Raw genomic sequence first — 55460 nt, 5'->3', positions numbered from 1 at the left:
GTGTGGCGACGATCTCGCCGGTGCGGGAGTCGTGGACCCGGGCGACTCCGGTGTTGCCGGCGACGTACAGCAGGCCGTCCTGGTCGAGCTTCAGGCCGACGGCGACCTGGCCGGTGGCGCCCGCGTACAGAACCCGGCCCTCGCCGGTGCGCAGGTCGGTGCGGTAGATCGCGCCGTTGGCACGCGAGCCCATGTACGCGTAGGGCTTGCGGCCGATGGCGATGCCCTCGGGGAGCCAGCCGTCGGGGAGGGGGAACTCCGTCGGCCAGGCCGCTCTGGTGCCGGCGGTGGCCGTGCCGGTGCCGGCCGCCACCGCGAGGGTGGCCAGGGCCGCTCCGCCGAGCAGGGCGCGCCGGGAGGGGTGGGGGTGGTTCGGGGTCATGGGCTCGGGCCTCCGTGAGGTGGGGAGTGGGGACGCGGCGAACTCGACAGCTGTACGAACCTTGGGGACCCGATGACCCGGCCTTGGCCGAGGTTTCGAATCCTGTTCGTAGCAAACGAACCGCCGGACGCCGGAGTTCCCCCCGCGCCCCACCCTCACCTCACGGAAGCCGTCCCCTCACGCAGTCGGTCGCTCAGTCCGCGCGACCGGCGACCAGCCACTTCGAGGGCAGCTCGATCCGCCTGCCCTCGGATGTGAACTCGGTGGTGGTGAGCGGGAGTTCGCCGCTCGCGATGATGGTGAGGCCGGCCGAGCGCACGTACGCGGGCACGGCCTCGTCGGACACCTCGCCGGGCGCGATGCCGTGCCGGAAGATCGGCGCGAGCTTGGGCGGCGGCCCCTCGGGGCTCTGCGCCAGGCCCAGCAGCACGGGCTTGGCCCGCTCGGAGAGTTCGACGAGGAAGACCCGGCCGCGCTCGCCGACCAGCGTGGCGATCCCGTCCACCAGAGCCTGGCGGTCCTCCGGGTCGGCCTGGTGGAGGACACCGCGCATGTAGACGTTGGTGTCGCCGAGTTCGGCGTGCAGCGTCTCGGTCTCGTCCTTCTCCATGGCGTCGAGCACGCGGTACGTCGCCTGTCCCGCGGGGTCGGCGCGCCGGGCGTGCTCGACGGCCGCCTCCGACAGGTCGGCGCCGACGACGCGCGGGAAACGGTCGGCGAGGAACCGGGTCTGGGTGCCGTTGCCGCAGCCCAGGTCGACCATGACCAGGCCCGGGTCGGTCACGTACGGTTCGAAGAGCGCCAGGTGGAGTCCGGCGGTCAGGGGCGGTGCCGCGTCCCAGAACACCGCCCCCTGTTCCTCCGGAGCCTCGCGCCAGAAGCCCTCCCAGGCCTCCCGGTAGCGACTCGTCACACTCATGCCCAACTCCCCAGGATGTGAAGGCCGTCCGCCGCAAGTGACGGGCGAGTACGGTCTATCGCGCCCTGGTCATGGCTACAAGCGCGCGGCGCATACCTTCACTCCGCATTCGACGGACGCACTCCCCCTGTGCGCCTCTCGCGCCCCAGACGCCGATCAGCGGCGCGGCAGCGTCAGTTCGAACCAGACCGTCTTGCCGCGCTGCGTCCGGCTGGTGCCCCACTCGCGCGCGAGGGTGCTGACGACGCGCAGGCCGCGCCCGAACTCGTCGGTCCCGCCGGCGCTGAGCAGGTTGGGCAGTTCGTGGTCGTCGTCCTCGACCTCGCACAGCAGGGTGTCGCCGCGCACCAGGCGCAGGGCGACCGGGCGGCCGTGGGAGTGCCGTACGGCGTTGGTGACCAGCTCGCTGACCATCAGCGCGGCGTTGTCGGCGAGTTTGGCGAGCCCCCAGTCATGGAGCTGTTCCCGCACGGCGGTTCGGGCGCGGCCGACCTCGACGGGGTCGAGGGCGAGCCGCCACTCGGCGACGTCCTCGGGCTCCACGCCGTTGAGGCGGGCCATCAGCAGGGCCACGTCGTCCTTGCGGCCGCCCGTGACGTTCAGCGCGCGGATGATCGTGTCGCAGGCCTCGTCCATGGAGGCGGCCGGGTGGGCGGCGGACTCGGAGAGCGCCGCGAGACCCACGCCGATGTCCTCCCCGCGCACCTCCACGAGACCGTCGGTGCACATCACGAGCCGGTCGCCGGGCTCCACGCGCACGCGTACCGCCTCGAACGGCACTCCGCCCACGCCGATCGGCGCTCCGGTCGGCAGGTCGAGCAGCTCGCTGCGGCCGTCCTCGGCACGGACCAGGACGGGTGGGATGTGACCGGCGTTGGCGATGTGCAGTTCGCTCGCGATCGGGTCGTAGACGGCGTACAGACAGGTCGCGAGGTAGGTGTCGCCGAGGCGCTGGGCGAGGTCGTCCAGGTTGCGCAGCAGCTGGGCGGGCGGCAGGTCCAGGGCGGCCATGGTCTCCACGGCCGTCCGCAACTGGCCCATCATCGCGGCCGAGTTGAGGCCGTGCCCCATGACGTCACCGACCACCAGGGCGGTACGGGCGCCGGGCAGCTTGACGGAGTCGAACCAGTCGCCGCCGACCCGTCCCAGGAGCGTGCCGGGCAGGTAGCGGGTGGCGATGTCGCAGCCCGCCATGCGCGCGGGGATGACCGGCAGCATGCTGTCCTGGAGCGTCTCGGCGACGTTCTCCTGGTAGGTGTACATGCGCGCGTTGTCGAGCACGAGGCCCGCGCGGGCGGCGAGTTCGGCGCCGGTGACCCGGTCCATGTCGTTGAAGACGGGCCGCTCCGGGTGGCGCAGCAGGATCATGAACCCGAGCACCACGTTGCGGGCTTTGAGCGGTACGACCAGCATCGAGCGGTTGGTGATCAGCGGCCGGATGTCCCGCTTCTCGAACTGCGAGGCGATGGCGTGGCCCATCTCCTCGCTGATCCGCGGCACCAGGACGGGCTCGCCGCTGGTCATGCACTGGAAGAACGGCGTGTGCGCCGGGAACGGCATGGCCTCGCCGACCGGCACGACGTCGTCCCAGCGGCCCGGTTCGTCGGTGTGTTCGAGGGCGACCCGGTGCCACATGGTGGTCGTGTCGGGCACGCCGTCGGGGAACCCCTCGCCCGCGACGACCTGTTCGCGCAGATAGGTGCCGGCCACGTCCGTGAAGCGCGGCACGACGGCTCTGCTGACCTCGACGATCGTGCGGGTCAGGTCGAGGGAGGTGCCGATGCGGCCGCTGACCTCGTTCAGGAACTCCAGGTGTTCGCGGACGGCCGCGTACTCCAGGTCCTCGGCCTCGTCGGCGGCCTCCTGCGGCGTGGGCAGCCCCTCGGCCACCGCCCGGGCCGCCAGTTCCCGCCGGGCCCTGCGCTCCGCGCGCCGGGGCACGCCCCAGTCGGGGGTGACGGGCACCCGGTCGTTCTGGCTGAACTCCAGTACGGGATAACCCAGTTCGAGGATCTGCGCGACGATGCGGGCGCTTTCGTCGACGCTCATGCTGGGCAGGATCTCGGGCAGCCGGCCGGCCAGCTCCTGGGCGCCGGGGAAGTCGGTGTGCAGGGCGAAGCCGGGCGCGATCCGCTCGTACGCCATGTCGTGCTCGGGGTCGTCGGGCCGCAGTCCGCCGGTGTCCGCGCCGAGCACGAGCAGCCGCTCCTTGCCCGGGCCCACCAACGGGTAGGCCCACCACAGGACATCGACGCGGTCCCGCTCGGGGACGGTGAGCCGGGCGCGGCCCGCGGCCGGATAGGAGAGCCCGCCGTCGAGGGAGGACTCCAGGCCGGGGCCGAGTCCGTCGTAGTCGGCGTACGTCCCGTACGGCGTGACGTCCTGCTCCTCGGGCAGCGCGCCGGAGACGGGCAGCAGATCGACCGCCGGATGTCCGATCGCGTCCTCCTTGGGGACGCCGAAGAGACGGCGTGCGCCAGTGCTCCAGTGGGACACGAGGCCGTCGCGGTCGACCACGACCACGGCCAGCGGCACACGGCCGACCGCGGTGTCCTCCACCGCTCCGCCCCCGGCTCCGCGGCTGGGAGGTGCTTCCCTCTCGGTGCCACGGTCCATGACCCAGGCCCTCTTTCCCCACGGCTCCGCAAGATCTGTCCGCCGTCACCACCGTACGGCGCCCTCAGGTGGTGATGTGCGGCAACGGGGGAATTGGTGGCACGCGGGCGCACCGTTTCGGGGCCGCACGCCGGACGGACGCGCCGGGGGCGCTCAACCCCCGCGCCCGTCCGGCCGGTTCGGTCGCCCCCTGGATCCGTGGGCCTCAGTCCTCGTGTCCCAGTTGCAGGTCCCGCTCGGTGCGGCCGCCGCCGGCGACCTGGAGCACGGTGGCGACCGGCGGGTAGCCGGCGGCGATCACGGTGTACTCGCCGGAGGACAGGTCGACGAACCGGAACGTTCCGTCGGGTCCCGTGGTGAGCGTGTCCACGACGTTGCCGGCCGCGTCGAGCAGCGTCACGCGCGCGTCCTCGACGGGCCGTCCGCCGCTGGCCCGCACCGTGCCGCGCAGCACGGCACCACCGGCGAGTTCGATGTCCTGGCGGGTCTCCCGGGAGGACTGGACGCTGACCGGCAGGGCGGCCGGGCGGAACGCGGGGGCGCTGGCGGCGAGGGTGTACTCGCCGGCCACCAACTCGGTGATGACGTAGCCGCCCTCGCGCCCGCTGCGGGTGCTCGCCACGACCTCGCCGTGCACGTTGGTGAGGGTGACGGCCGCCTCGCGCACGGGTGTTCCGTCGGCGGTGACCACGCTGCCCGCGAGGCGTCCGGCGCCGCCGAGGACGACGTCGAGTTCGACGGGACGCTCGCCGACGGTGACGGAGACCGCCTGCGGCTGATGGCCGCCGGCCGCGGCGATCAGGACGTACGCCCCCGACCCGGGCGTGGACAGCGCGTACCGCCCGTCCTCGCCGCTCGCGCCCCGCCCGATCTGCTGCCCGGTCACGTCGATGAGCGTGAGCGCGGCCCGCGGTACGACGGTCCCGTCCGGGTGCTGCACCGTGCCGCAGACCGGGATTCCGGCCGCGTAGGACGAACGGGCCTGCGGGATCGGGGCGTTCACCGGCGCGGTCTCGGTTTCGGCGGCGTTGTGGGACACCAGCGGTTTCTCCTTGAGAAAGAAGGCGATGAGCAGGCCGAGGACGAGCACCGGCACGAGGTAGAGGAAGATCCGGGGCATCGCGTCGGCGTAGGCCGCGATGTAGTCGTCGCGCAGGGCCGGGGGCAGCGCGTGGACGAGCTGCGGGGTGAGGGACTCCGGGTCGGGCAGCTGGGATCCCGCGCGCGTGGAGAGCCGCTCGGCGAGGGAGTCGGCGAGCCGGTCGGCGAAGAGCGTGCCGAAGATCGCGGCGCCGACGTTGCCGCCGATCTGCCGGAAGTAGTTGTTGGCGCTGGTGGCGGTGCCGAGGTCGGCGGGGCGCACGGAGTTCTGCACGGCCAGCACGAGCACCGGCATCACCATGCCGATGCCCGCGCCGAGAACGGCCATCCAGAGGCTGTACTGCAGCCGGGACGTGTCGACTTCGAGGCGCGACAGCAGCCACATGCCGACGGCGGACAGGGCGCTGCCGAGGACGGGGTAGATCCGGTAGTGCCCGGTGTGGGTGATGAGCTGTCCGGCGATGATCGAGGCGCCGACGATGCCGCCCATCATGGGCAGCATCAGCAGGCCCGACTCGGTGGCGGTGGCCCCGTCGACCATCTGCAGGAAGGTCGGCAGATAGCTGGCCGCGCCGAACAGCGCGACGCCGATCACCAGGCCCACCAGACCGGTGACGTTGAAGACGGAGTCCCTGAACAGCCGCAGCGGGATGAGGGGTTCGGCCGCGAAGTGCTCGGCGACCAGGAAGAGCACGGCGGCGGCCACGGCACCCGCGGCGAGCCCGAGGATGACCCGCGAGTCCCAGGCGTACTCGGTGCCGCCCCAACTGGTCAGCAGGACAAGGCAGGTGGAGGCCGCGGCGAGCAGGAGCGCGCCGAGGATGTCGAGGCGCGGCTTGGTCTTCGGCTTCGGGAGCTTGAGGACGACGGTGACGACGGCCAGGGTGAGGAGGCCGAAGGGCACGTTGAAGTAGAAGCACCAGCGCCAGGCGAGGTGGTCGGTGAAGTAGCCGCCGAGCAGCGGTCCGGCGACCGAGGCGAGGCCGAAGGCGGCGCCGATCAGGCCCATGAAGCGGCCGCGCTGCCGGGGCGGCACGATGTCCGCGATGATCGCCTGGACACCGATCATGAGGCCGCCTGCGCCGACGCCCTGGACCGCGCGGAAGGCGATGAGCTGGTCCATGGTCTGCGCCCGGCCGGCGAGCGCGGAGCCGATGACGAAGACGACGATGGCGAACTGGAAGACGCCCTTGCGGCCGAGCAGGTCGCCGAGCTTGCCGTAGATCGGCAGTCCGATGGTGGAGGTGAGCAGATAGGCGGTGATCGCCCAGGACATCTTGTCCAGGCCGTGCAGCTCACCGACGATCTTCGGGAGCGCGGTGGCGACGATCATCTGCTCGAGGGCCGCGAGGAGCAGCGCGAGCATCAGCCCGAGGAAGACCAACCGGACCCGGCGCGGGCTCAGTTCGGCGCCACCGGCGGCCGCGGGGAGGCGGCTCTCCACAGCCGCCACGACCGGTTCGTCCCGCACCAGAGTCGTCCCGCCCACCTACCGCTCCCCTCGTCGCACTGCCGCACAATTCCCGCTTAAGGCGACAACTGCGAGCAAGCACGACGAGTTACGGCAGAACGGCTCGACGGGTGGAGATCCACTCGAACCGGTGAGGGTCGTCAACGCCCCCGGAACGCCGGGGACTTGCCCGATACAGGGCCTACTTCTCGACCTCGACGGCCAGCTTGTCCAGGATCGCGTCGTAGATCCGGCCGAGGCCCTTGGGTGCGAACGTCTTCTCGAAGAAGCCGCCGATGCCGCCGGCGCCGTTCCAGACGGTGCTCACGACGACCCGGGACTTGCCCTCGCCGGCCGGGGTGACCCGCCAGGTGGTGACCATCGAGGAGTTGCGGTCCTTCTCGACGAGTTCGCCGTCGGTGGGCTCGCTCACCTCCAGGAGGCAGTCCCGGACGCGCTTGCTGGTCGCCTGGAGCTTCCAGTGGACGAGGGTGCCCTCGCCGTCGCCGCCCTCACGTACCTCGTACTCGCTGAACTGCTCGGGCAGCACCTTCGCGCGCGTGCCGCTGTAGTCGGCGAGCGCGTCGAACACCGTCTCCGCGTCCGCCGCGACGATGCGCTCCGTAGTGGCCTCGACCTGCGCCATCGATTTCCTCCAGGACCTGGGTTCTCGGTGTCGGGGCCAGCCAACCACCCCCGCGCACGGCCGCCCAAATCGGGGGCCCGGGGCCTTCGAGGCGATCGGGAATGACACTTGCACAGTAATTCGAACAAGTGTTTCACTCTGGGGGCAGGCCTACCGAAGGAGGCGTCATGCGCTGGGAGAACCTCACCGTCGAGTCCGGCGGCCACAGCCGGCCGAACGACGCCGCGCTGTTCGGCGCGGACGCCGTGATCACCCGCACCTTCGACACCCCCGAGTTCCGCGGGATCACCTTCCACGAGGTGCGCGCCCGCTCGATCATCAACCGGGTGCCGGGGGCCTCCCGAATGCCGTTCGAATGGACGGTGAACCCCTATCGCGGCTGCTCGCACGCGTGCGTGTACTGCTTCGCCCGCAAGACGCACAGCTATCTGGACCTGGACACGGGGATCGACTTCGACTCCCAGATCGTCGTCAAGACGAACGCCCCGGAGCTGCTGCGCCGCCAGCTCGGCTCACGGCGCTGGCAGGGCGAGCACATAGCGATGGGCACCAACGTCGACTGCTACCAGCGCGCCGAGGGCCGCTACGGCCTGATGCCGGGGATCATCTCCGCGCTGCGCGACCACGCCAACCCCTTCTCGATCCTGACGAAGGGCACGCTGATCCTGCGCGACCTCGATCTGCTGCGGCAGGCCGCCGAGGTGACCGACGTGGGCATCTCCGTCTCGGTCGGCTTCACCGACCCCGAGCTGTGGCGCACCGTGGAGCCGGGCACGCCCGCCCCGGAGCGCCGCCTGGACGTCGTACGCGCCCTCGCCGAGCACGGCATCGACTGCGGGGTCCTGATGGCCCCGGTGCTCCCGTTCCTGAGCGACGACCCGGCCCAACTGCGCGCCACCGTGCGCGCGATCGCCGCCTCCGGGGCCGGCTCCGTCACGCCGTTGGTGCTGCATCTACGGCCCGGCGCCCGCGAGTGGTTCATGGCCTGGCTCGGCCGGCACCACCCGTATCTGGTGCGCCGCTACGAGCGGCTGTACGCGGACGGCGCGTACGCCCCGAAGTGGTACCAGCGCCGGATCACCCGTCAGGTGCACGAGCTGGCCCAGGAGTACGGGATCGGCCCCACGCGCGCGGGGATGCCCCGGCGGATCACGCCCCCGGAGCCGGCCGAGGAGGCGGTGTCCGAACCGACCCAACTCTCGCTGATCTGAGAGCGTTCGAGCGCATCCCTCGCTCCGATCGGGTCAAGTATCGGCAGAACGCGTTCTTCCGGTGCCCCTTTCCGGGACGATGCGGCGAGGACCACGAGCCCCGCGGTCCGAAACCCTCCGTCCTGGGAGGACTCCATGAGAAAACGCGCAGCAGTGCTGTGCGGCGTCGCCGTCGTGGTGGCCGGAACCTTCACGGCCGTGCCCGCCGACGCGAGCGCCCCGAGCAGCGCGGCGGCCGCTCCCGTCGCGAAGCTCACCTGGAAGAAATGCGGCACCACCGACTATCCGACGCTCCAGTGCGCGTCCCTCAAAGTGCCCCTCGATCACGCGAAGCCGCACGGGCGGCAGATCACCCTCGCCCTCTCGCGCGTGCCGCACACCGCGAGCAAGAGCCAGGGTCCCCTGCTGGTCAACCCCGGCGGTCCCGGCGGCAGCGGCCTCTCGCTCGCCGGCTTCGTCGCGTCCTCGCTGCCCAAGGCGGTGGCGTCCCAGTACGACGTCATCGGCTTCGACCCTCGCGGGGTCGGCGCGAGCCAACCGGCCCTCGACTGCAAGCCGGGCTACTTCAACCCGGTGCGCCCGGACTCGGTGCCGAGCACACCGGCGATCGAGAAGGCCAACCTCAAGCGCGCCAAGTCCTTCGCGGACGCCTGCGGCAAGAAGTACGCGAGCCTGCTGCCGTACATCGACACGATCAGCGCCGTGCGGGACATGGACTCGATCCGGGCCGCACTCGGCGCCAAGAAGATCAACTACTTCGGTTACTCGTACGGCACCTACCTGGGCGCGGTCTACGCGAAGCTCTTCCCCGAGCGCGTACGGCGCCTGGTCCTGGACTCGATCGTCGACCCCACGGGCGTCTGGTACGACGACAACATCGGGCAGGACTACGCCTTCAACGACCGCCAGCGCGCCCTGATGGCGTGGATCGCGAAGTACGACTCGACGTACAAGCTCGGCACCGATCCGGAGAAGATCGAGGCCAAGTGGTACGCGGCGCGCAAGGCGCTGGCCAAGAAGCCGGCGGGCGGCAAGGTGGGCGCCTCGGAGTTCGAGGACACCTTCATCCCGGGCGGCTACTACAACGGCTACTGGCCCTACCTGGCCGAGGCGTTCGCCGCCTACGTGAACGACAAGAACGCCGATCCGCTGGTGGAGGCGTACGAGAACTTCGCCGCCATCGACGCCTCCGGGGACAACGGCTACAGCGTCTACACCGCGGTGCAGTGCCGTGACGCGTCCTGGCCGCGCGACTGGAACCAGTGGCGCAAGGACAACTGGGCGGTGTACGACAAGGCGCCCTTCATGGCCTGGAACAACGCCTGGTACAACGCGCCGTGCGCGTTCTGGCCGACGGACACCAAGCGCCCGATCAACATCGCCAACGGCAAGCTGCCGCCGGTGCTGCTGTTCCAGGCGACCAACGACGCGGCCACCCCGTACGAGGGCGGCGCGACGGTCCACCGGCTGCTCGCCGGCTCCAGTTTCGTGGTCGAGCAGGGCGGCGGGAACCACGGCATCACGCTGAGCGGGAACGCCTGCCTGGACAAGTACCTGGCGGACTACCTGAGCACCGGCAAGGTGCCACGCGGTCACGGCGAGGTCGACGCGGTGTGCCAGAAACTGCCGGACCCCGCGCCGCTTAGCTCCGCCGCGGCGGCGAAGTCCACCCGCGGTTCGACCCTGCACGGTCTGGTCGGCTTCCGCGGCTGAGCACCCACCCGGGCATCCGCGCATGAGACCCCGTCGGGGGCGGAGATCCAGGTTGTCAGACCCATGGTCCACGATGGACGCATGAGTGAGACGACCAGGATTCCCGCCCCCGACGGGGTTTTCCCCGCCGCCCAGTACAGCCACGTCGTCATCGGCACCGGCCGCTTCGTCGCGATCTCCGGTCAGCTCGCCCTCGACGAGGACGGCAAGCTCGTCGGCGACGGTGACGCGGAAGCCCAGGCGCGTCAGGTCTTCGAGAACCTCCGCCGCTGTCTGACCGCGGCCGGCGCGACCTTCGACGACGTCGTCAAACTCACCTACTTCGTCACGGACATGGCCCACCTGCCGGCGATCCGTGCGGCCCGCGTCGGCCACATACCCGACGACCGCCTCCCGGCCGCCTCGGCGGTCCAGGTCGCGGCGCTGGTGCGGCCGGAGTTCCTGATGGAGGTCGAGGCGTTCGCGGTCGTGGCCGAGTGAGCGCGCCTTCGACCGGTCTTCAGGTCCGGGACATGACGCTCGCCGACTGCGACCCGGTCGCCGAGATCCGCGTCCGCGGCTGGCGCAGCGCGTACCGCGGGCTGATCCCCCAGCCGTACCTCGACGCGATGAGTGTGCACAAGGACGCGGACCGCCGACGCGCGCGCCTGCTCCAGGGCGACGGCAGCGTGGTGAACGTCGTGGCCGAGCGGGACGGCGAAGTCGTCGGCTGGGCCTGCCACGGGCCCTACCGGGACGGTGAAGTGCCCGCCGGGGGTGTGGAGTTGTACGCGATCTACGTGGACCCGGACCGCCAGGGCACGGGTGCCGGACGCGCGCTGCTCGAGGAGTCGGTACGGCGGTGCGTGGCCGTCGACCTCACGCGCATGTACCTCTGGGTCCTCGAAGGGAACGGGCCCGCCCGGCGCTTCTACGAGCGTGCCGGATTCCGGGCCGACGGCACCGAGGAGCCCTTCGAGGTGGACGGGGTCGAGGTGCCCGAGGTCCGGTACGCCAGGGACCTCACGCTCTAGGAAGCTCACACGCCGAACACGCCGACCACTGCGACCACTGCGACCAACGTCAGCGCTGCCGCGGAATCCGCCCCAGCGCCCCCACCGCCGCCTCCGCGAGGGCAGGGTGGGCGAGCGCCTCGGTGAGTACGGGCCGGGCGCGGCCGTCCGCCAGGCTGCCGAGTCCCTCCACGCAGGCGAGGGCCACGCGCCGGTACGGGTCGTGCGGGCGCAGCCGCCGCTCCAGTGTGGTGATGAGTGCCGGCACGGACTCGGGGGCGCGCAGTTCGGTCAGCAGGCGGATGGGGTGCAGGGCGTAGGCGACGCGCAGTTCGTTGGTGGCGAGGGCGGCTGCCGCGCGGGCGGTGCGCGGGTCGCCGAGGCGGGCCAGGGCGTACGCGGCGGAGGCGCAGCGTTGCGGGTCGCGGTGGTTCAGGAACAGGACGAGGGACTCGAAGGCCCGCCGGTCGCCCGCGAGTCCGAGCTTGAACGCGGTCAACTCCCTGGCCCAAAGCGGCTGTCCGGGCTCGGTGAGCGCGTCGGCCAGCGCGTCGGGGTCCTCGACCACCACGAGCCGGTCGTACACGGCGGACGCTCCCGCCTCCGTCCGTAAACGCTCAGTGAGCGATCGCAACTCTTCGTCCATGGCACCGAGCGTAGGGGCGCCCGCGATCTCTCGGGACCTACATCACAAAGACGTACAACTACGAGAACCGGACAGGGGCTGGCGTGCTCGTTACTCACGGGTTAAGCTCAGACGAGCGAGTTACCCACTCGCGGCATTCCTTGCGGTGGCCTGGTGACGCAGCCGCCGTGAGAACAAGCGGTTCGGTGCTCAACGCACCGAGGTAGGACCCGGCTTGGGACAGGGCCGGTCGCTCTTCACCGTTTCCCCGGGCGTGTGCGCTCGTAGCCCGTAACACCCGCACTCCTCACGCACCCGGTGCGCCACCGGTCCGGCTTCGGCCCGGTTCTCTCGGCGCACCCGGGCGTGCTCCCAGTCGTCACCCCTCATTCCTGGAGTCCCGCGATGGCCACTCCCCTGTCCCACTCCCCTCTCTCCCCGATCAAAACCGTCGCCGTCGTCGGCCTCGGCACGATGGGCACCGGTATCACCGAGGTCCTCGCCAAGGCCGGCCGCGAGGTCGTCGGCATCGACATCAGCGAGGCCGCGACCGCACAGGCCGTCGCCGCCCTGGAGACCGCCACCGCCCGCGCCGTGACACGGGGCCGGCTGACCGAGCCCGAGCGCGTCGAACTGCTCGCCCGGGTCCGCACCTCCACCGACCTGCGGGCCGCGGCCGACGCCGACCTCGTCATTGAGGTGGCGCCGGAGTCGTACGAGATCAAGCAGCAGATATTCCGTGAGCTGGACGGGATCGTGCGGCCGGAGACGATCCTGGCGACCGGGACCAACGCCCTGTCCGTGACCCGGCTCGCGGCCGACTCGGCCAGGCCGGAGCGGGTGTTGGGCCTGCACTTCTTCAACCCGGCGCCCGCGATGCGGCTGGTCGAGGTCGTCTCGTCCGTGCTGACCGCGCCCACGGCCGTCAGCGCGGTCACCAATCTCGCCCTCGACCTCGGCAAGGAGCCCGTCGCGGTCGGCGACCGGCCCGGATTCGTCGCGGACGGGCTGCTGTTCGGCTATCTCAACCAGGCCGCCGCGATGTACGAGGCCAAGTACGCCTCCCGTGAGGACATCGACGCGGCGATGCGGCTCGGCTGCGGACTGCCCATGGGCCCGCTCGCGCTGCTCGACCTGATCGGCGTCGACACCGCCCGCACGGTCCTGGAGGCCATGTACGCCGCGTCCCACGACCGGCTGCACGCCCCCGCACCGATCCTCAAGCAGCTCAGCGAGGCGGGCCTGACCGGCCGCAAGTCGGGGCGCGGCTTCTACACCTACGAGGCCCCGGGCAGCGCCGTCGTCGTGCGGGACGCGCTGACACCGCTGGACGGCTCCGCCCTCACACCCGGCCGCCCGGTCCGCTCGGTCGGCGTCGCCGGCTCCGGGACCATGGCGTCGGGCATCGCCGAGGTCTTCGCCAAGGCCGGGTACGAGGTCGTGCTCGCCGCCCGCAGCGAGGAGAAGGCGCAGACCGCCAAGGCCCGGATCGGCAAGTCGCTCTCGCGCTCCGTCGACAAGGGCCGGCTGACCGCCGAGGCCGCCGCGGAGACCCTGGACCGGATCACCGCGGCGGGCTCCTACGACTCCTTCGCCGATGTCGACCTGGCCGTCGAGGCCGTCGCCGAGGACCTGGAGATCAAGCAGCAGCTGTTCGCCACCCTGGACAAGGTCTGCAAGCCGGGCGCGGTGCTGGCCACCACGACCTCGTCGCTGCCCGTCGTCGCCTGCGCCCGCGCCACCTCGCGCCCGCAGGACGTGATCGGCATGCACTTCTTCAACCCCGCACCGGCGATGAAGCTGGTCGAGGTCGTCCGTACGGTGTTGACGGCCGAGGACGTCCACGCAACCGTCCGCGAGGTCTGCGTCAAGATCAAGAAGCACGCCGTCGACTGCGGTGACCGGGCCGGATTCATCGTCAACGCCTTGCTTTTCCCGTACCTCAACAACGCGATCAAGATGGTGCAGGAGCACTACGCGACTCTTGACGACATCGACGCGGCGATGAAGTTGGGCGGCGGCTACCCGATGGGGCCTTTCGAACTCCTCGACGTGGTCGGGCTCGACGTCTCCTTGGCGATCGAGAAGGTCCTGCACCGCGAGTTCCGCGATCCGGGCCTGGCTCCCGCCCCGCTCCTGGAGCATCTGGTGGCCGCGGGCTGCCTCGGCCGCAAGACGGGCCGTGGCTTCCGCGAATATGCCCGGCGCTGACGGCGCCGGCGACTGGTTCGCGACGGAGGCGGACTGGGGCGGGCTGCTCGATCCGGGCGGCCCGCACCCGCTCCACCGGCCCGCCGTGCCCCCGCCCGTTCCGGTCCGGGGAAACCCCCGACGTGCGCACCAAGCTGCGCACATGCAGTACGTTCGGGGCATGTCCCAGCCCGCCAAGTCCTCACGAACACCAGCTACGCCCGACGCGCCGGAGAGCGCCGCAGGCAGTCGCGCGGCGGCCCAGCGGCTCAAGATGCGCCGCGAGTTGGCGGCCGCGGCGATGGAGCTGTTCTCCACCAAGGGGTACGAGGCGACCACGGTCGACGAGATCGCGGCGGCGGCCGGCGTGGCCCGCCGCACCTTCTTCCGTCACTTCCGTTCCAAGGAAGAGGCGATCTTCCCGGACCACGACGACACGTTGATCCGCGCGGAGGCCGTGCTGAACGCGGCACCGGCGCACGAGCACCCGCTGGACACGGTGTGCCGGGGCATCAAGGAAGTCATGCGGATGTACGCGGCCCGGCCGGAGATCTCGGTCGCCCGCTACAAGCTCACGCGCGAGGTGCCCACCCTGCGCGAGGCGGAGATCGCGTCGGTGGCCCGCTACGAGCGCCTCTTCACCCGCTATCTGCTGGGCCACTTCGACGAGCACGCGCACGACGACGACGCCAACGACGACCCGCTGCTGGCCGAGGTCGCCGCGTCCGCCGTGGTCACGGCCCACAACCACGTCCTGCGGCGCTGGCTGCGGGCCGGCGGCCAGGGAGACGTGGAAACCCAGCTGGACCACGCCTTCGCGATCGTGCGCAAGACGTTCGGGACGGGGATCGGCGCCGGGCGCACGGCCCCGCCGAAGCCGCCGAAGCTCGCGGCGGTCTCCACCCAGGGCGAGGTCCTGGTGACCGTCGCCCGCACGGACGCCCCGCTGGACGAGGTCATGCGGACGATCGAAGAGGCACTCAGGGACCGCTGAGCGGCCTCGCCCCTGCCGGCTCTCCTGCCGGCTCTCCTGCCGGCTCCCCTGTGATGACGGCCACCCCTCGGGGTGGCCGTTTTGGCATGTCAGGGCACCTTTTCGCGCGAATTTCAGAGCCCGTTCGATCGATCATCGCTCATTTGTTACGTAAAGATTTCACCTGAGAGGAATTCCTGGCACTCAGTGCCTTGCGAGGTGACACGCGGTGTCATACGTTGAAGGAGTCCGGGCGGCCGGCGTGCAGAGACCTCACGTACGCCGGCTGTCCCAGCAAGTCATCGACCTGCCCGCCCGGACGCCTGCGTCACAGGCAACCTCCCGCGCCACAAAGCGCCCTCAGCAGCACCGACGTAACCCTCAGCGTCTCCCCCTCAAGACGCCATTCGCCGGAGGCATCACCGTGACCGTGAAGGACATCCTGGACGCGATCCAGTCGCCGGACTCCACGCAGGGCGACTTCGCCGCCCTGCCGCTCCCCGACTCGTACCGCGCGATCACCGTGCACAAGGACGAGACGGAGATGTTCGCGGGCATGCAGACCCGCGACAAGGACCCGCGCAAGTCGCTCCACCTGGACGACGTGCCCCTGCCCGAACTGGGCCCGGGCGAGGCCCTGGTGGCCGTCATGGCCTCCTCGGTCAACTACAACTCCGTGTGGACCTCGATCTTCGAGCCGCTGTCGACCTTCGGCTTCCTGGAGCGCTACGGCAAGGTCAGCGAGCTCACCAAGCGGCACGACCTGCCGTACCACATCATCGGCTCCGACCTCGCGGGCGTGGTCCTGCGCACCGGCCCCGGCGTGAACGCCTGGAAGCCGGGCGACGAGGTCGTCGCGCACTGCCTCTCCGTCGAGCTGGAGTCCAGCGACGGGCACAACGACACGATGCTCGACCCCGAGCAGCGGATCTGGGGCTTCGAGACCAACTTCGGCGGCCTCGCCGAGATCGCCCTGGTCAAGTCCAACCAGCTGATGCCCAAGCCGGACCACCTCAGCTGGGAGGAGGCCGCCTCCCCGGGGCTGGTCAACTCCACCGCCTACCGCCAGCTGGTGTCCCGCAACGGCGCCGGCATGAAGCAGGGCGACAACGTCCTGATCTGGGGCGCCAGCGGCGGACTCGGCTCCTACGCCACCCAGTTCGCCCTCGCCGGCGGCGCCACGCCGATCTGTGTCGTCTCCAGCCCCGAGAAGGCCGACATCTGCCGGGCGATGGGCGCCGAGGCGGTCATCGACCGCAACGCGGAGGGCTACAAGTTCTGGAAGGACGAGCGGACCCAGGACCCGAAGGAATGGAAGCGGTTCGGCAAGCGCATCCGTGAACTCACCGGCGGGGAAGACATCGACATCGTCTTCGAGCACCCCGGCCGCGAGACCTTCGGCGCCTCCGTGTACGTGACCCGCAAGGGCGGCACCATCACCACCTGCGCCTCGACCTCGGGCTACATGCACGAGTACGACAACCGCTACCTGTGGATGTCCCTGAAGCGGATCATCGGCTCGCACTTCGCCAACTACCGCGAGGCCTGGGAGGCCAACCGGCTGATCGCGAAGGGCAAGATCCACCCCACCCTGTCGCGCGTGTACTCCCTGGAGGACACCGGACAGGCCGCCTACGACGTGCACCGCAACCTCCACCAGGGCAAGGTCGGAGTGCTGTGCCTGGCGCCCGAGGAGGGCCTGGGCGTGCGCGACCACGAGAAGCGCGCCCAGCACGTCGACGCCATCAACCGCTTCCGCAACGTCTGAGACACCCGAGGTCATAGATGACTGAGCGTCAGAATGCCGACGGCATGCGGGAGAAGGACCGGCCGTGGCTCATGCGCACGTATGCCGGTCACTCCACGGCCGAGGCGTCCAACGAGCTGTACCGGCGCAACCTCGCCAAGGGCCAGACCGGTCTGTCGGTGGCGTTCGACCTGCCGACGCAGACCGGCTACGACTCCGACCACGTCCTCGCTCGCGGCGAGGTCGGCCGGGTCGGCGTGCCGATCGCGCACCTCGGTGACATGCGCCGGCTGTTCCAGGACATCCCCCTGGAGCAGATGAACACCTCGATGACGATCAACGCCACCGCCATGTGGCTGCTGGCGCTCTACCAGGTCGTCGCCGAGGAGCAGGGCGCGGACATCACCCAGCTCTCCGGCACGACCCAGAACGACATCGTCAAGGAGTACCTGTCGCGGGGCACGCACGTGTTCCCGCCGGTGCCCTCGCTCCGGCTGACGACGGACATGATCGCGTACACGGTCTCCCACCTGCCGAAGTGGAACCCGATCAACATCTGCAGCTACCACTTGCAGGAGGCGGGCGCCACGCCGGTGCAGGAGATCGCGTACGCGATGTCCACGGCGATCGCGGTGCTCGACGCCGTGCGCGACTCGGGCCAGGTGCCCGCCGAGAAGTTCGGTGACGTGGTCGCCCGTATCTCCTTCTTCGTGAACGCCGGTGTGCGGTTCATCGAGGAGATGTGCAAGATGCGGGCGTTCGGCCGGATCTGGGACCAGGTCACGCGGGAGCGGTACGGCATCGAGAACGCCAAGCAGCGGCGCTTCCGGTACGGCGTCCAGGTCAACTCGCTGGGGCTGACGGAGGCGCAGCCGGAGAACAACGTCCAGCGGATCGTGCTGGAGATGCTCGCCGTGACGCTGTCCAAGGACGCACGCGCGCGTGCCGTGCAACTCCCGGCCTGGAACGAGGCGTTGGGCCTGCCCCGTCCCTGGGACCAGCAGTGGTCGCTGCGCATCCAGCAGGTGCTCGCCCACGAGAGCGACCTGCTGGAGTACGCGGACATCTTCGACGGCTCGCACGTCATCGAGGCGAAGGTGGCGGTGCTGGTCGAGGAGTCGCTCGCGGAGATGGCGCGGATCGAGGAGATGGGCGGCGCGATGGCCGCCGTGGAGTCGGGCTACCTCAAGTCGCAGCTCGTCTCCTCGCACGCCGAGCGCAGGGCTCGTATCGAGTCCGGTCAAGAGAAGATCGTGGGCGTCAACATCTACGAGACGACCGAGCCCAATCCATTGACGGCCGATCTCGACACAGCCATCCAGACAGTCGATCCGGCTGTCGAGGCTCAGGTCATCGCCTCGCTCCAGCACTGGCGCGACACGCGCTACCAGCCGCCCTTCAACCACCCGCGCCCGTGCAAGGCGCTGGAGCGGCTGAAGGAGGCCGCCAAGGGCACCGACAACCTCATGGAGGCCACCCTGGAGTGCGCCCGCGCGGGTGTCACGACCGGCGAGTGGGCCGGGGCCCTGCGCGAGGTGTTCGGGGAGTTCCGGGCGCCGACGGGCGTCTCGTCGGCGCCGGTGGCGGTGCCGGCCGAGGAGGGCTCGGCGATGAGCGAGGTGCGCCGCAAGGTGGACCTGACGGCGAAGGACCTCGGCGTCGGCAAGCTGCGCTTCCTGGTCGGCAAGCCGGGCCTGGACGGGCACTCCAACGGCGCCGAGCAGATCGCCGTACGCGCGCGTGACGCCGGCTTCGAAGTCGTCTACCAGGGCATCAGGCTGACGCCCGAGCAGATCGTGGACGCGGCCGTCGCCGAGGACGTGCACGCGGTCGGTCTGTCCATCCTGTCCGGCTCGCACGCGCAGCTGGTCCCGGACGTGCTGGAGCGGCTCCGTGTGGCCGGTGCCACAGATATACCCGTGATCGCCGGTGGCATCATCCCCAATGGTGACGCCGAGCAGCTGCGGGCCGCCGGAGTGGCCGCGGTCTTCACACCGAAGGACTTCGACATCACCGGCATCATCGGCCGCATCGTCGACGAGATCCGGAAAGCGAACAAGCTCGACCCTCTGGAGGTCCCCGCATGACCACGCCCGCCCCCGTGAACCGGCTCCGGCCGCGGCGCTCCTGCCTCGCGGTCCCCGGGAGCAATCCGCGCTTCCTGGAGAAGGCGCAGGGCCTCCCCGCCGACCAGGTCTTCCTCGACCTGGAGGACGCGTGCGCCCCGCTCGCCAAGCCGGAGGCACGGCACACGATCGTCAAGTTCCTCAACGAGGGCGACTGGACGGGCAAGACGAGGGTCGTGCGCGTCAACGACTGGACGACCGAGTGGACGTACCGCGATGTCGTCACGGTCGTCGAGGGCGCGGGTCCCAACCTCGACTGCATCATGCTGCCGAAGGTCCAGGACGCCCAGCAGGTCGTGGCGCTGGACCTGTTGCTGACGCAGATCGAGAAGACGATGGGCTTCGAGGTCGGCAAGATCGGTATCGAGGCGCAGATCGAGAACGCGCAGGGCCTCAACAACGTCAATGCGATCGCTCAAGCCAGTCAACGTGTCGAGACGATCATCTTCGGCCCGGCCGACTTCATGGCGTCGATCAACATGAAGTCGCTCGTCGTGGGCGAACAGCCGCCCGGCTACCCGGCGGACGCCTACCACTACATCCTGATGAAGATCCTGATGGCCGCCCGCGCCAACAACCTCCAGGCGATCGACGGCCCCTACCTCCAGATCCGCAACGTGGACGGCTACCGCGAGGTCGCGCGGCGCGCCGCCGCGCTCGGCTTCGACGGCAAGTGGGTGCTGCACCCGGGCCAGGTCGAGGCGTCCAACGAGATCTTCTCGCCCTCCCAGGAGGACTTCGACCACGCCGAGCTGATCCTGGACGCGTACGAGTACTACACGTCCGAGGCGGGCGGCAAGAAGGGCTCGGCGATGATCGGCGACGAGATGATCGACGAGGCCAGTCGCAAGATGGCGCTGGTCATCTCCGGCAAGGGGCGCGCGGCCGGCATGAAGCGCACCACCGAGTTCGAGATTCCGGAGGCGTGAGCATGCAGTTCGGGCGCACCTACGAGGAGTTCGAGGTCGGGGCCGTCTACAAGCACTGGCCCGGGAAGACGGTCACGGAGTACGACGACCATCTGTTCTGTCTTCTCACCATGAACCACCACCCGCTCCACCTGGACGCCAACTACGCCGAGAACACGACGGACTTCGGCAAGAACGTGGTGGTCGGCAACTACATCTACTCGCTGTTGCTGGGCATGTCCGTGCCGGACGTCTCCGGCAAGGCGATCGCCAACCTGGAGATCGAGTCGCTCAAGCACGTGGCGCCGACCTTCCACGGCGACACGCTGTACGGCGAGACGACGGTGCTCGACAAGACGCCCTCGAAGTCGAAGAACGACCGCGGGATCGTCCATGTCGAGACCAAGGGATACAAGCAGGACGGCACGCTGGTCTGCGTGTTCCGCCGCAAGGTGATGGTGCCGACCGAGACGTACATCAAGGAGCGCGGCGGCGAGCAGCCGGGCCGCCCCGACCTGAAGCAGCAGGAGAAGTAGCCATGGCGCGCCTCGCCCAGACCGCGGGTCTGACCGACGTCCAGCAGGAGATCCTGTCCACCGTCCGCGACTTCGTGGACAAGGAGATCATCCCGGTCGCGACCGAGCTGGAGCACCGCGACGAGTATCCGCAGCAGATCGTCGACGGGCTCAAGGAGTTGGGCCTGTTCGGTCTGATGATCCCCGAGGAGTACGGGGGTCTGGGCGAGTCGTTGCTCACCTACGCCCTGTGCGTCGAGGAGATCGCCCGCGGCTGGATGTCGGTGTCCGGCATCATCAACACCCATTTCATCGTGGCCTACATGCTCAAGCAGCACGGCACCCAGGAGCAGCGGGAGCACTTCCTGCCGCGCATGGCGGCCGGCGACATCCGCGGCGCCTTCTCGATGTCGGAGCCGGGTCTCGGCTCGGACGTCTCCGCCATCACCTCCAAGGCAGTGAAGGAGGGGGACGATTACGTCCTGACCGGTCAGAAGATGTGGCTGACCAACGGTGGCACGTCAAATCTGGTCGCCGTACTCGTCCGAAGTGACGAAGGACACCCCGAAGGCACCGCGCCCCACAAGTCGATGACGACCTTCCTGGTCGAGAAGGAGCCCGGTTTCGGTGAGGTCCGTCCCGGGCTCACGATCCCCGGGAAGATCGACAAGATGGGCTACAAGGGCGTCGACACCACCGAGTTGATCATGGATGGCCTGCGCGTTCCCGCCGATCGCGTGCTCGGCGGGACCACGGGCCGAGGTTTTTACCAAATGATGGACGGCGTCGAGGTGGGCCGCGTCAACGTGGCGGCGCGTGGTTGCGGGGTCGCTCAGCGTGCCTTTGAACTGGGCGTCCGCTACGCCCAGCAACGGCACACTTTCGGCAAGCCGATCGCCCAGCACCAGGCCATCCAGTTCAAGCTGGCCGAGATGGCTACCAAGGTCGAGGCCGCCCATGCGATGATGGTCAACGCGGCACGCAAAAAGGACTCGGGGGAGCGAAACGACCTTGAGGCTGGGATGGCGAAGTACCTCGCGTCCGAGTACTGCAAGGAGGTCGTGGAGGACTCCTTCCGGATCCACGGCGGCTACGGCTTCTCCAAGGAGTACGAGATCGAGCGCCTCTACCGCGAGGCTCCGATGCTGCTGATCGGTGAAGGTACCGCCGAGATCCAGAAAATGATCATCGGTCGCAGGCTGCTCGAAGAGTATCGATTCCAGGGCTAGATGTCCGGATACGGGGTGTTTTCTTGGAGAAGAAGATCACACCCCGTCAGCGCCCTTCAGCCGCCGACTCGGCTTCCTGGCTTACCCAGTTGTGGCCGACGACCGGTACGATCCCGGGAAAGCCGCCGTCCCCCGTTACAGCGCGGCATCATCCGCTACGAAGGTCATCCATGCCCCACAGCCAAACCTCTGCACCACGCGACAGCCGGGCCGGCGTACGCCTCGCGCGCGGAGCATCGCCGTGGCTTCTCCCGACCGTCGCCACCGCAGCCCTCAGCCTGGTACGCGCGCGCAAGTCCGGCGCCGCCAAGGCTGTCGCCGTGCCCGCCACCGCGCTCGCGGCGGGCATGCTGTGGTTCTTCCGCGACCCCGAGCGAGAGATCGGCCCGGGCCGGGTCATCTCGCCCGCCGACGGTGTGGTGCAGAGCATCATGCCGTGGAAGGACGGTCGCACCCGCGTCGCGATCTTCATGAGCCCGCTCAACGTCCACGTCAACCGCGCGCCGCTCTCCGGCGAGGTGACGTCGGTCGAGCACATCCCCGGCGGGTTCGTTCCGGCGTTCAACAAGGAGAGCGAGAACAACGAGCGCGTAGTCTGGCATTTCGACACCGAACTCGGCGACATCGAGATGATCCAGATCGCCGGCGCGGTGGCCCGCCGCATCGTGCCCTACATCCCGCAGGGGACGAAGGTCGAGCAGGGCGACCGTATCGGTCTGATCCGCTTCGGCTCGCGCGTAGACATCTACCTGCCCGAGGGCGTGGAGGTGGCGGTCGAGGTCGGTCAGAAGACCGTGGCTGGGGTGACTCGCATTGACCGTGATTGATCCTGAGACGCAGGCCGGCTGGGTTCCGGAGGCCGACGAGGTGGACGACGAGGAGGAGATGCCCCTCTCTCTCCGCCTCTCGATAGCGGACACCCTCACGCTCGGCAACGCCACGTGCGGCTTCATGGCGGTGTACTTCACCACCACCGGCATCCTGATCCCGCACCTCACCGACAGCCAGGAATCGGGCATGGCGCGCAACAGCGCGGCCACCGCCGTGATCCTCATGCTGTGCGCGGCGGTGTTCGACCTGTTCGACGGCCTGGTCGCACGGAAGCTCCGCTCCTCCCCCATGGGCGCCGAGCTGGACAACCTCTCCGACCTGATCAGCTTCGGCCTGGCCCCGGCGTACTTCGTCCTGGTCTACGGGATGGTCGCGGACGACGCGTACCAGAAGGTGGCGGCGGTCGGTGCCGTCGTCGTGCTGCTGGCGGTGGTCCTGCGTCTGGCGCGCTTCTCGTGCGTGACAGTGCCGAACGGCATGTTCCAAGGCATGCCATCCCCGTTCGGTGCGCTGACGGTCGTATCGATCGTGCTCCTGGAGCTGCCCTTCGTGGCGACGCTCCTGGCCATCCTCGGCACCGCCTGGCTGATGGTGAGCCGGGTCGAGTACCCGAAGCCGCGCGGCCGCCTCGCCGTGGCGATGCTGGCCTGGATCGTCGTGTCCATGGGCCTCCTGGCCGCCTGGGCCTTCGACGCCCCCAGCGGTCAGCTCCTGCTCCAGACGGGCTGCGCCCTGCAGCTGGTCATGGGCGCGGTCATCCCGCTGTTCGCCACGGCCCGCCGGGTGAACAACTTCCGCGACAACCGTCGCGAGGCGCGGGCGGCACAACTCCCGTAGGACGTCTCAGCCGTACCACTCCCGAGGGGCCCGAACCGATTCCGGTTCGGGCCCCTCGGCCGTTCCTCGCTCACATGCGGCTCTGGGCCGTCTCAGGCCTTCGGTGTGTACGCCTCCGCCTCCTCGGACGCACCTGCCTCCCGTACGACCTTCATGCCGCCCGTGGCGCTCTTGTCGGGCTGGAGGATCACGCTCTCCCGGGAGGACGCGACGGCCGGGTCGGTGAAGTCCTGGACGGTGCCGAAGCCGGAGTCGAAGGCGTCGAGCGTCAGCAGGGCCTTGTCGACGCCCTCGCGGGTGAGGTCCTTGCTCGCGCAGGCCTTCTTCAGGGCCTCGCCGAAGGCCGACGCGGCGGTCCAGCCGGCGACGATGCCGTTGTCGAGGGAGTCCTTCGGATAGGCCGCCTTGTAGTCGGCGACGAGCTTGGTCGCCTGTGGGGTGTCCGCGCCGATCGGCAGCGAGGGCGAGGCGACCCAGTAGTTCTTCGTCAGAGCCGGCCCCGCCTGGGTGGCGAGGAGTTGGGGCGCGAACGCGGAGTTGTTGCCGATCACCGGCACGTCGAAGCCGCTCGCCGCCGCGACCCCGACCAGCGAGGCCGCCTGGCGCGGCCCGGCGCTGATGACGATCGCCTTGACGCCCGCCTTCTTGAGCGCGGTGACCTGCGCGGTCATGTCGTTGTCGGTCGGCTTGATCTTCTGCTCGACGACCGACAACCCTGCCTTGCTCGCCATGTACTTGCTGCCGACCAGGGCGCTCTCGCCGTAGTCGCCCTCGAAGTACACGTGCCCGATCTTGTCGCCCTTCTTGATCCCCTTCTCCTTGATCAGGAAGTCGACGGCGTTGATCGTCTCGATGTCGTACGTCGATCCGATGACCCGGATGTACGGGCTGCCCAGCAGCGCCGCCGACCACGCCTGCGGCAGCACAAGGCCCTTGTCCTGGCCGTCGACGCGCTGCTTGACCGCCGCGACGAACGGCGAGCCGATGAACTGGGCGAAGCCCAGCACCTTCGGCGCCAGCTCGGTGTAGCCGGAGACGGCCTTCTGCGGGTCGTAGCCGTGGTCGCGGACCGTGAGGGCCACCTTGTAGCCGCAGACGCCCCCGGCCGCGTTCAGCTGCTTCACGTACAGCTGCTGGGCCTGGGTGACGCTCTTGCCGAGGGTCGCGTAGACGCCGGTCATGTCGGTGAGCGCGCCCAGCGTGATCGTCTTGCCGGAGATCCCCTGACCGGTCTTGATCCCGCCCGCGCCCGCCTTGTCGCCGTCACCGCTGTCACTGTCCTTGGCCTTGGAGCTGCACCCGGCCAGCACGAGCAGTGCCGCGAGGGCACCCGCCGCGGCTCTGGCCCCGTACGTCCTGTTCATCGTTCCTCCCCTGGATCGGTTCTGACGCGACGCCGGGCGGCCGTACTGACCAGACCGCCGGGCAGGAACAGCACCACCAGCACGACGGCGGCGCCGTAGAGGTACCGGGACGCCTCGCCCGGTGCGATCCCGCCCGTGCCGGGGGCGGAGACCAACGGCAGCGCATCGCTGTAGCGGGTCAGCAGCTGGGGCAGCAGGGACACGAACACGGCCCCGGCCACCGCGCCGGAGACCGAGCCGAGCCCGCCGATGACGATCATGGCGAGGTACTCCAGGGACAGCGTGATGCCGAAGTAGTCGGGCACGGTCCGCTGGAAGACCAGCGCGAGCAGGACGCCCGCGAGGCCCGCGTACATCGAGGACAGCACGAAGACGGCGGCGCGGTGGCGGGCGACGGGCACGCCGAGGACGCCGGCCGCGACGCTGTGGTCCCGGATCGCGTTCATGGCCCGCCCCGGCCGCCCGCGCAGCACTCCACGGGCGAACAGCGCGCCGCCGAGCAGCACGGCCAGGCCCGCGTACCAGAGCTTCTCCGCCGACCCGAACGGCACGGCGGCGACGAGGAGTTCACGGTCGTCGAAGGTGAGGCCGAACAGACTCAGCGGCGGTACGTCCCGGCCGTTCGCCCCGCCGGTCAGGTCATGGGCGTTGAACATCACGTGCTGCCCGATGAAGACCAGGGCGAGGGTGGCGATCCCCAGGTACGCGCCGCCGAGCCGCCCGGAGATGGGGCTGAACAGCCCGCCCGCGACACCGGCGACCAGCACCGCGAGCACGGCCGCGAGCCAGGTCGGAAGGCCGAGCCCGGTCAGCCCGTCACCGCCGTCCGCCGCGAACACGCAGTACCCGTAGGCGCCGACGGCGAGGAAGAAGGCGTGTCCCATGGAGAGTTGACCGGTCGCGCCGGTGAGCAGATTGATGCCGATCGCCCCGATCGCGGCGGCCATCGCGAAGAGGCCGGCCTGGAGCCAGAACCGGTCGAGGTAGAAGGGGAGGGCGAGGAGCAGGACGGTCGCGACCGCGGCCCAGACATAACCGCGTGACCGGATCACCCGCAACGGCTTCACCAGGACCTCAGACACGCGCCAGCTCCTTCGTGCCGAACAGTCCCGCGGGCCGGACGAGCAGGATCGCGACCATGACGAGGTAGGGGGCGAGGTCGCCCAGGCCGCGGCCCAGGAAGGTCAGGTCGCTCTGGTAGCCGGTGGCCAGGGACTCCGTGATGCCGACCAGCAGGCCGCCCACCAGCGCGCCCGTGGTGGAGTCGAGGCCGCCGAGGATCGCCGCCGGGAACGCCTTGAGCGCGGCCAGGGAGGTGGCCCGTTCCAGGCCCGGGGTCGGGAAGACGGTGAGGAAGAGTGCAGCCACCGCGGCAAGACCTCCGGCCACGGCCCACGCACCGAGCGAGACCCGCCCGAGCCGTACGCCCATCAGCGCCGCGGTCTCCCCGCTCTCCGCCGCCGCCCGCATCGCCACGCCCCAGGAGGTGAACCGGAAGGCGAGCAGGAACGCGGTGATGAGCAGCGCAGCGGCCACAAACGCGGCGATCCGCGTGTGCGCGAGGGAGACAGGACCGATCTTGAGGACGGCGTCGCCCCACGGGTCTCCCAGCGGGATGACGTCCGTGCCGATCCGGCGGGTCAGCTCGGTGGTGAGCAGGATGTCGACGCCGATGGTGACGATGGCCAGCACACTGTGGTCGCTGCCCCGGTAGCGCCGGATCACCAGGAACTCCACGGCCGCGCCGACCAGCGCGGCCCCCGCGATCCCGACCAGCAGCGCGGGCCAGAAGCCGATGTCGTCGTGCAGGGACGCGGTGATGTAGCCGCCCGCGAGCAGCAGCGAGGCATGGGCGAAGTTGACGACCTCGGTGGCCCGGAAGACGACCACGAAGCCGAGCGCGATGAGCGCGTAGACGGAGCCCAACGAGACGCCGTTGAGCAGGACTTCGGCGAAGGTGCTCATGCTCCGGCTCCCAGGTAGGCGCGTACGACGGCCGGATCGTTCTGTACGTCGGCGGGGACGCCGTCCGCGATCAGGCGCCCGAAGTCCAGTACGGTCACCGCGTCCGCGAGCCGCATCACCACCCCCATGTCGTGTTCCACCAGCACGATCGAGATGCCGAGTCCGTCCCGAACTCCCGCGATCACGGCGGCGGTTCGGCGCCGTTCGTCGGCGGTCATGCCCGCGACCGGCTCGTCCAGGAGCAGCAGGCGCGGTTCCATGCACAGCGCGCGGGCGAGTTCGGCGAGCTTCTGCTGTCCGTACGGGAGTGAGCCCGCCGGGCGGTGGAGGCAGTCGGCGATGCCGACGAACTCCGCGATCTCCCGGACGCGTTCACGGTGGAGCCGTTCCTCGCGGGCCGCCGAGGGCAGGCCGAGTCCGGCCGCCAGGAAGCCCGTTCGGGTCAGCCGGTACCGGCCGAGGAGCAGACAGTCCTCGACCGAGGCGCGGGGTGGCAGCGCGAGGTTCTGGAAGATGCGGGCGACACCGAGTCCTGCGATGCGGTGCGCGGGCATGCCGGTCAGCTCGTGCGGGCCGAAGCGGACGCTGCCGGCGGTGGCCCGGTAGACCCCCGAAAGCACGTTGAAACAGGTCGACTTGCCCGCGCCGTTGGGTCCGATGAGCGCGTGCACGGTGCCGGGGCGGACCGTGAAGCCGACGTCGTCCAGGGCGGTGAGTCCGGCGAACCGGACGGTGAGGCCGCGGACTTCGAGGGGGTCGGTCGGGGAGGAGTCGAACCGGTCCCCCTCAGGGTCGTCGACCGGATCCGTACGTCTCTCTTCGAGGGGCTCCTCACGCGGCTCTTCACGCGGTTCCATCCGGCGCCTCACCCCCGCCACCGGGTCAGCGTCCGCCGTACGCCACCCGTCTGTTCGGCATCCGCGTCCGCGGCCGCGTCCTCGTCGACCACGCCCAGGTAGCGACGGCGCACCTCGTCGGAGGCGGCCAGTTCCTCGGCCGGTCCGGACAGCGTGACCTCGCCGACTTCGAGGACGTACGCGCGCGTGGCGAGCCGCAGGGCGAGGGCCGCGTTCTGTTCGACGAGGAGGACGGAGGTGCCCTGGGCGTTGATCTCGCGGACGGTGTCGGCGATGCGCTGGGCCATGAGCGGGGCGAGGCCGAGGGAGGGTTCGTCGAGGAGCAGCACCTTCGGAGCGGCCATCAACGCACGGGCGACGGCGAGCATTTGCTGCTCGCCGCCGGAGAGCAGTCCTGCGCGTTGTCCCGAGCGTTCGGCGAGGACGGGGAAGAGTTCGTGGACGCGGGCGAGGGCGGCGGCCCGGCCCGAGCGGGCGGCGCCGAGGGCACCCGCGCGCAGGTTGTCGGCGACCGTCATCCGCGCGAACACCCGCCTCCCTTCCGGCACTTGGGACACACCGGCGGCGACCACCCGGTCGGGCGCGAGTCGGTCGAGGCGGCGGTCGCCCAGGCGCACGCTGCCCTCGGTGATCGCGCCGCCGTGGAAGGACAGCGTCCGGCTGACCGCCCTGAGCAGCGTGGACTTGCCCGCGCCGTTGCTGCCGAGCACGGTCACCACCGCCCCCTCGGGCACCTCCAGGGACACCCGGCGCACCGCCCGTACGGGTCCGTATCCGACCGACAGATCACGTACGACCAGTCCGGATCCGCCCATGAACACCCCCTGTTCGACTCGGTGTGGCGCTCACCCCAGCACCGGAGGGGGCGCCCGTCCACGGCCCGTGGCGGAATCGCTGCGAGTGCCCAGCAGGTCGGGCCGGCCGTTGTGCACGCGCACAACACCGCGTGTCAGGGGCCTGTGCGGGACCGTCCCGCGATGGCATCCTCCGGCCATGGGAGCGCGAAGGCCGCGGACCGGTCATGACTGGAAGCTGCTCGCGGAGTCCTGCACGGCTCTGCTGGAACGGCTGCCGCAACTCGTCGACGAGCATCTGCGGCAGCTCACCGAGTACTCCCCCGTCTACGGGCAGGTGCTCCCGCACGACCAGCAGTGGCGCGAGGCCGAGGAGGCGATGCGGATCGGCATCGAGACGCTGTCCGCACCCCGGGACTCCCCGCGCCGGGACCTGGAGTACGCCGAGGACGCGGGCCGGCGCCGGGCCCGGCAGGGCCTGCCCCTCGACCTCCTCGTGCACGCCTACCGCAGCGCCGGTTACCTGCTGTGGGACGCGCTCATCGACGGGGCGGCGGGCCGCGAGCCCGAGCGGCTCACCGCGCTGATGCGCTCGACGACGATGGTGTGGTCGGCGGTGGACGCGCAGGCCCAGACCGCGTCGGAGGCCTATCGCGCCACGGAGGCGGAGTTGCGGCGGCGCACGGACGAGCAGTTGCAGGCGCTGCTCGACGCGCTGCTGGAGGGACAGGCCACGCCCGGGCTCGCGGCACGGGCTGCGGCGGGGCTCGACCTGCCCGAGCACGGGCCGTACGCGGTCGTGGTGCTGCGGGCCGAACGGCGGGAGCCCGCCGAGCGGCCGGTGCAGGGGGCCGGGTTCCGGTTCATCTGGCGGATGCGGGCGGACGGTGAGGTGGGGGTGGTGGCGCTCGCGCCCGGTCAGGGCCTGGACGGCGTCGCGCGCGTGCTCGCCGGGCGCTGCTCGGGGCCGGGCGGGATCAGCCCGGTGGTGCCCGGGCTCGCGGAGCTGGGGCGGGCCCGGCGGCTGGCCGAACTGGCGCTGCGTACCTGTCCGCCGGACGGTACCGCGGTCGTACGCCTGGACCAGCGGATGCCGACCGCGCTGGTGGTCAGCCAGCCGGAGCTGGCGGACCGGCTGGTGGCGGACGTGTTCGGCGCGCTCCTGGAGCTGGAGCCCGCCGACCGGGCCGTGCTCCTGGAGACCCTCGACGGCTGGCTGGCCTGCGAGGGCTCGGCGGGCCGGGCCGCGGCGCGGCTGTACTGCCACCGCAACACGGTCTTCAACCGATTACGGCGGCTGGAACAGCTCACGTCCCGGTCGCTGGCCAGGCCCCGGGACCTGATCGAGATGACGCTGGCGCTGGACGCGTACCGGTTGTCGGGGATGCGGAGGTGAACGGGCTTGAGACGGAAGCCAGTTGGCTGACGCCGGTCGGCTGAAGCCGGGCGGGCCTCAGATTGCGCGGGCCCCGGACCGTGCGGGCCTCAGATTGCGCGGGCCTCAGACCAGGAAGTCCCGCGCGATCTGCTCCGCGACCCGTTCCAGGATCGGTCCGGCCTCCGAGATGCACTTGGCGATGTCCGGCTCGATGCCGGTCAGCGGGTACGCCCGCCGGAAGCCGGCCTGCCCCAGCGCCTGCGGTTGCAGGGCGAGCCGCCCGCACACCGCGACGACCTCCTTGCCGGCCGCCCGTGCCGCGGTGGCGACGCCCGCGGGGGCCTTGCCGTGCAGGGTCTGTTCGTCCAGGGAGCCCTCGCCGGTGATCACCAGGTCCGCGTGCTCAAGCGCCGCCGCGAAACCGAGGACGTCGAGCATGACCTCGATGCCGGGGCGGAAGCGGGCGCCGAGCAGGAGGGCGCCGTAGCCGATACCGCCCGCGGCACCCGCGCCCGGCGCGAGGGCGTACTCGGCGGCCTTGGCGCCGACCGAGTCCTCCAGCACCTTGGCGTAGTGCGCGAGGGCCGCGTCCAGGGCCTCCACGTCGTCCGGCGAGGCGCCCTTCTGCGGCCCGTAGACCGCCGGAGCGCCCTTGGGCCCGGTGAGCGGGTTGTCCACGTCGCTGGCGAGCACCAGGTCGACGGAGGCGAAGCGGGGGTCGAGGGCCGACAGGTCGGCGGAGACGAGCTCGGCCAGACCGCCGCCACCCGGCGGGACCGGCTCCCCCTCGGCGTCCAGGAACCGCGCGCCGAGCGCGGACAGCATGCCGGCGCCGCCGTCGGTCGTGGCGCTGCCGCCGACCCCGAACACGACGGTCCGCGCGCCCGCGTCAAGGGCGGCCCGCAGCAGTTCCCCGGAGCCGTACGTCGAGGCCGTGAGCGGGGCGAAGACGCCCGCGGGCAGCCGCTGCAGCCCGCTGGCCTCGGCCATCTCGACGACAGCCGTGTCGCCGCGCAGCGCGAAGGCCGCCGTCACCTCGTGGCCGAGCGGTCCCGCGACGCGCACCTCGTGCCGTTCGAAACCGGCCGCGACCGCCGCGTCCACGGTGCCGTCACCGCCGTCGGCCACGGGGAGCGACGCGACCTGGAGCGTCGGGACGATCCGGCGCAGCCCGGTCGTCACCCGCTCGGCGACCTGTACGGCCGTCAGCGAGCCCTTGAACTTGTCCGCGGCGATGAGCACCCGCTGTGTCACCAGTTATCCCCTTGCTCTCCGGGTCCCGCACATGTCAGGACCAGTCGCGCCGCTGTGACCTTAACCGGAGGACGGCCTCGCCGTCATGCCCCGACCGTTCCCTGAGAACGGGGTGGGAACAACGTACGAGCGCGGTGGGAAACCCCTGTGCGGACCGCCGAAGGCGGGACGGCGGCCCCGGATTCGGGTAGACCGGGACCATGACCCCTGTGGGCACCGCGCCAGAGCTCGCCGACCGCGTTCTCGGGGGCTGGCTGGGCCGGATCTCGGGCAACATGCTCGGCAAGCCGGTCGAGCAGGGCGACCTGTGGACGCGGGACCGGATCGACCGCTATCTGCGGCAGGCCGCCGCCCTGCCGCTCACCGACTACCTGCCCGCGCCCGCCGACGAGAGCGACGGCTTCGAGCTGCGCCCCGAGTGGCGCCAGTGCGTGCGCGGCCGCATCCACGGCAGTTGCCGCGACGACGACGTCGACTACGCGATCCTCGGCCTCGATCTGCTGGAGACCCACGGTTTCGGCTTCAGCACCGAGCAGGTGGGCGATCTGTGGCTGCTGCGGCTGCCGTATCTGCAGACCTACACGGCGGAGCGGGCCGCGTACCGCAACCTCGCCAACGGGCTCAAACCGCCGCTGACGGCGACGTACGACAACCCCTACCAGGAGTGGATCGGCGCGCTGATCCGTGCCGACATCTACGGCTGGACCTGCCCGGGCGTCCCCCGCCGGGCCGCCTCCCTGGCCCGCCGGGACGCGGTGCTGTCCCATACGGGCAACGGTGTCTACGGCGCCATGTGGGCGGCGGCGCTGATCTCGGCGGCCTTCACCGCGCCGACCGTGCGGCACGCGGTGGACCAGGCGCTGGCCGTCATCCCGGCGGGCAGCCGGCTCGCCCGTACCGTGCGCCGGGTCGTCTCGCTCCACGACACCCGCATGACCTGGGAGGACACGCTCACCACGGTGTCCGAGGAGACCGCCGGGCTCGGCTGGATCCACACCATCCCGAACGCGGCCGTGCTCACCGCGGGGCTGCTGTACGGCGACGGCGACTTCACCCGCACCATCACGCTCACCGTCCGCGGCGGCCTGGACACCGACTCCAACGGCGCGACGGCCGGCTCGGTGGCGGGCGTCCTGACCGGTGCGGACGCCATCCCGGCGCAGTGGAAGGAGCCACTGGAGGACACGGTACGCAGCGCGGTCTTCGGCTTCGACCGGGCCCGGATCAGTGAACTGGCGGAGCGGACGGTGCAGTTGGCGGAGGTGGACGCCTGATCCGTCCTTGTTCGGCCGGTCAGGGAGTCCGGGGCTCGACTGCACGGGGAGTCCGAGGCGTGGTCGTTCCGGCTGGTTACCCTTCCTGGATGACGACCTCCGAAGACTTCGCCGCGTACATCGCCGGCCTGCCCCGGGTGCTCGCCGGGGCCGCCGCCCTCTTCCGCGACGCCGCGGGCCGGGTGCTGCTCGTCGAGCCCAACTACCGTGAGGGCTGGGCGCTTCCGGGCGGCACGATCGAGTCCGACGACGGCGAGACCCCGCGCCAGGGCGCGCGCCGCGAGACTCTCGAAGAGATCGGCCTCGACCGCGAACTCGGTCAACTGCTCGCGGTGGACTGGGTGTACAAGCCCACCTGGCCGCCGCTGGTGGCGTACCTGTACGACGGCGGAGTCCTCACCGAGGACGACTTCAAGGCGATCCGCCTCCAGGAGGAGGAGCTGCTGTCCTGGCGCCTGGTGGAGCCCGGACACCTCACCGAGTACCTCCAGGGCCCCCTCGGCCACCGCGTCCTGATCGCCCTGGACGTCCTGGCGGAGGGCTCGGGCACGGCGGAACTGGAGAACGGGCAGCGGGTCGGCTGACGAGGGTCATCTGCCGACACGGACCGGCGTCGAGGTCAAAGTCGGGGTCGGGGTCAAGGTCGAGGTCGAGGTCAAGGTCGGGGTCGGGGTCGAGGTCGGCTGATCAGCCCTCGACATCCCTCGGCTTGCCGTCCACCTCGCGCAGGACCTCGTCCCGGGCGGCCACCCGCGCCTCGGTCCGGTGACCGCGCTCGATGTAGTCGCGTACGACGACCTCGACGGCGTCCTGGGGGTTGCCGACGCCCGAGAGCACCATGACTTCCACGACGAGCTCGGCGTCCAGCGAAATGTTGACCTTGGCCATGCCGGGACGCCAACACCGCACCGGACCACCGCGATATCCGTTGGCCGCGCACGGACGCGCCGACCTACGCTCGACGCCATGAGCAGACCACTGGTCGCCCTTCTCAGCGGCGCGGGTATCTCCACCGACTCGGGCATCCCCGACTACCGCGGCCCCAACGGCCTGTGGCGCCACGACCCCGAGGCCGAGAAGCTCGTCACGTACGAGTACTACATGAACGACCCTGAGATCCGCCGCCGTTCATGGCAGATGCGGCGGAAAAACCGCACGCTGACGGCCGAACCGAACGCCGCGCACGTGGCGGTGGCCGCGCTCGAACGGGACGGCGTGCCGGTGCGGGTCCTCACGCAGAACGTCGACGGACTGCACCAGCGGGCCGGCATGCCCGCCCGCAAGGTGCTCGAACTGCACGGCAGCGCACGGAGTTTCGTGTGCACCAAGTGCGCCGCACGCGGGCCGATGGAGGACGCGATCGCCCGCGTCGAGGCCGGCGAGGACGACCCGCCCTGCCTCGACTGCGGAGGCATCCTCAAGTCCGCGACCGTCTTCTTCGGCGAACACCTCGACCCGGTCGTCCTCAGCGAGGCCGCCGCGATCGCCAAGGCCTGCCAGGTGTTCATCGCCGTCGGCAGCACCCTCCAGGTACACCCCGCCGCCGGGCTCGCCGGAGTCGCCGCCGACCACGGCGCACGGCTCGTCATCGTCAACGCCGAGCCGACCCCGTACGACGAACGGGCCGACGAGGTCGTACGGGAACCGATCGGCACAGCCTTGCCGGCACTCCTGCGCCGGCTGGGCACGGAGGAGGAGTGACGGCTCCCTCGGCGGGCCTGTTCAGGCGCCCGCGCGGGTGAAGGTGACGTGCGTGACTCCGGTGGGCGACGAGGTGGCCTCGACCTCGTAGTCCTTCTCCACGTCCTCCAGTCCGTCCCAGAGGCGTACGCCCCGGCCGAGCAGGATCGGCACCACCACGACGTGCATACGGTCGATGAGGCCGGCGGCGAGGAAGTCGCGGACGACGGTGACTCCGCCGCCGATGCGTACGTCCTGGCCGTCCGCGGCCTCGCGGGCCGTCTCCAGCGCCTTGTCGGGGGACGTGTCGAGGAAGTGGAACGTCGTGCCGCCCTCCATCTCGATCGACGGGCGCGGGTGGTGGGTGAGGACGAACGTCGGTGTGTGGAACGGCGGGTTGGGCCCCCACCACCCCTTCCACTCCGGGTCCTCGTGCCAGCCGGGCGGCCCGAACTTCCCGGCGCCCATGATCTCGGCACCGATCCCGGGCGCGAACTGCCGGGCGAAGGCATCGTCGACGCCGGCGGTGCCGCCGGCCCCGCCGGTCATGTCGTGCCAGAACCGAGTGGTGAACATCCACTGGTGCAACCGCTCGCCGGCGTGGCCGAACGGCGCGTCCTTGGTCTGGACGTCACCGGTGCCGAAGCCGTCGAGGGAGATGGAGAAGTTGTGAACGCGGGCAAGTGACATGGGCGGCGATCCCTTTCCTTCTGTCGGTCCAGTTTCGTCGAATCGACTCGGTCTCGCAGAAATGATGGTCGCGCCGCAGTCATGACGTCCAATGCCACTTCTCTTCATGACTCATAGATAAACTTGATCGATGCTGAACCTGACACACCTCAAGGTCCTGGACGCGGTCGCCCGCCTCGGATCGGTGACCGAGGCGGCGAAGGACCTGCACTACTCCCAGCCGTCGGTCAGCCACCACCTGGGCCGGCTCGAAGCGGCCAGCGGCGCGAAGCTCGTCCAGCGGGTGGGCCGCGGTATCCGGCTCACCCCCGAGGGCGAGTTCCTGGCGCGCCGGGCGAGGGAGATCCTGGGGCGGGTCGACGCCGCGTCCGTCGAGCTCGCCGCCCGCGTGGGCCTCCGTGCCGGACGGGTACGACTCGCCGGTTTCCAGACGGTCCTCAGCACCCTCGTGCCGAAGGCGGCCACCGAGTTGTCCCGGACCTACCCGGGAATCGAGCTGAACCTGGTCGACGCCCACCCGGTCGAGGGCTTGCAGATGCTGCGCGCGGGGCACGTCGACATCGCCCTGATCTTCCGGCACACCGAGACCCCACTGGAGGAGGAGGGCTTCCGGCTCATCCACCTGCTGGACGACCCCCTCTACCTCATCAGCGACCGACCCCGTCCGCGTCTGGAGGACCACCGCGACTCCCCCTGGGTCGGCGGCTGCGAACGCTGCCGAGCCGCCACGATCACGGCCTGTGAAGGTGCGGGCTTCGCACCGCGGATCGCCTACTCCTGCGACGACACGGTCGTCTCCCAGGCTTTGGTGGCCTCCGGAATGGGCGTCGCCATCCTCAACGGACTCGCCCTCCGGGCCCACCGGGCACCGGGCATCCACACCACCCGCCTCACCGGCAACGCCCGCCGCATCTACGCCGCCACCTACGGCGACCCACCGGACCCGCCGGCCACGACGGCGCTGATCGAGATCCTGGCGGCACAGGCGCGAGGAACGGACCTGGAGCGGATAGAAGAGCCGGATCCGGTCGATCGATCCAGCACGAGCGCTGATCCACGCTGAGACCGCGTTTGAGATCTGACATGGGACGATCGGTCGGTGCCTCTCGTGAACCGTGACCTCTCCCTTGAGGAGCTTGAGCGCGACCGTTGGTCGGTTCCGTCGGGCGGTGAAACCCGGCTGATGGCGACCGTGCGCCAGCTTCGGCGTAAGCCGATCGGCGGCCTGACGGTTGAGGACATGCGGCTATTGATCAGACAAGACGTGGGCCTTGCCCATCTCCTGCCCCTGGCGGTGGAAGCCCTCAGGATCGACCCGCTGGCGGAAGGCGACATGTACGAGGGGGATCTGCTGGCCGCTGTGCTCACCAGAAGTGCGGAGGTCTGGAGCGAGTCCCCCGAACTGGAGCGGGATGTCCGCTTGATCGTCTCGGAGTTGGCCGACGTGCCGACTGCCCTGAAACGTGAGGCTGAGAGGTTTCTGGCTCTGTAGCTCGCCGACAGCAGCTACCGCGGCGCGGAGCCGGCAGGTTGTCTACGAGGAGTGCCGCACGAGCGGTCATGGGCCGGGACGCATCGCAGCACGGCCCCGAGTGAGCCGGCGGACCATGACGCCGATCATGGCCCATCGGATCATCGTCTCGGCGTGGGCCGGACTGGTCTCGTAGTCCCCGGCCAGGCGCCGGTGGGCGGTGAGCCACGAGAACGTACGCTCTACCGCCCACCGCTTGGGCTGGACCTGGAAGTCACGCTGGTCAGGGTCCTTGCGGACGATCTCCAGGTCGCGGCCGAGGATCTGTGCGGCCCACTCGACCAAGCGGCCGGCGAAGCCCTGGTCGGCCCAGACCTTCTTGACGCTGGGGTGGTCGAGCCTGGTCCACAGCAAGGGCCGCTTTGCGCCGTCGCGGTCCTGGATGCTCGCCACGACGACGTGGACGGCCAGGAGCAGACCCAGGGTGTCGGTGACGATGAACCTCCTGCGGCCCTTCACCTTCTTGCCCGCGTCGAATCCTCTGGCCCCGGGGACCGTGTCGGCCGTGCGGACGGACTGCGAGTCGACCAGACCCGCGCTCGGCTCCACGTCGCGGTCGTCAGCTTCACGGACCTTGCCGCGCAGGACGTCGTGGATGCGCTCGACGGCGCCGACACGACGTAGAAGATCGCGTCCACGATCCGTCGCCGAGGATGCTTCTCCCGACGCCCGCCCTTCGGGCCCACCCGCGTCGGCGGGAGCAAAGGCTCCACCAGCGCCCACTGCTCATCCGTCAAGTCTGACCGATAGCCACCCCTACCACCGCTCACGGTGAGCTCAACGAACGCCTCAGCAACGGGACACGGCAGATCTCAAACGCTCACTAAGCCGCGGACCTTCACTATGCCTATGCGGGGACCTTGGTCTGGTCCGTAAGATCACCTTGTCGTCGGCGGCGATCGTGGTGCCCATAACTTGGCCGGCGGAGTGGATGCCGCACGTGATCACTACCGCGCAACTCGACTGCAGGCAAAGGCGTTTTGGGAGCGGAGCGGCTAGAACAGAGTCGTTCCGCTCTCCAACCCGCCCTCGAACGCCAGCAGTCGCTGCTTGCGGTCCAACCCGCCGCCGTAACCCGTCAGGCTGCCGCTCGCGCCGATGACCCGGTGGCAGGGGACGATGATGCTGATGGGGTTCTTGCCGTTGGCCAGGCCGACCGCGCGCGAGGCGCCCGGGTTGCCCAGGGCTTCGGCCAGGTCACCGTACGAGCGGGTCTCCCCGTAGGGGATCAGGGCGAGTTGGTCCCAGACACTGCGCTGGAACGGGGTGCCGGTCAGCTTCAGGTCGAGGGTGAACTCCTTCAACTCGCCCGCGAAATAGGCCTCCAGCTGCTCCTCCGCCGCACCGAAAACCGCGTCGTCGCGCGAGCCGAAGGTCTCCTCGGGCGGGCGGTGGCGATGTTCGGTCATGTAGAGGCCGCACAGGACACCGTCGTCGGCGACGAGGGTGAGGGGGCCGTAGGGGCTGGGGATGACGGTGTGCTGCTTCATTTTCTGCGCATGCCCTTACATCTACGAAAGCGCTTATACCGGGAGGAAGTTGATCGGGTGGCTGTCGGTCGCCCACAGGTACTGGGTCGCGTACGCCCGCCAGGGGCGCCAGGCGGCCGCTCGGGCCGTGAGGGCCGACGGTGTGGACGGGAGGCCCAACTCCTGGGCGGCGCGCCGGATTCCGAGGTCGGTGGCGAGGAAGGCGTCGGGGTCGCCGAGGGCGCGCATCGCGATGACGTCGGCCGTCCAGGGGCCGAAGCCGGGGAGGGAGAGGAGGGCCGTCCGGGTCTCGGGCCAGTCGCTCTCCGGGCCCAAGTGGAGTGTGCCGTCGGCCAGTTGGCCTACGAGCGTGGTGAAAGTGGTGCGGCGGGTGCGGGGCATCGCCAGGGACTCGGGGTCGAGCGCGGCCAGTGCCTCGGGGGTCGGGAACAGGTGGGTGAGGCCGCCCTCGGGGTCCTCCACCGGGTCGCCGTGCGCGGTGACCAGGCGGGCCGCGTGGGTCCGGGCGGCGGCGGTGGAGACCTGCTGGCCCAGTACGGCGCGTACGGCGAACTCCGCCTCGTCGACCGTGCGCGGGACGCGTCGGCCGGGCGCCTTGTCGACCAGCGGGGCGAGCAGCGGGTCCGTGCGCAGCTGGTCGTCGATGGCGACCGGATCGGCGTCGAGGTCGAGCATGCGGCGGCAGCGGCTGATGGCGACGGTGAGGTCGCGCAGGTCGCTGAGGGTGAGGCGGCAGGCGATGTGGTCGGCGGCCGGGGTGAGCGCGGCGATGCCGTGGCCGTACGGGAGGCGGAGCGTGCGGCGGTAGGAGCCGTCCCGCCACTCCTCCACCCCGGGTACGGCGGTCGCCGCGAGGTGGCCGAAGAGGTTGTCGGGGTTGAGCGGGGCCCGGAAGGGGAGCCGGAGTGTCAGCACGCCGGGCGTGAGGGCCGCCGTGGCCCTCTTCGGGCGGCGGTTGCGCAGTTCGGTCGGCGAGAGGGCGAAGACCTCGCGCACGGTGTCGTTGAAGGTGCGGATCGAGGAGAAGCCGGCCGCGAACGCGAGCTCCGCCATCGGGAGCGGGGTCGTCTCGATCAACAGGCGTGCGGTCTGGGCGCGTTGGGCCCGCGCGAGCGCGAGCGGTCCGGCGCCGAGCTCGGCGAGCAGTTGGCGTTCGACCTGCCGGGTGCTGTAGCCGAGGCGGGCGGCGAGGCCGGGGACGCCGTCGCGGTCCACGACACCGTCGGCGATCAGCCGCATCGCGCGGGCGACGAGGTCTGCGCGCTGGTTCCACTCCGGGGAACCGGGGCTGGTGTCGGGCCGGCACCGCTTGCAGGCCCGGAACCCGGCCTGCTGGCAGGCCGCCGCGCTGGGGTAGAAGACCATGTTCTCGGGCTTGGGCGGGACCACGGGGCAACTGGCCCGGCAGTAGATCCGGGTCGTCAGGACCGCCGTGAAGAACCAGCCGTCGAAGCGCGCGTCCTTGGACTGGACGGCGCGTACGCAGCGCTCTCGGTCGGTGTGCATCCCGTTCTGCATGCGTCCAGCATCGGCGATGCGCGGGGGCGGGGCTGGCGAGAATCCGACATCAGCCTTACGTGCCCTGGGGCACCTCGGATCACCGGCCGACCCCGCCCGTCCGCCGACTTCATTTGTCCGCGCCCCGCCCATCCGCCGACCTCACCCGTCGGCCACCCCCGCGACCCACGTCACACCGGCTTGCGGCCCGCCGTCTCCTGCTGCGAGGCCAGCGCCCAGATGACGAACACGTCGATGGCCATCATGATCAGCGACCACAGCGGCGAGTACGGCAGGAACAGGAACTGCGCGACCAGGCTCAGCGAGGCCAGGAAGATGCCCGTGAGCCGGGCCCAGGACTCGCCCCTGAGCACGCCCCAGCCGGTCACGGCGACCAGCGCGCCGAGGATGACGTGGATCCAGCCCCAGCCGGTGAGGTTGAGCTCGTAGACGTAGCTGCCGACCCGGCCGTAGACGTCGTCCTTGGCGATCGCCGCGATGCCCTCCAGAACGGCCAGGACACCGTTGCACAGCATCAGCACGCCGGCGAAGACGACACCGCCGGACGCCCAGCCGTCACCGCCCCCTCCGGGGTGCGCGGAACGCGGGGCGGACGGGGTGCCGGCGGGCCTGCCGGTCGGGTGCGCTGCCTGCTGGCTCATGGGTGCTGGTCCCTTCTGAGGCCCCCGCTGTCACTGGGATCGAGCCTTCGGCCGACGGCAGGGGGCCGCCATCCCGACTACGCCGAACGGGTGAACGGGAGAGGCGCTCCACCAGCGCCGACGACCCGAAGAAGCCCAGGTCATCCGCCACAGCCCACGCCTACGTCAGCCCGCCCGCCGGATCTCCTCCACGAAGCCGGTCACGACATCCACGTACTCCTCCGGACTCGTCACATGAGGGACGTGCCCGGAACCCTCGAAGACGTGGGCCCGGGCCTGCGGCAGCGCCTCGGTCAGCCGGGCCGCGATCGGGTGCAGCCATGCGGGGCTGGTCGTGCCGTGCGTGACCAGGAGGGGAACGGCCCGGCCCGCGAGGCGGTCGAGATCGAGGGCGGCCCATGCCGGGTCGCCGTGCTCGTCCAGGAAGGTGGGGGCGTTGGCGACCACGGTGTCGCGAGCCTTGTCGGGGAGCTTGTCCCACTCCCCCGGGCCCAGCGCGATCCCGTCCATGAACCGGCGCGCTCCCTCCAGGTCCTCGCCCGCCCGCAAGTGGTCGATGACGGCGGCCAGTTCCTGCCGGACCGACGTGATCATCGGCAGCGGTACGGGATCGTCGGCGACGACGTCCAGGAGCGGCGGCTCGTGCACGGTGAGACCCCGGAAGAGTTCGGGGCGTCGGGCGGCCAGGCCGAGTGCGGTGGACGCGCCGAAGGAGTTGGCCGCCACGTACGCCGGCCCGGACCCGAGCGTCGTGATCAGCGCGGCCAGGTCCTCCTCGTCCTCGAAGCGGGTGCCCTGCCCGGGCGGGCGTTCGCTGCGGCTGTGCCCGCGGCGGTCGTAGACCAGGACCCGGAACCGCTCCGCGAACGCGTCGCGGACGCGCAGCCATGCGTAGTGGTCGTCCCAGGAGCCGTGCACCAGGACCAACGGGTCGCCGTCGCCCACGACTTCGCGGTAGAGACCCACGCCGTTCACTTCGACCAGCGGCATACGACCATTCCCCTTCACGGACCGAACTTCGGTGTCGGCCGGTCCAGTTGCGCCGCGAACACCTCGTGGGCCGGCCGGTCGAAGAGGACGAACCTGACCTCCTCGACCGCGGTGTCCGTTGCCCTGACCGTCTCCACCGCGATCCGGGCGCCGTCGTCCATCGGCCAGCCGAAGATGCCGGTGGAGATCGCCGGGAACGCGACCGTACGCGCGCCCAGTTCGTCGGCGATCCGCAGCGACTCCCGGTAGCAGGAGGCCAGTTGGGCCGAGCGGTCCTCGCTCGTGCTGTGCACCGGGCCGACCGTGTGGATCACCCAGCGGGCGTCCAGGTCGCCTGCCGTGGTGGCGACGGCGCGGCCGGTGGCCAGGCCCTTGCCGTAGAGGGAGGCGCGCAGCCTGCGGCACTCCCCAAGGATCGCGGGGCCGCCACGGCGGTGGATCGCGCCGTCGACTCCTCCGCCACCGAGCAGGGAGGAGTTGGCCGCGTTGACGATCGCGTCGACGCTCTCGCGCGTGATGTCGCCCTGGACGAGGGTGATGGTGGGGGTCATACGGGCACCTCCAGAACAGGTCAGGACTGCTCGCGCAGCCTGCGCCAGACCGCCTTCGCCGCGTTGTGTCCCGACATGCCGTGCACCCCGGGCCCCGGCGGCGTGGCCGAGGAGCAGATGAAGACGGCGGGGTGCGGGGTGGTGTACGGCGACAGGGAGAGCTTGGGGCGCAGCAGGGTCTGGAGGCCGGAGACCGCGCCGGAGCCGATGTCGCCGCCGACGTAGTTGGCGTTGCGCGCGGCGAGTTCGGGTGGTCCGGCGATCGCGCGGGCGAGGACGCGGTCGCGGAACCCCGGGGCGAAGCGCTCCAGTTGGCGTTCCATCGCGTCCGTGAGGTCGCCGGTCCAGCCGCTCGGGACATGTCCGTACGCCCAGAAGACCTGCTTGCCCTCGGGTGCGCGGCCGGGGTCGACGACGCCGGGCTGCACCGTGATCAGGAACGGTCGGTCGGGCGCCCGGCCCTCCCGGGAGGCCGCCCGCAGGGCGATGCCGATCTCGGCGCTGTCGGCGCCGATCTGTACGGTGCCGGCGACGCGGGCCTGCTCGGCGGTCCACGGCACCGGGCCGTCCAGCGCGTAGTCGACCTTGAAGACGCCGGGGCCGTACCGGTAGCCCTCGTAGTAGCGGCCGAAGCCCGCGATGCGGGCCAGGGCGGTCGGCGAGGTGTCGAAGACGTACGCGCGGGCGGGCGGCAGGTCGTCGAGGCGCTTGACCTCGTAGTCGGTGTGGACCGTGCCGCCGAGGTCCTTGAGGTAGGCGGTGAGCGCGTCGGAGATGGACTGCGAGCCGCCGCGGGCGACCGGCCAGCCGTGTGTGTGCGCGGCGAGGGCGAAGACCAGGCCGATGGCGCCGGTGGCGAAGCCGGAGAGGGGGGCCATGACGTGGGCGACGAGACCCGCGAAGAGGGTCTTGGCCCGCTCGTCGTGGAAGCGGCGGGTCAGCCAGGTGGACGGGGGGAGACCGACGAGGCCGAAGCGGGCGAGGGTCACCGGGTCGCGCGGGAGTGAAGTGAGCGGCAGCGACATGAAGTCGCGTACCAGGGTGTCCCACTTGGGGAGGAAGGGCTCGACGAGCCTGCGGTACGGTCCCGCGTCCCGGGGCCCGAAGGATGCGGCCGTCTCGGCGACCGACCGGGACAGCACGGCGGCGGTGCCGTCGGTGAAGGGGTGCGCCATGGGCAGCTCGGGCTGGAGCCACTCCAGGCCGTACCGCTCCAGGGGCAGCGCGCGGAACGCCGGGGAGCTGATTCCGAGCGGGTGGGCGGCGGAGCAGGGGTCGTGGCGGAAGCCGGGAAGGGTGAGCTCTTCCGTACGGGCTCCCCCGCCCACGGTGTCACGGGCCTCGAAGACCGCCACGGAGAAGCCGCGACGGGCCAGCTCCACGGCCGCGGTCAGCCCGTTGGGCCCCGCTCCCACCACGACCACATCGAGCATCGACGGCACCTTCGGACCCCTTCGTCAGCCGATGGCCTGCGGGGTCAGGATATGACGGGGCACTGACACCCATGGGCCATGGGTGCTGCACATTGGGGCGGTCATCGGGAGATGGCGTGCCCCCGACGGCGCCCCCCGACCGTCCCCGACCTCCTTGGTCTCCTCGGTCCTCCCGGTCAGGCGGTGCCCGACAGCAGTCCCACGATCCGGCGCGCCGTGGCGGCGTCGCGGGCCGTGGTGAACGGCAGGGCGTTGCCGCCCGTGACGCGGAACGGCTCCCCGGTGATCGTGAGGTGGGTGCCGCCCGCCTCCTCGACCAGCAGGATGCCCGCCGCGTGGTCCCAGGCGGCCTCCCAGGAGAATGCCGTCGCGTCCAACTCGCCGCGGGCGATGGCGAGATACTCCAGTCCCGCCGAGCCGCACGCGCGCGGTGCGACGCCCTCGGTCCACAGGCCCAGCAGGGCGCGCTTCTGTTCGTCGGTCGTGTAGTCCGGGTGGGAGGTGGCCACTTCGAGGTCACGGCCGGCGGTGGGCGGGCCGGCGTGGAGCCGCTCGCCGTTGAGGTAGGCGCCTTGGCCCTTCACGGCCGTGGCGAGCAGGTCGAGGGCCGGGGCGTAGGTCCAGGAGGCGAGCAGGACTCCGTGGTGCGCGAGGGCGACCAGCGTGGAGAATCCGGGGTCGCCGTGCACGAACTGGCGGGTCCCGTCGACCGGGTCGACTATCCAGACCGGCGCCTCGCCCTGTATCGCCTCGTACGTCGCCGGGTTGGCGTGCACGGCCTCCTCGCCGACCACGACGGAACCCGGCAGCAGGGCGCTCAGCGCCCCCGTCAGGTACTTCTCGGCCAGGCGGTCGGCGTCCGTCACGAGGTCGTGCGGTCCTGCCTTCTCGTCGACCTCGTGCGCGGCGAGCCGGCGGAAGCGGGGAGTGATCTCCTTCGCGACGGCCTCACGGACCGCCTGCTCGACGTCGGCCGAGTGCTGTGCGAGAAACTCTTCGATGGTTTCCGTGTCTTCGATCATGCCTCCATGAGAGCACGCGCCACTGACAATCCCCACCCGCCCGGTGCACTCCGGGTGGAATCGGCATGAAATCCCGGCACGCCCGGCACTCTCGGCGCTCCCCACACAGAAGGCGCCCCGTCAGCGCCCCACCGCATACCCCTGCATCCCCCGCGGGTTGGCCCCTGCCGACAGGATCCCGGTCCCCGGATCCCGCGCGACCGCGCACAGCCGTCCCTCCGACCAGGCGTCGCCGACGGTCACGTCGTGCCCGCGCCGCCGCAGCTCCGCGACGACCTCCGGGTCCGTACGGGACTCCACGGTCACGCTCCCCGGCCGCATCCCGCGCGGGTAGAACGACCCGGGGAAGCTGTCGTTGTGCCAGTTCGGGGCGTCGATCGCACCCTGGAGGTCGAGGCCGCCGCGCACCGGTGCGCGCAGGGCGACGGCCAGGAAGAAGTGCAGCTGCCACTGGTCCTGCTGGTCTCCCCCGGGCGTACCGAAGGCCAGGACCGGGACGCCGTCGCGCAGGGCGATGGACGGCGTGAGGGTGGTACGGGGGCGGCGGCCCGGGGTGAGGGAGTTCGGCAGGCCCTCCTCAAGCCAGGTCATCTGGAGCCGGGTGCCGAGCGGAAAGCCCAGTTCGGGCACGACGGGGTTGGACTGGAGCCAGCCGCCGCTCGGGGTGGCCGCGATCATGTTGCCCCAGCGGTCGACGACATCGAGATGGCAGGTGTCGCCCCGGGTGGCACCGTCGGCCCCGACCTCGGACTCGCCGGGTGCCATCGCCACCGTGGGCTCCCCGGCCCCCATCGGATCGAAGCCGGGATCGTCGACGGCGACCACGCACGCGTGCGTGCTGAGTCGCGGAGCCCGCCCACCCGGACTCCCGGGCCGCAGTTCGTACGAGGCCTTGTCGTCGACGAGCCGGCGCCGGGCCGCGTTGTAGTCGGCGGACAGCAGCTCGCCGAGCGGCACCTGCTCCGCGCCGTCCGCGTCCCCGTACCAGGCCTCCCGGTCGGCCATGGCGAGCTTGCAGCCCTCGATCAGCAGGTGGACGTAGTCGGCGGAGCCGTACGGCGGCAGCTCGGACAACTCCGTCGGGAGCAGGGCGAGTTGCTGGAGCAGGACCGGACCCTGGCTCCAGGGCCCGGCCTTGCACAGGGTCCAGCCGTGCCAGTCGTACGTCGCCGGCGCCTCGTAGGTCGCGGACCAGCCGGCGAGGTCGGCGGCCGTGAGGGTGCCGGTGTGGCGCTCGCCGCTGGTGTCCATCGTGGGGCGCCCGGACTGCCGTATCAAAGCCTCGGCGATGAAGCCGGAGCGCCACACCTCGCGCGCGGCCTCGATCTGGGCGATCCGGTCCCCGGCCCCGGCGACCTCGTCGAGCAGGCGCTTCCACGTGGCGGCGAGGGCGGGGTTGCGCAGCAGTTCGCCGGGGCGCGGAGCCTTTCCGCCCGGCAGGTAGACCTCGGCGGAGGACGTCCACTCCGTCTCGAAGAGTTCCCTGACCGCCTCGACGGTGGCGCCGATGTTCTCCACGGGCGCGTGGCCGTCCTCGGCGTACCCGATGGCGTACTTGAGCACCTGGGCAAGGGACTTGGTGCCGTGGTCGCGCAGGAGGAGCATCCAGGCGTCGAAGGCGCCGGGCACGGCGGCGGCGAGCGGTCCGGTGCCGGGGACGAGATCGAGGCCGAGCCCCTTGTAGTGCGCGACCGTCGCTCCGGCCGGGGCGACACCCTGGCCGCACAGCACGCGCACCTCGCCGTCCGCCGGGGCGAGCAGGATCGGCACCTCACCGGCGGGGCCGTTCAGATGCGGTTCGACGACATGCAGGACGAACGCCCCCGCCACGGCGGCGTCGTAGGCGTTGCCGCCGTCCTCCAGGACGGCCATCGCCGACTGCGAGGCCAGCCAGTGGGTCGAGGACACCATGCCGAAGGTGCCTTGCAGGGTCGGCCGGGTGGTGAACGGCATCTCTCACCTCTCGCTGGTCGCGCGCCTCGGTCGGTCCGACCGCCGGTCCGCTCGTCGGCCCGATCAGCGCTCCGGATCTTGCAGCAGGCTATGCCCACTCGGGCGTTCTACGAAGGTTTTGCGAACTCGCGGGCATCCCATGAACCGCCTCCCACCTGCGCGAAGTCCCCTTTGTCCGATTGGCGGGAGGCTCGGTGATCCCGAGTTCACCGGACTTCCCTTCCTCGTCGTTCTACGCGCGTGGTGTCATGCACGCGCCCACGCCCCCCCCCAGGCGGGCGTCAACTCGACCAGGAGTCACACATGTTGAGGAAGGTACTCGTGCGCGCGGGTGTCGCCCTGGCGGCCGGCGCCGCCGTGCTCGCCACCTCCGTCCCCGCCAGTGCCGCGAGCTACACCGCGTTCGCCTTCTCGCAGAGCGGCAGCCAGCCCACCATCTACGACTTCATCGACTCGGCGACCTCCTCGCTCGACATGACCATGTACGAGCTGGAGGACACGACCGCGGTCGACGACCTGATAGCCCTCAAGAACAAGGGCGTCACCGTGCGGGTGGTCCTGGACCGCGCGCACCAGTCAGCGAACAGTTCGGCGTACACGGCCCTGACGAACGCGGGCGTGGGTGTCGTGTGGTCGCCGTCGAGTTTCGTCTACACGCACCAGAAGACGATCACGGTGGACGGCACCAAGTCGCTCGTCCTGACCGGCAATCTGACCTCGCAGTACTACTCCACGGGCCGCGACTACGGAGTGTTCACGGACGACACCCGTGATGTCGCCGCGATCGAGAAGGTGTTCAACGCGGACTACGCCGGGACCTCGGTCACCCCGACCGACGGCGACCACCTGCTCTGGTCCCCCACGGACTCGCGCAGCCGGCTGGTGTCCGTGATCAACGCCGCCACCAAGACGCTCGACGTCGAGGAGTTGGAGTTCAGCGACAGCACGGTGGTCAACGCCATCGTGGCGCGGGTGAAGGCGGGCGTGACCGTCCGGGTGGTCCTGGAGACGCCGTCGAGCTACTCCAGCCAGGTCGCCGCGATCGAGGCGGCGGGCGGCACGGTCGTCGGCTACTCCGACCCGGACGGGTTCTACATCCACGCCAAGGCCATGGTCGCCGACTACGGCCTGTCCACCCAGGAGGTGGAGGCGGGTTCCATGAACATCAGCAGCAACTCGCTCTCCAACAACCGGGAGTTGGGGATCATCCTCACGGGCACGGGGGTGGCCCAGTCGGTGGCCACGACCGTCGAGACGACGTTCAAGAGCGACTACGCGGGCGGTACGGCCGCCTGATCCCTCAGTGCGGGACCGGTCCGTCACGACCGCCGTCTGCCCACCGTGAGCACGTGCCCGCTCGTGCCGATCAACGTCGGCTCGGACTCGATGCGCCGGGTGGCCGCCAGGACGGCCTCCCGGCGGTCGGGGTCGTCGAGCCACGCGTCGAGGCCGCCCATCAGCCAGGCGACGCCTTCCAGGCCGAACTGCCCCTCCGGGACGAGGACCGCGTCGGTGAACTCGCCGGGAACTTCCGTGGGTTGGGCGAAGTAGGCCGTGGTGAACAGGCCGCTCTCGGGTCCGTGCCGGCCGTGGTCGCCCTCCGCGTCGGTGCGGGCGCGCTGCGCGGGGTCGAAGTAGAGCTCCCGGTGGAGCAGGTCGTGCAGACCCGCGAACCGGTTGATCGTGGCCGCCACCACCGGCCCGTCGGGACGGACCGCCCGGTGCGCCTCGGCCAACGCCCGTACCCGGTCGGCCCGTTCGGGCAGGTGGTACAGCGGGCCGAGCAGCAGCACCGCGTCGTAGTGGGCATCGGCAACCGGCAGCGACCGCGCGTCCCCGGACCTGGCCGTCACGCCTGGCAGTTGAGCGGCCTGCTCGACGTGCAGCGGTACGGGGTCGACCAGGTGGACCTCGTACCCGTCCCGGGCGAGCCACTCGGCGTGCACCCCGCTGCCGCCGCCGACGTCCAGCACGCGCGCGGGAGCCGGGGGCAGGACCCGGCGCAGCACGTCCTGCGTGCGCCAGAACTCCAGTCGCCCGGCGCCGCCTTGCCTGAGGCGGCCGTCCTCCTCGCCACGGGCGTAGTACGCGAGGATCTCCTCGCGGACGGCGGGGTCCTGGACGGTCGGGTCCTGTGCGCGTGTCGTGTCCGTCATCGCACCAGCGTGCTGAGCTGCCGCCGCCGTACGCAAAGGGTTATGCGCCGCGGGCGACCACCAGCCCCGACTCGTAGGCGAACACGACCAGTTGGGCCCGGTCCCGCGCCCCGAGCTTGGTCATCGCGCGGCTGATGTGGGTCTTCGCCGTGAAGGGGCTGATGACCATGTGGGCGGCGATCTCCTCGTTGGTCAGGCCCCGCGCGGCCAGGGCCGTCACCTCGCGTTCGCGGCGGGTCAGACAGTCCAGGCCGGGCGCCGTCGCCCGGTCCGGCGGCCGGGACACGAACTCGCCGATCAGGGTGCGGGTGACGGCCGGGGAGAGCAGGGCCTCGCCGCGCGCCACCACCTCGATGGCCTGGAGCAGGTCGGCCGGTTCGGTGTCCTTGAGGAGGAAGCCGCTGGCGCCCGCGCGCAGGGCCTCGAAGACGTACTCGTCGAGGCCGTAGTTGGTGAGCATCACGACGCGCACGGCCGCGAGGGCGGGGTCCGCGGCGATGTGGCGGGTCGTCTCGATGCCCGTCATCACGGGCATCTGTACGTCGATCAGCGCGATGTCCGGTACGACGGCACGGACGAGGGCCAGGCCCTGCGCGCCGTCCGCCGCCTCGCCGACCACCTCGACGGCGTCCTCGGCCTCCAGCAGCGCCCGGAAACCGGCCCGCATGAGCGCCTGGTCGTCGATCAGCGCGACCCTGATCATCCCGTCTCCCCCAACGGCAGCCGGGCCCGCACCGCGAAGCCGCCCTCCGTGCGCGGGGCGGCGTCCAGGGTGCCGCCGAGGGCCGCGACGCGCTCACGCATGCCGGTGAGGCCCACGCCGGGCGTCGGCGGGCGGCCCGGGTCGGCGGCGCCGTCGTCCTCGACGCGTATCGTCAAGTCGGCCTTGTCGTAGGCGAGTTGCACGTTCACCTTGGCCGGGCCCGCGTGCCGGGCCGCGTTGGTCAGCGCCTCCTGGACGATGCGGTACACGGCGCGGTCGACCGTGGCCGCCAGTGGCCGTTCCTCGCCGGTCACCGTGAGTTCGACGGCGAGGCCCGCGGCGCAGGCACGCTCCACCAACAGCGCGGGCGTGCCGGTGGGTTCGTCGGTGCGCAGGATCTCCAGCGTGGCGCGGAGTTCGCGCATGGCCTCGCCGCTCGCGTCCTGGATGGCGAGCAGGGCGGGCGGCACCTCCTCGCCGCGCTTGCGGGCCAGGTGGACGGCGACGCCCGCCTGGAGCTTGACGATGGAGATGCTGTGGGTGAGCGAGTCGTGCAACTCCCGTGCTATGCGCAGGCGTTCCTCGCCCGCCCGGCGCAGCGCCGCCTCCTCCCGGGTGCGTTCCGCCTCCAGGGCGCGCTGTTCCGTCTGGCGCAGGTACGCCTGCCAGTTGCGGTCGGCGAGGCCGGTGACCACGGCGCACAGGAACCAGCCCGCGAGCAGCGCCGCCTTCTCGGCCACCTCCTCGGTCGTCGGACCGGTGGCGACATAGGCCGCGAGGAAGGCCGCGCCCGCGCCCGCCGCGTAGCCCCGGTGTCCCGCGCGGGAGGCGGTGTGCACGGCGGCGAGAACGGGCAGGGCGGCCAGCGGGCCCGGGTGCGCGTGCACGACGTACGCCCCGCCGGCGACCGTGGCGACGGCGAGCACCGCGCGCGGAGCCGTGCGGTAGAACGCCAGGGCGGCCGACGCCAGGGCGATGAGCGCGTAGTCGACGGGCGCGGTGTCCGCGTCGAAGGCGGCCGTGGTCACGACGAGCGCGCCGACGACGACCGCGAGGGCCGCGTCGGCGAGGTTCCTGCGTACGACCGGATTTCCACTCCCCATGTCCGCACAGTAGACGGCACCGCCGACACCGGCGTCAGCCCTGTGGACGGCTCTGGGGCTACTCCCGGTGCAGTAGTCCGCGCCCCCGGCACACCCCCTCGGCGTCCCGCGAACACCCTTCGGCCGTACGACGACCGGGGGCGCCCCCGGGGCGCACGCTGCTGCCATGCCCACAGCCTTCCGCTTCACCGATCCACCGGCGCCCAGGACGGCGACCGGACGCGTCGCCGAGGTGTACGCGCAACTCGCCCACGACTTCGGCATCGACAAGGCGACCACCTTCGTGGTCCTCTCCTCGGCTCCCGAACTCCTCGCCCCCGCTTGGGCGTTGATGCGCGAGTCCCTGATCGCCGGGGCGGGCAGCCGCACCGGCAAGGAGCTGGCCGCCTACGGGGTGTCCCGTGCCAACCGGTGCCCGTTCTGCGTGTCCGCGCACACCGTCCTGCTGCACGCCACCGGCGACCACGCGCTCGCCGAGCAACTGGCGCGCGGGGAACGGCCGGAGAACGACGGGCACGCGCGTGTGCTCCACTGGGGAGAGCACACGCGCGTGCCCGGCGCCGATCTGACGCCGTACCCGTTCCCGCGCGAGCAAGCGCCCGCCTACCTGGGCACGGCGTTCGCCTTCCACTTCATCAACCGGATCGTGTCGGCGCTGCTGACCGAGCGGCTGCTGCCGGGCAACGCCGAGCGCCTGCGGCCGGTCCGGAGTCTGGCAGGCCGCTCGCTGGCCGGGACCGTACGCCGTACCGCCGTACCGGGCGCGGCCCTCCCGCTGCTCGACGCCCCACCCCCTGGACCGTCCTGGGCGGCGGGCACGGCGGTCGGTCCGGCCTACGGCGCCCTGCGCGAGGCCGCGCTGGCGGGCGCGGGCCTGCTCGACGCCGACGACCAGGCCCTCGTACGGCGGACCGTGCGCGGGTGGGACGGCTCGCATCCGCCGCTGGACCTGCCCGGGATCCCCGACCGTCGTGAGCGTCCCGGCGCGCGCCTGGCGCTGCTGGCCGCGCTCGCGCCGTACCGCATCACGGACGCGGACGTGGCGGCCTGGCGGCGACCGGAACACACCGACCACTGCCTGGTCCACCTCGTCGCGTACGGCGCGTTCGCCGCCGTGGACCGCATCGAGAGCGCACTCGCCCTGCCGATCGCCCGGGAGACCTGATGAACAAAACAGCTGAAGTACCCCGAACCACCGCCGTCCGACAGGCGCGTTACGACGCTCTCGGCAGCGGCGCGCACGACGCCCTGTTCGCGGGCGCCGGCGTCAAACTCGCCGACCGTGTCCTCGACGTCGGCTGCGGCACCGGCGCCACCACCCGGATCGCCGCGCGGCTCGCCGTCCGCGGTCATGTCGTCGGCGTCGACACGAATGCGCCGCTGTTGCGCAGCGCGCGTAAGCGCACCGACGAGGAAAAGATACGAAATGCCGCATACATGCAGGCGGATGCCGAAGTCCATCCGTTCCCGCGCGCCGGGTACGACGTCGTCGTGAGCCGTGGCGCCGTGATGTTCTTCACCGACCCTGTGGCCGGATTCGGGAACCTGTGGCGGACGTTGCTGCCGGGCGGGCGGCTGGCGTTCGTGTGCCCGCGGTCCCTCTCCGACCCGGACCGCATCCGCGAGATCCTGCGGAGCTACGAGAACATCACGGTCAGGCCCGTCCCCGTGGCGACGGCGTGGGGCGGCGACACGACGGACACCGGCGGCGGGCGGCCACGGGGAGATGTCTGGCTGGTCACCGCGAAACGCCCGCGCTGAGGGGCCGTCAGCCGTGAGGCCTGCGTGATCGGCCGCGTACGGAGCGAGTTGGCACTTCCGTCTCACAGGGACTCGTGTGAAACTGGCGCCCCCGTCCGCAGTGCGGACCCGTCCGCACACCGTCCCCCACCGAAAAGTGTGCCGTGCGCGATTTTCCTCTGCCGCTCGCTCTGACGGCGCGTATCTCCCCTGTCGTCGTGCTGGCCGCGGCCGGCTGGGCCCTGTCGTCCGGGCCGTTCGCCACCACGTCGTCCGCCGACTCCCAGAACAAGCAGGAGAGCGGGCAGACGAGCACGCAGTCGCCGTCCGCGCCCGCGACGGCCGCGGTGTCCAAGTCGTACGGGGCCTCCCCCGCGCCCTGCGGCAGCCTGGCCAAGAAGACGATCACCTCGCTGGTGCCCGGCGCCAAGACGGCCGGCAAGGAGATCAAGTCCACGGACGCGAAGATCCGCCGGACCTGCTCGTGGAACGCCCTCAAGGGCTTCGACTACCGCTGGCTCGACGTGTCCTTCGAGATCATGGAATCCGATTCCGCGGCGCAGAAGTCGTACAAGGAACGGCTCACGGAGAACAGCGGCGGCGGCGCGGTTCCCGGACTCGGCGACGCCGCCTACTCGGTGGTGAACCTGACCACCGAGGACAAGCAGCAGACGCGCGAGGGCGAGGTGGTGGCCCAGGTGTCCAACGCGCTGGTGGTCGTCACCTACAACGGCAGCGACTTCGAGTCGAAGAAGGCCCCGAGCACGGACGAGATCAACAAGGGCGCCATCAAGGCCGCCAAGGAGGCGGTCACCGCGCTGAAGGGCGGCCTGGCCAGCTAGCCGGACCGCCCCTCCGCCTGCCGAGGTCTCAGACCTTGACGGTCTCCGCCGCCGGCTCCGGGTCCTTTCCGCGCAGCAGCATCAGCACCACGTAGAGCAGCATCGACGTGCCCAGACCCACGGCCCAGCCGTAGTCGGCGAGCGAGGACAGGGCCGGGATGGGCCGGCCGTCGATCAGCGGATGGAAGTCGGCGCCGCCGATGGCGAGTACGCCGCCCACCACGAAGGCGACCACGGCCCGCCAGTTCCAGCCGCCGTCGTACCAGTAGCGGCCGCCCGCGCGGTACAGGTCGGTCAGGTCGAGCTTGCCGCGGCGCAGGATCCAGTAGTCGGCGATGAGGATGCCCGCGACCGTGCCGAGCAGACCGCCGACCAGACCGAGCCAGGTGAAGATGTAGCCCTGCGGGTCGGAGTACAGCTTCCACGGGAAGATGACCACGCCGAGCACACAGGTGACGAGCGCGCCGGCCCGGAAACTGATCTTCCGGGGCGCGATGTTGGAGAAGTCGAAGGCCGGGGAGACCAGGTTGGCCGCGATGTTCACGGACAGGGTCGCGACCAGGACGGTCACCAACGCGTAGAGCAGGCCCACCACGTTGTCGGTCTTCGCGGCCAACTGGACCGGGTCCCAGACCGCTTCGCCGTACACGGCCTGCGAACCGGAGGTGACCATCACCGACAGCAGCGCGAAGAGCGTCATGGTCGTGGGCAAGCCGAGTGCCTGCCCCCAGGTCTGCGCCTTCTGGCTCTTGCCGTAGCGGGTGAAGTCGGGGATGTTCAGCGACAGCGTGGACCAGAAGCCGATCATGCCCATCAGCGAGGGCCAGAACAGCTTCCAGAAGTCGCCGCCCCAGCCGAGCTTGGAGGGCTGGTCGAGCAACGGGCCGAAACCGCCCGCCTTGTTGCTCATCCAGATCAGCATGACGACCGCGCCGACGATGACGAACGGCGCCGCCCAGTTCTCGAAGCGGCGGATCGTCTCCATGCCCCGGTAGATGATCGCGACCTGGATCGCCCAGAAGATCGCGAACGACAGCCACATCGTCCAGGCGTACCCGCCGATCTTCCCGGCATCGCTCCAGCCGTTGCCGATCAGCTTCCCGGCGAGGAAGTAGATCGCCTCACCGCCGATCCAGGTCTGGATGCCGAACCAGCCGCAGGCCACCAACGCCCGCACGACAGCGGGCAGGTTGGCGCCCCGCACCCCGAAGGAGGCACGGGCGAAGACCGGGAAGGGAATCCCGTACTTCGGTCCCGCGTGCCCGGTGAGCAGCATGGGCACGAGCACGATCAGGTTGGCCAGGGCGATGGTGAACACCGCCTGCTTCCAGTCCATGCCGACGGCGATCAGACCGGAGGCCAGGGTCCAGGAGGCCGTGTTGTGGGCCATGCCGACCCACAGGGCGGAGAAGTTGTACGTGGTCCAGGTGCGCTTCTCCACCGGGACCGGCAGCAGGTCCTCGTTGGCGTAGGGGCCGCTGGGCTGCGGCGAACCAGGGGCGATCTCCACCCGGCCGTCGGCCAGGGTGACTTGAGAGGTCGGCGGTATGGCCGTGGGAGCGGTGTCGGTCATGGGCAGGCCAATCAAACGAGGGGCGGATCCGGAGAGGCCGTGCGGGTGGCTCCGGCCCCCCTCCCCCGGGACGGCGGGGAAGGGGGAGAACTGGAGTGGGGGGATGGGGAGTCGAGCGGTACCGGAGTGGGGGCGGGGAGTCGAGCAGTGCCGGTGTGGGTGGGTCAGGCGTTGAGCGCCGGGATGACCTTCTCCCCGTACGCGTCGATCACGCTCTCCTGCGCGTCGTGCATGTCGTACACGGCGAACTGGTCGACGCCCAGCTCGCGCAGGGCGTTGAGCTTCTCGATGTGCTTCTCGACCGGGCCGATGAGACAGAACCGGTCGACGATCTCGTCGGGCACGAACTGGGTGTCGGGGTTGTCGGCCCGACCGTGGTGCGAATAGTCGTACCCCTCACGGGCCTTGATGTACTCCGTGAGTTCGTCGGGTACGGCGGCCGAGTGCTCGCCGTACTTGGAGACGAGGTCGGCCACGTGGTTGCCGACCATCCCGCCGAACCAGCGGCACTGGTCGCGGGCGTGGGCGAGCGCCTCGGGCGAGTCGTCCTCGGTGACGTAGGCCGGGGCGGCGACGCAGATCTTCACCTCGGACGGGTCGCGTCCGACGGCGACGGCCGCGTCCTTGACCGCCTTCACCATGTACTCGGTGAGGTAGAGGTCGGCGAGCTGGAGGATGAAGCCGTCCGCCTCCTCGCCGGTCATCTTCAGGGCCTTGGGGCCGTACGCGGCCATCCAGACGGGGAGTTCGGCGCCCGGCTTGATCCACGGGAACTTGATCACCGTGCCGCCGAGGTCGGCCTCCTCGCCGCGGGCAAGCGACCGGATGACCTTCATGGCACCGCTGATCCGGGCCAGCGTGTTGGGCGTGCGGCCCGCGACACGCATCGCGGAGTCGCCGCGGCCGATGCCGCACACCGTGCGGTTGCCGAACATGTCGTTGAGGGTGGCGAAGGTGGAGGCGGTGACCTCCCAGGTGCGGGTGCCCGGGTTGGTGACCATCGGGCCGACCGTCAACTTGGTGGTGTTCGACAGGATCTGACTGTAGATCACGAACGGCTCCTGCCACAGCACGGCGGAGTCGAAGGTCCAGCCGTAGGTGAAGCCGTTGCGCTCGGCCCGCTTCATCAGGCTGATGACCTTCGAGGCCGGCGGGTCCGTCTGCAGGACGAGTCCGAAGTCCATTGTCGCCACTCCTAGTTGAGGTACTGACTGGTGGAGCGCGGGGTGTAGACGCCGTGGCCCGCGTGCCCGGTGTACTCCCGCTCGGTGATGACGGGTTCGCCGCGCGAGAGGACGGTCTCGACCCGGCCGGTGAGGCGTTTGCCCTCGTACGCCGAGTAGTCGACGTTCATGTGGTGGGTCTCGGCGGAGACGGTCTGCTCGGCGTGCGGGTCGTAGATGACGACATCGGCGTCGGCGCCCGGGGCGATGGTGCCCTTCTTCGGGTAGAGGCCGAACATCCGCGCCGGGGAGGCGCAGGCGATCTCGATCCAGCGGCGGCGGCTGATGTGCCCGTCGACGACGCCCTGGTGGAGCAGGTCCATGCGGTTCTCGACGCCCGGCATGCCGTTGGGGATCTTCGAGAAGTCGCCCCGGCCCAGCTCCTTCTGGCCCACGAAGCAGAAGGGGCAGTGGTCGGTGGAGACGACCTGGAGGTCGTTGGTGCGCAGGCCCTGCCAGAGCTTGGCCTGGTGCTCCTTAGGCCGAAGGGGCGTGCTGCACACGTACTTCGCGCCCTCGAAGTCGGGCTCGGCGAGGTTGTCGGTGGAGAGGAACAGGTACTGCGGACAGGTCTCGCCGAATACGGGGAGTCCTTCGTCGCGTGCCTTGGCCAGCTCGGCGACCGCCTCCATCGCGGAGACGTGCACGACGTACAGCGGGGCACCGGCGACCTGCGCGAGCTTGATGGCTCGGTGGGTGGCCTCGGCTTCGAGGAGGGACTTGC

The 55460-nt window shown here is 70.8% G+C and carries 53 protein-coding genes (2 of these 53 running past the window's edge); 23 read left to right on the top strand and 30 right to left on the bottom strand.

Annotated features, from left to right (window positions below; all coding sequences use genetic code 11):
• The 5 genes from ACWD5F_RS30885 to ACWD5F_RS30865 all read right to left on the bottom strand — a co-directional run.
• On the bottom strand, positions 1–382 hold the start of the coding sequence (locus ACWD5F_RS30885) for an SMP-30/gluconolactonase/LRE family protein (RefSeq protein ID WP_451259326.1). The gene continues 560 nt to the left of window position 1, outside the view; the window shows 382 of its 942 coding nt (coding positions 1–382); its start codon is at positions 380–382; its stop codon lies off the left edge, out of view.
• Positions 383–575: 193 nt separating this feature from the next.
• Entirely contained in the window at positions 576–1301 is a 726-nt protein-coding gene (locus ACWD5F_RS30880; RefSeq protein ID WP_401718457.1) for a class I SAM-dependent methyltransferase, read from the bottom strand.
• A gap of 156 nt (positions 1302–1457) precedes the next feature.
• Entirely contained in the window at positions 1458–3917 is a 2460-nt protein-coding gene (locus tag ACWD5F_RS30875) for a SpoIIE family protein phosphatase (RefSeq protein WP_451259324.1), read from the bottom strand.
• Between the two features lie 205 nt (positions 3918–4122).
• Complete coding sequence (locus ACWD5F_RS30870) at positions 4123–6507, bottom strand: MFS transporter (protein ID WP_451259322.1); 2385 nt, start codon at positions 6505–6507, stop codon at positions 4123–4125.
• Positions 6508–6670: 163 nt separating this feature from the next.
• Entirely contained in the window at positions 6671–7114 is a 444-nt protein-coding gene (locus tag ACWD5F_RS30865) for an SRPBCC family protein (RefSeq protein WP_401718449.1), read from the bottom strand.
• A gap of 167 nt (positions 7115–7281) precedes the next feature.
• Here ACWD5F_RS30865 and ACWD5F_RS30860 point away from each other — a divergent pair, with 167 nt between their 5' ends.
• The 4 genes from ACWD5F_RS30860 (at position 7282) to ACWD5F_RS30845 (ending at position 11051) form a co-directional block, all read left to right on the top strand.
• Positions 7282–8325, top strand: coding sequence for an Rv2578c family radical SAM protein (locus tag ACWD5F_RS30860; protein ID WP_451259320.1), 1044 nt, complete (start codon positions 7282–7284; stop codon positions 8323–8325).
• Between the two features lie 135 nt (positions 8326–8460).
• A complete protein-coding gene (locus tag ACWD5F_RS30855) occupies positions 8461–10038 on the top strand; it encodes an alpha/beta hydrolase (protein ID WP_451259318.1) in 1578 nt (525 codons plus the stop codon).
• Between the two features lie 81 nt (positions 10039–10119).
• Entirely contained in the window at positions 10120–10518 is a 399-nt protein-coding gene (locus ACWD5F_RS30850) for a RidA family protein (protein ID WP_451259316.1), read from the top strand.
• Between the two features lie 32 nt (positions 10519–10550).
• A complete protein-coding gene (locus ACWD5F_RS30845) occupies positions 10551–11051 on the top strand; it encodes an N-acetyltransferase family protein (protein WP_451259314.1) in 501 nt (166 codons plus the stop codon).
• Positions 11052–11100: 49 nt separating this feature from the next.
• Here the strand turns inward: ACWD5F_RS30845 and ACWD5F_RS30840 are convergent, their stop codons facing one another.
• On the bottom strand, positions 11101–11676 hold the full coding sequence (locus ACWD5F_RS30840; RefSeq protein ID WP_401718438.1) for an adenylosuccinate lyase: 576 nt from the start codon (positions 11674–11676) through the stop codon (positions 11101–11103).
• A 384-nt stretch (positions 11677–12060) separates the two neighbouring features.
• On the opposite strand from ACWD5F_RS30840, the gene ACWD5F_RS30835 reads away from it, so the two are divergent.
• The 9 genes from ACWD5F_RS30835 to pssA all read left to right on the top strand — a co-directional run bounded on the left by ACWD5F_RS30835 (position 12061) and on the right by pssA (position 23011).
• Positions 12061–13866, top strand: coding sequence for a 3-hydroxyacyl-CoA dehydrogenase family protein (locus ACWD5F_RS30835; RefSeq protein WP_451259312.1), 1806 nt, complete (start codon positions 12061–12063; stop codon positions 13864–13866).
• Positions 13867–14026: 160 nt separating this feature from the next.
• On the top strand, positions 14027–14839 hold the full coding sequence (locus tag ACWD5F_RS30830) for a TetR family transcriptional regulator (RefSeq protein WP_451259310.1): 813 nt from the start codon (positions 14027–14029) through the stop codon (positions 14837–14839).
• A gap of 403 nt (positions 14840–15242) precedes the next feature.
• Complete coding sequence (gene ccrA, locus ACWD5F_RS30825; RefSeq protein ID WP_451259308.1) at positions 15243–16586, top strand: crotonyl-CoA carboxylase/reductase; 1344 nt, start codon at positions 15243–15245, stop codon at positions 16584–16586.
• A gap of 17 nt (positions 16587–16603) precedes the next feature.
• Positions 16604–18652: a protein meaA gene (locus ACWD5F_RS30820; protein WP_401718428.1), complete on the top strand. Its 2049-nt coding sequence runs from the start codon at positions 16604–16606 to the stop codon at positions 18650–18652.
• A complete protein-coding gene (locus ACWD5F_RS30815; protein WP_401718425.1) occupies positions 18649–19620 on the top strand; it encodes an HpcH/HpaI aldolase/citrate lyase family protein in 972 nt (323 codons plus the stop codon). The genes ACWD5F_RS30820 and ACWD5F_RS30815 overlap by 4 nt, the downstream gene beginning before the upstream one ends.
• A 2-nt stretch (positions 19621–19622) precedes the next feature.
• A complete protein-coding gene (locus tag ACWD5F_RS30810) occupies positions 19623–20135 on the top strand; it encodes a MaoC family dehydratase (RefSeq protein WP_401718550.1) in 513 nt (170 codons plus the stop codon).
• A 2-nt stretch (positions 20136–20137) separates the two neighbouring features.
• Positions 20138–21343: an acyl-CoA dehydrogenase family protein gene (locus tag ACWD5F_RS30805; protein WP_401718422.1), complete on the top strand. Its 1206-nt coding sequence runs from the start codon at positions 20138–20140 to the stop codon at positions 21341–21343.
• Between the two features lie 170 nt (positions 21344–21513).
• Positions 21514–22170, top strand: a complete 657-nt coding sequence (locus ACWD5F_RS30800; protein ID WP_124002280.1) for a phosphatidylserine decarboxylase — start codon at positions 21514–21516, stop codon at positions 22168–22170.
• A 58-nt stretch (positions 22171–22228) separates the two neighbouring features.
• Positions 22229–23011, top strand: coding sequence for a CDP-diacylglycerol--serine O-phosphatidyltransferase (gene pssA / locus ACWD5F_RS30795; protein WP_124002281.1), 783 nt, complete (start codon positions 22229–22231; stop codon positions 23009–23011).
• Positions 23012–23103: 92 nt separating this feature from the next.
• On the opposite strand, the gene ACWD5F_RS30790 is transcribed toward pssA, so the two are convergent.
• From ACWD5F_RS30790 to ACWD5F_RS30770, 5 genes are read right to left on the bottom strand one after another with little or no spacing between them, the layout of a single operon-like run.
• A complete protein-coding gene (locus tag ACWD5F_RS30790) occupies positions 23104–24375 on the bottom strand; it encodes an ABC transporter substrate-binding protein (RefSeq protein WP_451259305.1) in 1272 nt (423 codons plus the stop codon).
• Positions 24372–25457: a branched-chain amino acid ABC transporter permease gene (locus ACWD5F_RS30785; RefSeq protein WP_401718416.1), complete on the bottom strand. Its 1086-nt coding sequence runs from the start codon at positions 25455–25457 to the stop codon at positions 24372–24374. Before ACWD5F_RS30785 ends, ACWD5F_RS30790 begins: the two co-directional genes overlap by 4 nt.
• Entirely contained in the window at positions 25450–26340 is an 891-nt protein-coding gene (locus ACWD5F_RS30780) for a branched-chain amino acid ABC transporter permease (protein ID WP_401718413.1), read from the bottom strand. Before ACWD5F_RS30780 ends, ACWD5F_RS30785 begins: the two co-directional genes overlap by 8 nt.
• Positions 26337–27197: an ABC transporter ATP-binding protein gene (locus ACWD5F_RS30775; protein WP_451259303.1), complete on the bottom strand. Its 861-nt coding sequence runs from the start codon at positions 27195–27197 to the stop codon at positions 26337–26339. The genes ACWD5F_RS30780 and ACWD5F_RS30775 overlap by 4 nt, the downstream gene beginning before the upstream one ends.
• A gap of 8 nt (positions 27198–27205) precedes the next feature.
• Complete coding sequence (locus tag ACWD5F_RS30770) at positions 27206–28012, bottom strand: ABC transporter ATP-binding protein (RefSeq protein WP_451259301.1); 807 nt, start codon at positions 28010–28012, stop codon at positions 27206–27208.
• A gap of 178 nt (positions 28013–28190) precedes the next feature.
• Between ACWD5F_RS30770 and ACWD5F_RS30765 the strand changes: the two genes are divergently transcribed.
• Positions 28191–29387: a PucR family transcriptional regulator gene (locus ACWD5F_RS30765; RefSeq protein ID WP_451259299.1), complete on the top strand. Its 1197-nt coding sequence runs from the start codon at positions 28191–28193 to the stop codon at positions 29385–29387.
• Between the two features lie 105 nt (positions 29388–29492).
• Here ACWD5F_RS30765 and ACWD5F_RS30760 read toward each other — a convergent pair whose 3' ends face one another.
• Positions 29493–30611: a glycerate kinase gene (locus tag ACWD5F_RS30760; RefSeq protein ID WP_451259530.1), complete on the bottom strand. Its 1119-nt coding sequence runs from the start codon at positions 30609–30611 to the stop codon at positions 29493–29495.
• A 212-nt stretch (positions 30612–30823) separates the two neighbouring features.
• On the opposite strand from ACWD5F_RS30760, the gene ACWD5F_RS30755 reads away from it, so the two are divergent.
• On the top strand, positions 30824–31897 hold the full coding sequence (locus ACWD5F_RS30755) for an ADP-ribosylglycohydrolase family protein (RefSeq protein WP_451259298.1): 1074 nt from the start codon (positions 30824–30826) through the stop codon (positions 31895–31897).
• Between the two features lie 89 nt (positions 31898–31986).
• Positions 31987–32481, top strand: a complete 495-nt coding sequence (locus tag ACWD5F_RS30750; RefSeq protein ID WP_451259296.1) for an NUDIX domain-containing protein — start codon at positions 31987–31989, stop codon at positions 32479–32481.
• Positions 32482–32584: 103 nt separating this feature from the next.
• Here ACWD5F_RS30750 and ACWD5F_RS30745 read toward each other — a convergent pair whose 3' ends face one another.
• Positions 32585–32785: a type II toxin-antitoxin system VapB family antitoxin gene (locus ACWD5F_RS30745; RefSeq protein ID WP_451259294.1), complete on the bottom strand. Its 201-nt coding sequence runs from the start codon at positions 32783–32785 to the stop codon at positions 32585–32587.
• Between the two features lie 78 nt (positions 32786–32863).
• On the opposite strand from ACWD5F_RS30745, the gene ACWD5F_RS30740 reads away from it, so the two are divergent.
• Positions 32864–33598 carry an SIR2 family NAD-dependent protein deacylase gene (locus tag ACWD5F_RS30740; RefSeq protein WP_451259292.1) on the top strand — a complete coding sequence of 245 codons (735 nt, stop codon included), beginning with the start codon at positions 32864–32866 and terminating at the stop codon, positions 33596–33598.
• 21 nt (positions 33599–33619) lie between these two features.
• On the opposite strand, the gene ACWD5F_RS30735 is transcribed toward ACWD5F_RS30740, so the two are convergent.
• Positions 33620–34267 carry a dihydrofolate reductase family protein gene (locus ACWD5F_RS30735; protein WP_451259290.1) on the bottom strand — a complete coding sequence of 216 codons (648 nt, stop codon included), beginning with the start codon at positions 34265–34267 and terminating at the stop codon, positions 33620–33622.
• Between the two features lie 130 nt (positions 34268–34397).
• On the opposite strand from ACWD5F_RS30735, the gene ACWD5F_RS30730 reads away from it, so the two are divergent.
• On the top strand, positions 34398–35330 hold the full coding sequence (locus ACWD5F_RS30730) for a LysR family transcriptional regulator (RefSeq protein ID WP_451259288.1): 933 nt from the start codon (positions 34398–34400) through the stop codon (positions 35328–35330).
• A gap of 45 nt (positions 35331–35375) precedes the next feature.
• The gene (locus ACWD5F_RS30725; RefSeq protein ID WP_451259287.1) at positions 35376–35759 is read left to right on the top strand and encodes a contact-dependent growth inhibition system immunity protein; all 384 of its coding nucleotides are present in this window, start codon (positions 35376–35378) and stop codon (positions 35757–35759) included.
• 66 nt (positions 35760–35825) lie between these two features.
• Here the strand turns inward: ACWD5F_RS30725 and ACWD5F_RS30720 are convergent, their stop codons facing one another.
• The 10 genes from ACWD5F_RS30720 to ACWD5F_RS30675 all read right to left on the bottom strand — a co-directional run bounded on the left by ACWD5F_RS30720 (position 35826) and on the right by ACWD5F_RS30675 (position 45396).
• Positions 35826–36347 carry a transposase gene (locus ACWD5F_RS30720; RefSeq protein ID WP_451259285.1) on the bottom strand — a complete coding sequence of 174 codons (522 nt, stop codon included), beginning with the start codon at positions 36345–36347 and terminating at the stop codon, positions 35826–35828.
• On the bottom strand, positions 36254–36484 hold the full coding sequence (locus tag ACWD5F_RS30715) for a hypothetical protein (protein ID WP_451259528.1): 231 nt from the start codon (positions 36482–36484) through the stop codon (positions 36254–36256). Before ACWD5F_RS30715 ends, ACWD5F_RS30720 begins: the two co-directional genes overlap by 94 nt.
• 309 nt (positions 36485–36793) lie before the next feature.
• Positions 36794–37288 carry a methylated-DNA--[protein]-cysteine S-methyltransferase gene (locus tag ACWD5F_RS30710; RefSeq protein ID WP_451259283.1) on the bottom strand — a complete coding sequence of 165 codons (495 nt, stop codon included), beginning with the start codon at positions 37286–37288 and terminating at the stop codon, positions 36794–36796.
• A gap of 33 nt (positions 37289–37321) precedes the next feature.
• Positions 37322–38806, bottom strand: coding sequence for an AlkA N-terminal domain-containing protein (locus ACWD5F_RS30705; RefSeq protein ID WP_451259281.1), 1485 nt, complete (start codon positions 38804–38806; stop codon positions 37322–37324).
• A gap of 170 nt (positions 38807–38976) precedes the next feature.
• The gene (locus ACWD5F_RS30700) at positions 38977–39447 is read right to left on the bottom strand and encodes a DUF7144 family membrane protein (RefSeq protein ID WP_451259279.1); all 471 of its coding nucleotides are present in this window, start codon (positions 39445–39447) and stop codon (positions 38977–38979) included.
• 165 nt (positions 39448–39612) lie between these two features.
• On the bottom strand, positions 39613–40437 hold the full coding sequence (locus ACWD5F_RS30695) for an alpha/beta fold hydrolase (RefSeq protein ID WP_451259277.1): 825 nt from the start codon (positions 40435–40437) through the stop codon (positions 39613–39615).
• 14 nt (positions 40438–40451) lie between these two features.
• Positions 40452–40988: an O-acetyl-ADP-ribose deacetylase gene (locus tag ACWD5F_RS30690; RefSeq protein WP_451259275.1), complete on the bottom strand. Its 537-nt coding sequence runs from the start codon at positions 40986–40988 to the stop codon at positions 40452–40454.
• 20 nt (positions 40989–41008) lie between these two features.
• Entirely contained in the window at positions 41009–42421 is a 1413-nt protein-coding gene (locus ACWD5F_RS30685; protein WP_451259273.1) for a phytoene desaturase family protein, read from the bottom strand.
• Positions 42422–42597: 176 nt separating this feature from the next.
• Positions 42598–43443, bottom strand: a complete 846-nt coding sequence (locus tag ACWD5F_RS30680) for an inositol monophosphatase family protein (protein ID WP_451259271.1) — start codon at positions 43441–43443, stop codon at positions 42598–42600.
• 120 nt (positions 43444–43563) lie between these two features.
• Entirely contained in the window at positions 43564–45396 is a 1833-nt protein-coding gene (locus tag ACWD5F_RS30675) for a gamma-glutamyltransferase family protein (RefSeq protein ID WP_451259269.1), read from the bottom strand.
• A 303-nt stretch (positions 45397–45699) separates the two neighbouring features.
• Here ACWD5F_RS30675 and ACWD5F_RS30670 point away from each other — a divergent pair, with 303 nt between their 5' ends.
• Positions 45700–46692 (top strand): phospholipase D-like domain-containing protein, encoded by a 993-nt coding sequence (locus ACWD5F_RS30670; protein ID WP_451259267.1) that lies wholly within the window; start codon positions 45700–45702, stop codon positions 46690–46692.
• 23 nt (positions 46693–46715) lie between these two features.
• Here the strand turns inward: ACWD5F_RS30670 and ACWD5F_RS30665 are convergent, their stop codons facing one another.
• From ACWD5F_RS30665 to ACWD5F_RS30655, 3 genes are read right to left on the bottom strand one after another with little or no spacing between them, the layout of a single operon-like run.
• Positions 46716–47552 (bottom strand): class I SAM-dependent methyltransferase, encoded by an 837-nt coding sequence (locus tag ACWD5F_RS30665; protein ID WP_451259265.1) that lies wholly within the window; start codon positions 47550–47552, stop codon positions 46716–46718.
• 40 nt (positions 47553–47592) lie between these two features.
• Positions 47593–48255, bottom strand: coding sequence for a response regulator (locus tag ACWD5F_RS30660; protein ID WP_124001709.1), 663 nt, complete (start codon positions 48253–48255; stop codon positions 47593–47595).
• On the bottom strand, positions 48252–49358 hold the full coding sequence (locus ACWD5F_RS30655; protein WP_451259263.1) for a sensor histidine kinase: 1107 nt from the start codon (positions 49356–49358) through the stop codon (positions 48252–48254). Before ACWD5F_RS30655 ends, ACWD5F_RS30660 begins: the two co-directional genes overlap by 4 nt.
• Positions 49359–49524: 166 nt before the next feature.
• Between ACWD5F_RS30655 and ACWD5F_RS30650 the strand changes: the two genes are divergently transcribed.
• The 3 genes from ACWD5F_RS30650 to ACWD5F_RS30640 all read left to right on the top strand — a co-directional run bounded on the left by ACWD5F_RS30650 (position 49525) and on the right by ACWD5F_RS30640 (position 51940).
• Entirely contained in the window at positions 49525–50523 is a 999-nt protein-coding gene (locus ACWD5F_RS30650) for a carboxymuconolactone decarboxylase family protein (RefSeq protein ID WP_451259261.1), read from the top strand.
• Entirely contained in the window at positions 50523–51119 is a 597-nt protein-coding gene (locus ACWD5F_RS30645; protein WP_451259259.1) for a class I SAM-dependent methyltransferase, read from the top strand. Before ACWD5F_RS30650 ends, ACWD5F_RS30645 begins: the two co-directional genes overlap by 1 nt.
• Before the next feature lie 143 nt (positions 51120–51262).
• Positions 51263–51940: a hypothetical protein gene (locus ACWD5F_RS30640; protein ID WP_451259257.1), complete on the top strand. Its 678-nt coding sequence runs from the start codon at positions 51263–51265 to the stop codon at positions 51938–51940.
• A gap of 28 nt (positions 51941–51968) precedes the next feature.
• On the opposite strand, the gene ACWD5F_RS30635 is transcribed toward ACWD5F_RS30640, so the two are convergent.
• From ACWD5F_RS30635 to hydA, 3 genes are all read right to left on the bottom strand, one after another.
• Positions 51969–53513 (bottom strand): NCS1 family nucleobase:cation symporter-1, encoded by a 1545-nt coding sequence (locus ACWD5F_RS30635; RefSeq protein ID WP_451259255.1) that lies wholly within the window; start codon positions 53511–53513, stop codon positions 51969–51971.
• A gap of 164 nt (positions 53514–53677) precedes the next feature.
• Positions 53678–54697, bottom strand: coding sequence for a TIGR03842 family LLM class F420-dependent oxidoreductase (locus ACWD5F_RS30630; RefSeq protein ID WP_451259253.1), 1020 nt, complete (start codon positions 54695–54697; stop codon positions 53678–53680).
• Between the two features lie 11 nt (positions 54698–54708).
• A protein-coding gene (gene hydA, locus ACWD5F_RS30625) for a dihydropyrimidinase (RefSeq protein ID WP_451259251.1) crosses the window boundary here: on the bottom strand, positions 54709–55460 show its 3' portion. Its footprint extends 652 nt past the window's final position; the window shows 752 of its 1404 coding nt (coding positions 653–1404); its start codon lies off the right edge, out of view; it ends in the stop codon at positions 54709–54711.

It is taken from the genome of Streptomyces sp. NPDC002499, from assembly GCF_053595415.1.
The sequence above is the reverse complement of the archived record's forward strand: the minus strand, read 5'-3'. Positions and strand labels throughout refer to the sequence as shown.

What these genes read in the sequence shown, in the direction of transcription:
- ACWD5F_RS30880 (WP_401718457.1), bottom strand. Translation starts at nt 1,301, where the DNA reads ATGAGTGTGACGAGTCGCTACCGGGAGGCCTGGGAGGGCTTCTGGCGC.
- ACWD5F_RS30875 (WP_451259324.1), bottom strand. Translation starts at nt 3,917, where the DNA reads ATGGACCGTGGCACCGAGAGGGAAGCACCTCCCAGCCGCGGAGCCGGG.
- ACWD5F_RS30865 (WP_401718449.1), bottom strand. Translation starts at nt 7,114, where the DNA reads ATGGCGCAGGTCGAGGCCACTACGGAGCGCATCGTCGCGGCGGACGCG.
- ACWD5F_RS30860 (WP_451259320.1), top strand. Translation starts at nt 7,282, where the DNA reads ATGCGCTGGGAGAACCTCACCGTCGAGTCCGGCGGCCACAGCCGGCCG.
- ACWD5F_RS30855 (WP_451259318.1), top strand. Translation starts at nt 8,461, where the DNA reads ATGAGAAAACGCGCAGCAGTGCTGTGCGGCGTCGCCGTCGTGGTGGCC.
- ACWD5F_RS30850 (WP_451259316.1), top strand. Translation starts at nt 10,120, where the DNA reads ATGAGTGAGACGACCAGGATTCCCGCCCCCGACGGGGTTTTCCCCGCC.
- ACWD5F_RS30845 (WP_451259314.1), top strand. Translation starts at nt 10,551, where the DNA reads ATGACGCTCGCCGACTGCGACCCGGTCGCCGAGATCCGCGTCCGCGGC.
- ACWD5F_RS30840 (WP_401718438.1), bottom strand. Translation starts at nt 11,676, where the DNA reads ATGGACGAAGAGTTGCGATCGCTCACTGAGCGTTTACGGACGGAGGCG.
- ACWD5F_RS30835 (WP_451259312.1), top strand. Translation starts at nt 12,061, where the DNA reads ATGGCCACTCCCCTGTCCCACTCCCCTCTCTCCCCGATCAAAACCGTC.
- ACWD5F_RS30830 (WP_451259310.1), top strand. Translation starts at nt 14,027, where the DNA reads ATGTCCCAGCCCGCCAAGTCCTCACGAACACCAGCTACGCCCGACGCG.
- ACWD5F_RS30820 (WP_401718428.1), top strand. Translation starts at nt 16,604, where the DNA reads ATGACTGAGCGTCAGAATGCCGACGGCATGCGGGAGAAGGACCGGCCG.
- ACWD5F_RS30815 (WP_401718425.1), top strand. Translation starts at nt 18,649, where the DNA reads ATGACCACGCCCGCCCCCGTGAACCGGCTCCGGCCGCGGCGCTCCTGC.
- ACWD5F_RS30810 (WP_401718550.1), top strand. Translation starts at nt 19,623, where the DNA reads ATGCAGTTCGGGCGCACCTACGAGGAGTTCGAGGTCGGGGCCGTCTAC.
- ACWD5F_RS30805 (WP_401718422.1), top strand. Translation starts at nt 20,138, where the DNA reads ATGGCGCGCCTCGCCCAGACCGCGGGTCTGACCGACGTCCAGCAGGAG.
- ACWD5F_RS30800 (WP_124002280.1), top strand. Translation starts at nt 21,514, where the DNA reads ATGCCCCACAGCCAAACCTCTGCACCACGCGACAGCCGGGCCGGCGTA.
- pssA (WP_124002281.1), top strand. Translation starts at nt 22,229, where the DNA reads ATGCCCCTCTCTCTCCGCCTCTCGATAGCGGACACCCTCACGCTCGGC.
- ACWD5F_RS30790 (WP_451259305.1), bottom strand. Translation starts at nt 24,375, where the DNA reads ATGAACAGGACGTACGGGGCCAGAGCCGCGGCGGGTGCCCTCGCGGCA.
- ACWD5F_RS30780 (WP_401718413.1), bottom strand. Translation starts at nt 26,340, where the DNA reads ATGAGCACCTTCGCCGAAGTCCTGCTCAACGGCGTCTCGTTGGGCTCC.
- ACWD5F_RS30775 (WP_451259303.1), bottom strand. Translation starts at nt 27,197, where the DNA reads ATGGAACCGCGTGAAGAGCCGCGTGAGGAGCCCCTCGAAGAGAGACGT.
- ACWD5F_RS30770 (WP_451259301.1), bottom strand. Translation starts at nt 28,012, where the DNA reads ATGGGCGGATCCGGACTGGTCGTACGTGATCTGTCGGTCGGATACGGA.
- ACWD5F_RS30765 (WP_451259299.1), top strand. Translation starts at nt 28,191, where the DNA reads ATGGGAGCGCGAAGGCCGCGGACCGGTCATGACTGGAAGCTGCTCGCG.
- ACWD5F_RS30755 (WP_451259298.1), top strand. Translation starts at nt 30,824, where the DNA reads ATGACCCCTGTGGGCACCGCGCCAGAGCTCGCCGACCGCGTTCTCGGG.
- ACWD5F_RS30750 (WP_451259296.1), top strand. Translation starts at nt 31,987, where the DNA reads ATGACGACCTCCGAAGACTTCGCCGCGTACATCGCCGGCCTGCCCCGG.
- ACWD5F_RS30745 (WP_451259294.1), bottom strand. Translation starts at nt 32,785, where the DNA reads ATGGCCAAGGTCAACATTTCGCTGGACGCCGAGCTCGTCGTGGAAGTC.
- ACWD5F_RS30740 (WP_451259292.1), top strand. Translation starts at nt 32,864, where the DNA reads ATGAGCAGACCACTGGTCGCCCTTCTCAGCGGCGCGGGTATCTCCACC.
- ACWD5F_RS30735 (WP_451259290.1), bottom strand. Translation starts at nt 34,267, where the DNA reads ATGTCACTTGCCCGCGTTCACAACTTCTCCATCTCCCTCGACGGCTTC.
- ACWD5F_RS30730 (WP_451259288.1), top strand. Translation starts at nt 34,398, where the DNA reads ATGCTGAACCTGACACACCTCAAGGTCCTGGACGCGGTCGCCCGCCTC.
- ACWD5F_RS30710 (WP_451259283.1), bottom strand. Translation starts at nt 37,288, where the DNA reads ATGAAGCAGCACACCGTCATCCCCAGCCCCTACGGCCCCCTCACCCTC.
- ACWD5F_RS30705 (WP_451259281.1), bottom strand. Translation starts at nt 38,806, where the DNA reads ATGCAGAACGGGATGCACACCGACCGAGAGCGCTGCGTACGCGCCGTC.
- ACWD5F_RS30700 (WP_451259279.1), bottom strand. Translation starts at nt 39,447, where the DNA reads ATGAGCCAGCAGGCAGCGCACCCGACCGGCAGGCCCGCCGGCACCCCG.
- ACWD5F_RS30695 (WP_451259277.1), bottom strand. Translation starts at nt 40,437, where the DNA reads ATGCCGCTGGTCGAAGTGAACGGCGTGGGTCTCTACCGCGAAGTCGTG.
- ACWD5F_RS30690 (WP_451259275.1), bottom strand. Translation starts at nt 40,988, where the DNA reads ATGACCCCCACCATCACCCTCGTCCAGGGCGACATCACGCGCGAGAGC.
- ACWD5F_RS30685 (WP_451259273.1), bottom strand. Translation starts at nt 42,421, where the DNA reads ATGCTCGATGTGGTCGTGGTGGGAGCGGGGCCCAACGGGCTGACCGCG.
- ACWD5F_RS30680 (WP_451259271.1), bottom strand. Translation starts at nt 43,443, where the DNA reads ATGATCGAAGACACGGAAACCATCGAAGAGTTTCTCGCACAGCACTCG.
- ACWD5F_RS30675 (WP_451259269.1), bottom strand. Translation starts at nt 45,396, where the DNA reads ATGCCGTTCACCACCCGGCCGACCCTGCAAGGCACCTTCGGCATGGTG.
- ACWD5F_RS30670 (WP_451259267.1), top strand. Translation starts at nt 45,700, where the DNA reads ATGTTGAGGAAGGTACTCGTGCGCGCGGGTGTCGCCCTGGCGGCCGGC.
- ACWD5F_RS30665 (WP_451259265.1), bottom strand. Translation starts at nt 47,552, where the DNA reads ATGACGGACACGACACGCGCACAGGACCCGACCGTCCAGGACCCCGCC.
- ACWD5F_RS30660 (WP_124001709.1), bottom strand. Translation starts at nt 48,255, where the DNA reads ATGATCAGGGTCGCGCTGATCGACGACCAGGCGCTCATGCGGGCCGGT.
- ACWD5F_RS30655 (WP_451259263.1), bottom strand. Translation starts at nt 49,358, where the DNA reads ATGGGGAGTGGAAATCCGGTCGTACGCAGGAACCTCGCCGACGCGGCC.
- ACWD5F_RS30650 (WP_451259261.1), top strand. Translation starts at nt 49,525, where the DNA reads ATGCCCACAGCCTTCCGCTTCACCGATCCACCGGCGCCCAGGACGGCG.
- ACWD5F_RS30645 (WP_451259259.1), top strand. Translation starts at nt 50,523, where the DNA reads ATGAACAAAACAGCTGAAGTACCCCGAACCACCGCCGTCCGACAGGCG.
- ACWD5F_RS30635 (WP_451259255.1), bottom strand. Translation starts at nt 53,513, where the DNA reads ATGACCGACACCGCTCCCACGGCCATACCGCCGACCTCTCAAGTCACC.
- ACWD5F_RS30630 (WP_451259253.1), bottom strand. Translation starts at nt 54,697, where the DNA reads ATGGACTTCGGACTCGTCCTGCAGACGGACCCGCCGGCCTCGAAGGTC.